The sequence below is a fragment of the Thermococcus sp. EP1 genome, assembly GCF_001317345.1.
GTDB lineage: Archaea > Methanobacteriota_B > Thermococci > Thermococcales > Thermococcaceae > Thermococcus_A.
On the sequence record NZ_JXCG01000008.1, the window covers coordinates 1 to 56,812 of the forward strand.

Consider the following 56,812-nt stretch of genomic DNA (forward strand, 5'->3'; position numbering starts at 1 on the left):
TTGTCATTAACAGTGTAAAAAGAAAATTTGCTTTTGGAGAACTCATAGGTTAACTTCCTTTTTATTCTTATTTCATGGAAAATCTTATATTTCCTACGTTACATAGATGGGTAATGTGAGTACTAGGTCTGCACAAGTTTGACTTTATCAAAATTTATTATAATGGGAGTGTGAGTAATGCCAGTTATAATCGTCACTGGGAGAGGAGGAGCCGGTAAAACCACTACTACTGCAAATTTAAGTGTATATTTCGCCCAACAAGAATATAGAACTCTTGCAATAGATGGTGACCTTTTCTTACCCAATCTTGGATTTCACTTTGCTTTAGAAAATGTCAGTTATACTCTCCACTCTATTCTCAAAAACCCTGATGTAGAACCAGAATGGGCAATATATAAGCATGGAAAAACTGCGGTGAATGTGATACCGGGAAGTACTAGACTCCAAGATGTCGTAGGAATTTCCCCCAAACGATTAAGGGATGTCGTGGAGCTAATGAAATATAAGTTCCCTCTAGTGTTTGTTGATTCCCCCACTGGAATACCTTTCGATACATTACCGACTTTTGAAGTTGCAGACTATCAAATAATAGTCGTTGAAATTGAGAGGTCTCCAATTTATTCTTTTGAAACTATGGTTGAGAACGAGATTAATAAACTCAGAGTAATTGGAGAAGAGTATGGATTAAAGATTGGGGTTATTCTAAACAAAGTTAGAGAGTCAGAAGATGTGATCGAGCATATAGTAGATGAGATTGACCAAAATGTTGGTTTACCTGTTATAGGTATCATTCCCTTTGACGAGAGCGTGCCAGAATCTATTAACGTAGGAATTCCAATTCTTGGGTACAAACCCCGTAGTGATGCTGCAATAGCATTTTATGAAGCCGGAGAAATACTTGAGGAATGGATATTTAAAAAGGTTAAAAAGAGTTGAAAAAATCTCTTTTTGGGGGTTATACTATGAACATTGAAGAACTCATTGAGAAAGTTGCTAAGGGAGAAATTAAACTACACCAAGTAGAAAAACATACAAATGATAAGCGTCTTGCCACAGAGATAAGAAGAAAGGCACTTGAAAGAAAGCTTGGAGTAACATTAGACAACATTGGCCACTACTCTATAGATCCAAACCAAGTCATCGGCAAAAATATTGAAAACATGATTGGAGTCGTTCAAATTCCTATGGGTGTAGCAGGCCCTCTCAAAATAAATGGAGAGTATGCTAAAGGAGAATTTTACATTCCTCTTGCCACCACTGAGGGCGCATTGGTAGCCTCTGTTAACAGAGGGTGTTCAACTCTAACAGCTGCAGGTGGTGTCAAAACCACTATAATTGGTGACAAAATGACACGTGCACCTCTTCTCAAGTGTCCCGATGCTAGAAAAGCAAGGGAAGTTGCAGAGTGGGTCAAAGGGAACATTGAGTACCTTCAAGAAGAAGCCGTAAGCAAAGTCACTAGACATGGAAAGCTTAGGGATATTAAACCATATATAGTCGGTAACAATCTCTATCTTCGTTTTGAATTTGAAACTGGCGATGCTATGGGAATGAATATGGTAACAATAGCAAGTGAAGAGATCATGAAAGTAATCGAAAGCAGATTTCCAGAAGTTAAATATCTGGCCCTTTCAGGTAATGTCTGTGTTGATAAAAAGCCTAATGCGATGAATTTCATTAATGGTAGAGGAAAAAGCGTGATTGCTGAGGCCATAATACCTCGTGAAATTGTAGAGAAAAAACTTAAGACAACCCCTGAACTTATAGCAGAGGTAAACTATCGTAAAAACCTTGTGGGATCCGCACAAGCAGGAAGCTACGGATTTAACGCTCACTTTGGAAACATTGTGGGAGCAATTTTCCTTGCAACTGGTCAAGATGAAGCACAAATAACTGAAGGCTCACACGGAATAACTCTAGCCGAAGTTACCCCAGAGGGAGACTTATACATCAGTATAACAATGCCTAGCCTTGAAATCGGAACCGTAGGCGGAGGAACTCGAGTACCAACACAACGAGAAGCCCTAACTATAATGGGAGTCGCAGGTGGTGGTGAACCACCGGGAACAAATGCCAAAAAATTTGCAGAGATCATAGCCGGGGCTGTTTTAGCTGGAGAACTCTCACTCCTAGCAGCAATAGCTGCAAAACATTTAGCTAAGGCCCATAAAGAACTTGGACGGTAAAAGTCGCCTCATCGTTTTATTTTCTTAATTTTATCTCTCAACGCTTTCGTTATTTCTGAGTCTTCCACAACACGAACTCCTCTGAACTTTAAAAGCGAAAAGGGATAATCTATAACTAGAGTTACCAAAACCACAAACGTGGTAATTGCTAAAGTCAAAAGAAGATAATCTAAATACTCATCCGCCTTGAAAAACCACGAAGAAGCTAACCCAATAATCAACGAAAACAAAAAGGTTATTCCCGAGCGATGTTCATGTCTTTTCACACCTATCTTTCTCTGACATATTAGTTTGAGCAAATATGCCAAGCCTTCTTTTTTCATTATTTCAAAAATGAATTTAGTAATTTTACTGTTCTCTAGCTTAAAATCCAATTCTTCCTTTCCAGAAAATAAGTATAGCATACGACTCAGATCTCCTTCGAGTTCAATCACCTGAATCACAGGGTCTGACCCATAGAGATAGTTACCAACTTCTGTTACAATATAACATTCTGGCTCAACAAATCGCAAAGGCCGAATATTTTTTGAAGAGAGATATCTTTCAAGATCCTTTGAGAGATTAGCAATTGATTCGCCTTTAATCTTTATATAAATACATCTCTTAATGTCCTTTGATTTTGCACTGAAATATCCAGAAAAATACCTACGAAATAAATCCCACATATTGCTAAGTTACTTTTTGAAGTTTAAAAATATTATGTCTAGATTTGAAATAGAATTAGTCCTCCCAAGCTCTCCGTTTGTAGCCTTTTTTAATACTCTGAAGAGCCACAATGAAGAAGATGGCAAAGGTTATGATATTGCCGAGCTGAGAAATGTCAATAATATTCTCAAATGCCAAATACCCAGCTATAAAACTGAGAAGTCCCAGACCTACTTGAATTGCACTTAAGACTACCTCAAAGGTGCTTCTTTTAGTAAGTTTGCCCTCAACCATTTTCCTAAAGATCTCTTCTAGGGCTTCGTCCTTCTTAACCTGAAAGACTAGGAACTTATCTTTATTCTTGAAGCTAATCCTCTCTTCACTTGGAAGGAAATAAAACCATCGGTTCATCTCATCAGTGAGCTCAACCACATAGATCTTATATGCCTTTGCAAAGAGATTCTTGGCATTCATTAGTAGTGTATACTCATCAGGATTTACCACTCTATTAAATGTCTTTCCCTTAAAGAGCTCCTCAAGTTCTTTGGCCTTTTCGCTTATAAGCTGATCTTGCTTTACTTTAATAAGCACGTACACTATCTTCTTTTCCTTCTTGGGCTTTCTAACTTCTTTTCTCTTCTGAGGCTCTTTTCTTCTGGATCTTCTAGGAATTATAATTGGACCTGGCGTAAACGGCATAAGCATTCCCAATTAGTTTAATGCATCAATTCTTAAAAAGTTATTGAGAAAAAAGATTAAGAGCTAAATTCTTGAATCTTCTTTCTTACAAGCTGGTTCACCAGCTTTCCATCAGCTTTGCCCCTAAGTTTTGCCATTGCTCTTCCCATGAGCATTCCCATAGCTCCCATGCCCTTAGCCTTTACGACATTAAGATTCTCCTTGACTATTTCTTCGATTATCTTTTCGACTTCTTCCTCGCTTAAGAGAGTCAGTCCCTTCTCCTCAGCAACTTGGAGAGCTGTTTTCTCTGGATGTAAAGCAAGTTCTTTGAATATCTCCTCAAAAGCCTCCTTTGCAATCTTATTCTCAAGTAGCAACTTGAACGCATCTTTTATGTGCTTGTCGCTTATGTTTTCAATGGGTACTTCTTTCTTAAGGCCTTTAAGGACTACTACGAGAGTTGATGCTGCCAGAGATGGCTTAACTCCCATTCCTATTAACTCCTCAAAGAGCTCATCTCTTTCATCATCAACTAATGTCTGTGCTAGGCTCTTATCGATGCCATACTCTTTAACATAGCGTCCTACTTTTGCCTGTGGGTACTCAGGAAGGTTTTCAAGGATTTCCCTCTTGATTTCCTCACCAATAAATATTGGTGGTATATCTGTCTCTGGATACATTCTTGCTTTTCCAGGAAGTGGACGCATGTATTGCGTATTTCCATCAGGCAATGCTCTCCTCGTCTCTTCTGGGACTCCTATTATGGCTTCTCTGGCCCTCTTAAGAACTTCTTTAAGGGCTTTCTTAGCAGCCTCTTCCTTCGCAGCTACTAAAACGAATGCATCTTGTTCCTCAAGACCAAGGGTTTCAATGATTTTATTTACCTCTTCTTGGCTTATACCATAGTTAGGAAGCTCATCTATGTGGAAGATCCCCTTTACATATTTTTTAGCCCTATCTGCCATTTCCGTACCCAATCTTCTCCCTGGTTGAACCTCAAATCCTATAAGGCCCCTGAATTTAGGAAGCTTAACTGCTATGACTTTACCTCCCTTCTTCAAGGCTTTTGCAATTATCTTTGAACCAGTGTTCTTGAAAACATCACTTACATCGTAGAACTCTTCTTTTATCTCTTCTTTATTCGCTCCCCTCTTTTGAAGCTCATCCCTAATTTTTAGGAGATTGATTTGCCTCTGCACCTCACGCTCTATGATGATTGGGATCATGTCTAACTCCTGCACACCCTTTATCTCTATCCTAGCCCCACCCTTAATAGAAACATTGAGATCCTGTCTTATAGTTCCAAGGCCTCTCTTAACTTTTCTTGTGGCCCTGAGAGCATCCCCTATAAACTTAGCCACCACTTTTGCCTGCTCCGGATGGTGGATGTCTGGAGTAGTCGCAATCTCAATTAGGGGAATCCCCAAACGATCAAGCCTATAAACTGCCCTCTTATCTCCCTGTTCTATTATTCTACATGCATCTTCCTCAAGACAAATAGTAGGGATGCCGACGCTTCCCCAAGGAGTATCTATTCTACCGTTCATTCCCACTATTGCAGTCCTTTGGAAACCAGAAACGTTGGAACCATCAATGACTATTTTCCTCATGAAGTGGACTTCATCTACTGGAATAGCATTCAAAAGATATGTTATCTGGATCGCTACTTTGAGAGCATCTTCATCTGGCAAATGAGGAGGTTCTTCATCCATGTACACCAAATCGCTGTACTTATAATTGCCCTCATAAACAAAGACCCTACCTTTCTTAAATTCCTCTAACGCAGCTTGATCAATTTCTCCAAGTTCACTCATAGTTGGTCTCAAGCGACGTTCAAACGTGAAACTAACATCCTCATGAAGCTCACTCGGCACAGGTGAAAAGAGCTTTTTTGTAGCAAGTTGCCTGTGAATCTCAAGACCAACTTTAAGACCAAGTTCTTTGTAGTCAAACTCCATTTTCATCACCTCAGATAAGTGTCAAACCTTGTGTACGGTGTTATTTCTCCACTATAATTTGTCAGCATCATTCTCTTAACTTCTTCAAGGTCTTGTGTATGTCCAAGAACCCACATGAGCTTAACATATGCTGTCTCCGGTAGCATGTCCTCACATGGAATGACTTTGGCCTTTAGAAGCTTTCTTCCTGTTGAATAAACATTAAGGTTAATCCTTCCATACAGACATTGGCTTGTCATGCAGACAGCAATTCCTTCTTCAGTTGCTCGCTCTATGCTCGGTATCATGTCATTAGGAGTGTGTCCAAGCCCCGTACCTTCTATTACAATCCCCTTGTAGCCTCTGTCAACAAGAAACTCTATAATTTCCCCGGTTACTCCAGGATAGACCTTTATTAGTGCTACCTTTTCCTCAATTTTGTCATCTACCCAAACCTCATTTTCACTCCTTTTTCTATAATCATCCCTTAGGTATTCTACCTTTCCATTACTCCATATCCTTGCTATTGGAACATCGTTTATACTTCTAAAAGCATCTCTCCTTGAGGTGTGCATCTTTCGTACTTTTGTTCCCCTATGGGCTAAGCAATAAGTATCACCTGTTTCGCCGTGCATTACTACTGCAACTTCTCCAAAATCTTCCACAGCCATTCTCGTGGAGCAGATTAAATTCATTGCAGCGTCGCTTGAAGGCCTATCACTGCTTCTCTGAGAGCCTACAAAGATCACAGGCTTGCCTAAATTCCTAAGCATGAAACTTAAAGCTGCTGAAGAATAACCCATAGTATCAGTTCCATGACCTATTATAACTCCATCCTCTCCACTATTCAATGCTTTAGCAACTTCATAGGCCATTTTTTTCCAATATTCAGGTTTCATGTCTTCACTCATTATGTTGAAAAGAAGTTTTGGAGTTATGTTGGCTATTTCAAAAATCTCAGGCACTGCTTTTGCAAGTTCTTCAGCAGTAAACGCCGCGTGTACTGCTCCAGTTTTGTAGTCAATCTTACTAGCTATTGTTCCACCGGTTCCGATTATGGTAACATTTGGAAGCTCTGGTTTCTTGGGAAGAACCTCTTTAAAAGAGATTTCTTCTCTTGGTTTGGCTTTTTCAAGAATCCTTACTTCGAGTATCTGGTCAATGAGAATACCAATGTTATATCCATTGTCCAACTTTATTGTAAGTGTTTCTCCTTTTGAAAGTTCATACGGAGGCATCACAATGCCCCTGTGTGTGATCATTGTATTATTCTCTTTCTCAACAACTTCAATATAATCGCCAATTCCTATCCCTTTCTCTTTCATAAAAACTTCAACTTTCCTCATGGTTAAACCCCCTTTTGATGAATGTTAGCTAAAGAATGTTTGGGATACGAGATATAAACCTTGTTATCGGAGTTCAATTTTAAACCTTGGCTCCTCTATCCACTCTGATCTGCACTTTGGACACTTTCCAGGAGATTTTATCTCTGCTTTAAACACAAAACCACACTTCCTGCACTGAGCTGGTTGGATCAAAAGCACCTTTCCCTCACGCTTTACAATATTGGCGATGACTTTTAGGTCTTCTAGTATAATCTTCTTGCTTCCTCTTCCTCTCATCTCAAGCATCAGTGCCAGTTCACTTACACTGTAATCTCTCTCTTCCAAAAGCTTTATTATCTTCTGTCTTCTCGTCATCATGATGGGGAGTTGGAAGAGAAATTAAAAAGGTTAAGGGTGAGCAAAGTGATAATCGAAAAAGCTGAAAAAATTCTTGAAAGGTACCCGCTCTGCAATCACTGTCTTGGAAGGGCATTTGGACTTCTTGGAAAGGGAGATAACTATATCAGGGGAAAATCCATAAGATTGGTTCTAAATATGGAGCGAGAAATTAGAGGAGAAGACCCTCTTCTAGAACCTCAAGAGTGTGAGCTCTGTAATGGTATCTTTAAAAAAGTCGAAGACTTGGCGAGATTGTGTTATAATAAAGTCTCAAAATTGGGATTAGAATTTGACACTTTTCTTGTGGGCTCAAGGATCCCCAGAGAAATTTTAGAGAAAGAGAATGAGATAATTGAGAGCTTTGAGTTAAAATATGCTGAACCTATCAACAGGGAACTAAACCGAGAGATTGGAAAAATCCTTGAAGTTATTCTTCAAAAAAGCGTGAATAAGAACAACCCCGATGTCGTTTTTATTGTTGATCCATACAACGAGACAGTGGAACTTCAGGTAAAACCACTCTACATTTATGGAAGGTATAGAAAGCTTGTAAGAGGAATCCCACAGACACCATTAAAGGGTTTTAAAGAGAGTGTTGCCTCGATAATATGCAAACCGTTTTCTAAAGCTGCAAAAGGGAAATCTATCTTTCATGGAGCAGGAAGAGAAGATGTTGACGTTAGAATGCTCGGAAATGGACGACCTTTTGTTATCGAAGTTAAAAAGCCTGTGAAAAGAAGAATAAATCTTCAAGAAATTGCCAAGGAAATTAATAAGAGTGGAAAAGTGGAAGTTTTAGATTTAAGCTTCATAAATAGGGAAGAAGCCGAAAAAATTCTCACATCTAACCATAAAAAAGAATATGAAGCTCTAGTGTACGTCGAAGAGCGTGTCAGTGAAAAGGAAGTAGAAAAAGTAGTTAAAGCCCTTAAAGATACTATTATTCACCAGCGAACTCCAAAAAGAGTTTTGGGTAGAAGGGCAGATATTGTGAGAGTAAGAAAAGTTCATGAAATCACTGGCAACCTCATAGATGAAAAACACTTTAAGCTTCGCTTAATAACCGACGGAGGACTTTACATAAAGGAATTAATTTCAGGAGATGATGGAAGAACAAGTCCCTCGGTGACGGAAATATTAGGAAAGAAAGCATGGTGTGAAAAGCTTGACGTTCTGAATATCCTCGATGGAGAGTGAAAACTTTATAAATGGTAGCACACATGAGCTTATGGTATTGGGAAAGACCCTAAGTTGAAAAAAGATCGTTCCTAAGCGCGTGATTTGTTAAAACTCCTAAATAAGGTTTAAGAGGTGATTAGAATGGTTCAAAAAGCCCATACTATTAGAAGGAAAACTAGAGGTAAGCTTAGCAAATCACCAAGGAGGAGAGGACTTCCTCCGCTCACAAGATTCCTTCAAGAGTTTGAAGTTGGACAAAAAGTCCACATAGTTATTGAGCCAAGTTACCACAAAGGTATGCCAGACCCAAGATTCCATGGAAGAACAGGGACAGTAGTTGGCAAAAGAGGAGATGCCTACGTAGTTCAGCTCACAGATGGTGGTAAGGTAAAAACATTCTTCATTCACCCAGTTCATCTAAGGCCCCAGAAGTGAGGAGTATGATAGGGCGCAAAAAGATAAAGGAAGAATACGTTTCAATTCCAGAAGCGAAAGAGTTACTACTCAAAAGAAAAGAGGAAGGTGCTGAAGAAAACCCAGAGGAGCCCATATTTTACGAAGCAAGAACCAGCCTAGAGCATGCGGAAAGATTTTCAAAAATTACTGCAGACAAAGCAAAAGAGCTGAAAAACAAGCTCATAGGACTATTCGAATGGCTCGACGAACGAATAGCTACGAAGCTCATTGACATAATGCCTAATGATTACTTTGATATGAAAATAATCTTTGCCAAAGAAGAACACATGCCTACAAAAGAAGAGGCAGAAAAAATACTCGAAATTCTAGACGAATATAGAGAATAGGCCTTTTCTCTCTTTTTTCATAACTTTCTCAAAAAGTATTAAAAACCCTTAGAGCGTATATTCTTGGGGGGAGAGACAATGGATTATTACCGTAGAAGGCATTCCTATGCTCAAAGTGTTAATAAAAAGAGGCATAATATTGAGTATGAAGAGTATGCATATGTGTTAGATTATCTTCCCACAGGTTATCTCGACCTAGAACACAGGAACTTTAGAGAAAAAAGGCCCATCGGGCAAGTAATAGGAGAGAAGGCATTTACACTTTTGGAAGTTATTCCCAAAACTGATCTCATGCTCTACGAGAGAGTATTTGTTGGAAAAGGTGAGAGGGATAAGATCCTCATGATAACCAAAAAACTCAACTATGATGACCTAACCCCAACTGCAAAAGCTGAGGTACCATACGTACTTGAAGAAATAGTGAAAAATAATGAGGAACGTTTTATCAAATTCTTTAACCTAGCTCCACCCATCACTAATAGACTCCACAGCCTAGAATTACTTCCAGGAATAGGGAAAAAGCACATGTGGGAAATTCTCGAGGAAAGAGAAAGGGAACCCTTCAAAAGCTTTGATGATCTAAAGCACCGGGTAAAAGGTCTTCCCGATCCTGTGAAAATGATAGCAAAGAGGATCCTAGATGAACTCGAGAACAAGGACAGGTATAGACTATTCGTCGGTTCAAGAAGAATATTCAGGGAATAAAAATGCTAAGTTCTAGAATCTTTTCTTTAATTTCTAAATATAACCTGAGGCCAAATTCAGATCTTGGACAAAATTTTCTAATAGTAGAGGACGTTATTAAAAGAGAGGTTGAGCGAGCTGAAATATCTGATAACGAAACTGTCCTTGAGATAGGGCCAGGATTAGGAGTCTTGACGGATGAATTATCCAAAAAAGCAAAAAAAGTATATACTATTGAAAAAGACCCTAAGATAGTCAAAATATTAAAAAAAGAATATAACTGGGACAACGTGGAAATCATAGAAGGAGACGCTCTTAAAATAGACTTCCCAGAATTTGATAGAATAGTCTCAAACCTCCCATACCAGATATCTTCTCCCATAACTTTCAAATTTTTGAAATACAACTTCAAAAGGGCCGTGTTAATATATCAATTAGAATTTGCTGAGCGAATGATAGCAAAACCCGGAGATAAAAACTATTCTCGACTCTCCGTTATGGTACAGAGTAAAGCCAATGTTGAACTTGTGGAAAAAATTGGCAAAGGAGCTTTCTATCCAAAACCAAAAGTGGACTCCGCTGTCGTGATTCTCGAGCCAAAACCAAAACTCGAGCAAATACCTCTTAATGAAGACCTCGTCAAAGCCCTCTTTCAACATCGGAGAAAAAAAGCCAGTAAAGCTTTAAAAAATTCTTACCACATGCTAAACCTCACCAAGGAAGAGTTCAAGAAAGTTAAAACCCTTTTTGACAATATCCCTCATGCTCAAAAGAGAGTATTTCAACTAGGGATAAATGAAATAAAGGAAATAGAAGAGTACCTTAGAGAAAACAACTTGCTTCTCTAAGTCCTGGTCTGAGTTTTCTCCTTTAGATACTGCTCTCTGATAGTTTTTAACTTGGCATAATGCCCATTCTCGACATCTGCAAGCCATTTGAATATTTCTTTCATCTCGGGTTCCTCAGATACTGTGAAAAGATACTCGTAAATATCCCCAATTATCTTCTTGTTTTCAATAAGAATGTCAAAGAGCTCCTCTAAGTTTCCTCTCTGCAGGAGAGAACTAAGTTTATCAACCTCCCACACTATTTCCAAAGGTGGAAGATCGACTTTAGGAATTTCCTCCTCAGGAAACAGTCCTTTGTAAACCTTAAGAAGCTTCTCTGCATGTTTAAGACTATCTTCATAAAGATAATAAAAAACCTTTGAAATTTCTACCTCCAATTCAAGTTCATTACTTAGCTTATACAATTTATAATACATCTCTGCTTCTCCTGCTTCAGTATTTATCCAATAGGAAAGAAGCTCTTTGGGAATTAGCTGAGGAAGAGCTTGGACTATTTTCTTCAGGTCCTCCTTAACACCAAGACCTAAATCAGACATGTTATTCCCTTTCTTAATATGGGAATTCAAAATTTAAAAATATGGCGCTTAATTTTTAAACCCCCTTCCGAACTTTTAAACATGATAATTGCCATAATTGACGGTTATACAGACGAGCCAGCTGGCCTTGGTGTACCTCCTTATCTGGGAATCTACCCCCGATATGCTTATGGGGCTATAAAAAAGGCTAATAAAAATGCCCAAGTTTTCTACCTCACTATAGATGATCTCCGTTTTACATATGAAGGAGAGCAAGGGATAAAAACACGGAACAAGACCCCTAATGTATTAAAAACTAAGGAGATCCTAGAAAAAGCCGATATTATTATTTACATCGGTGGGCTCCATACTCCAGGCAAGTACTTATCTGCAGTGCCATCCCAAGTAGAAGAAGTTGCAAAATTCATAAAGCACCTTAAATGTATTAAAATACTTGGTGGCCCAGCTTTTATGGGTTCTGCTCATGGAGGAGGAACAAAGATAAGCTCAAAAGAACTCATGCTTGCACAGACGGTTTTTGATCACATCGTCTATGGTGATCTGGAAGCTTTTCTTTACGACTTCTTTAAAAACCCTAAAGAAGCAGACCCTCTTAGATTCAGAACTTATGAAGAGCTTAAAGATTATGCTCTTCTAGGAGCTGAGGTGGTGAGACAATTTCCGGACTATCCCCATTTCGTGATAGTCGAAATTGAGACCCAAAGGGGATGTCCAAAAGCTGCAGGTATTGGAGGATGTAGTTTCTGTACTGAGCCTGTGAGGTACAAAACAATTGAAGACAGACCCATCAAAGACATTATAGAGGAGATTCAAATCCTCTATAATCTGGGAGTGAGACACTTTAGGATTGGGAGACAAAGCTGTATATTTTCCTATATGGCAAAACCAAATGACAGAGTGCCCATCCCAAACCCTAAGGCACTTGAAGATTTATTTAGAGGAATTAGAGATGCAGCACCCCTGATAAAGACCCTCCATGTCGATAATGCAAATCCTGCTATAATAGCAAACTACCCCAAGGAAAGTATTAAGATAGCAAAGGCCATCATAAAATATGGAACTCCCGGGAATGTTGTTGCCTTTGGACTTGAAACTGCTGATCCAAAAGTGGCAAAACTCAATAATCTAAATTCCACGCCAGATGAAGCTTATGAAGCTGTTAAAATCCTAAATGATGTTGGAGCAAAGAGAGGTTATAATGGAATGCCATGGCTTTTACCTGGAATAAACATTCTATTTGGGTTGCCAGGAGAGACTAAAAAAACATATGAGCTTACATATGAATTTTTGAAAAGAATCCTTGATGATGGCCTCTTGGTGAGAAGAATTAATATTAGACAAGTAGTTGTCTTCCCCGGTACTCCTCTCTGGCATATGCGAGAAAAAGTTAAGATTGAGAAGCACAAAAAGTTAATTCAGCACTATAAATACAAAATAAGACATGAGATAGACTATCCAATGCTCAAACGTTTGGTTCCTGTGGGTACGATTTTGAGAGAAGTCAGGGCGGAAGTTTTTGATAATGGTCTAACTTATGGCAGGCAGATAGGAAGTTACCCTCTTATAGTAGGAATTCCAAAGGAGATAGAACTCAATAAGCTCTATAATGTGGTAATAGTTGGTCATGGATTTAGAAGCATAACGGGAATTCCGATTCCAGTGAATATCAATATCGAAAGCTCCAAAGTGCTCAGTTATCTTCCAGGGCTCGGCAAGAAGAGAATAATTAGGATTCTCGCACAAAGACCCTTTAAGAACAAGGAAGAATTTCTAAAAATGTTAGATCCCAGAGAAAGGGAATTCTACGAAAAGATCATAAAAATCTAAAATTAAATTTGAACCAGAGTTTTTTATAACAAAATACAAAGTTAAAAAGAAGTTAAGAAAAGGCTAAAGCCTTCAGTTTGATTCTATTAGGTTTATAAGTTCGTCAATTGCCTCTGCGGTCTTGGTGTAGTCTTGTCCTGCAGCGATTATGACGTAGTTGTCTGGGTCGTTTGGAAGTGGCTCAACGATTAATGCGTAGCCATCCTCATCCATGACGTCTTCTTTCCACTCTGCAACTTTCTCTTCGCCGAAGATCTCCTCGAGTTGTGCCCAGACCTTGTTGCTTACCCATCCACCAATGATGTAAACGTCCTTGGTGTTGTCAGCAACGTTGAACTCTGCCAAGTCAACTTCATAGTCTGGAACGGCAACTGCATATGGGTCGATTGATGGGATCATGTATTGGGTGTAGGTGTCAACAACTCTCTCTGTGTACCAGACAAGGCGGTATTGTGGATCATCTACTACCTTGAGGAATACATCAAGGTCAGCAAGCTCAAATTCGTCTCCAAATGCTAGCTCAACTGTGCCATTGAAGTATACCCAAGTGCTGGTTTCATTCCAGTTAAGTAGCCATCCATCTACAACTGGAGTGTGCTTTTCAACACTTCCAGTCAGCCAGTAATATGTCCAGTCAACATAGATGTATTGGCTTCCAAGGACACCAAAGAATGTGTCACCGATCTTCAATTTGAGAATGTGTCCAATTCCAGCTTGTTGAAGTTCTGTCACCTTATCATTTGCCGCTGTTTCATTTGTACCGAAGAACTCGACCATGTTGTTGCCGTCGTCATCTACCCATATAACAGTCCAGTTGTCTTTTTCTATAATGACGAGATCTGAGCCTGAGGCTCCTGGGCCCTGAAGTTGGACAAGAGCTCTCTTTTCTGGTGAGATCTCGTAGTCTATGAAGGTTATGTCCCACCCAGTGATGTCTGCAACTGGAACGCCGACTTCGTAGGTTTGAAGTGGCTCTGAAGAGTCTGAGTCGTAGAAGTACATAGTACTGTCTATAGGTACTGGGTCACCCTCAAACTCTGGCATTGGGCTCATATCAGGCCCGTAGTATATCACTATTGCTGGGTTTGTCTCGTTGCTCACTATTGTGGTTATGTTTGTGGTAGCATTGAAGCTAAATAAGCTCCAGTTAAACCAGATTGCTATATCATCCCCAGTGGGAGTGGCGTTCATTGTTAGATCATATTTGAACTCATCAAAGTCTGGGACATATGACTCATTGAACCATTCTCCCATGGTGCTATCAAATTTCTCTGTCATGTGTGTGTCTGTGGCTTTTACTTCTACCTCTGTTGATGTGATTGAGTCTTGGAAGAGTGCCAAGGCAAGCCTTGCAGCTGCTAATCCGTCTTCTTTAACGTGGACAACTTGTCCGTCAACCTCTGCGGTTGTTGGGAAGGCAATTACGGCTTTTTCAATATTAAGGCCAGCATATACATTCTCGGTTTGAGCTGCTACTGCTCCAAGGCCCCCTGCTACAAGGGCGCCGACACCCAGTGCAATTATTTTTCTTGCTTTCATATCTTCACACCTCCAATACCTCGTAGGGGCTAAACCCCTAACTATGGTATTCTTCATTACCTATAGGTGCCTTGGGGTTTATATACTTTTCGCTTTCAGACCCTTTCTAACGATTAAAAGAGCTCGCTCATTGCCGTAATGACCAAAAATGGCATTTACTTAATGCCTACACTCAATTCGCCTTTTGCCGATAATATCTTAACCAAAAATTAAATGTTAATGACTCATTAATCCCCCATTATATAAAAGAATTTATAAACATTTCTGCTTTTAAAAATAAAAGATCCAAAAATCAAGAAAGTTTGATTTTAAACGTGTCATGCTCAACAAGCTTCTTTTTGATGGGTCTATGGATGAGTTCATAAACAAAATTCGCTAAGTCTGTTAGAACATTTTGGAGTTCTGGTGCACTCACATCAATTATCTCTGGTTCCATTATAGAGATTGCAACGGGGGCAAATTTTCCTGTAAGTTGGAAAAGGGTCTCAAATGAAGAGATCAATTCTGCAGCAGCCAATATACGAAGCTTTCCATTCTTTTCCTCTTGAACTTTACTGACGATTTTGTTTATTTTAGCGCCTTCATAGTCAAATGCTTTCTTTAAAACGTCTTCAATAGCCTTCTGGTCTTCCCCAAATGCCTCAACGACAAAGCGGTAGAGAATTTCCCTGCTATCTATTATAAGATCCTCTATCTCCTCTCTGCTATAGCCGATCCTCGGTTCTGGGAGTTCATCAAGTCTAGGATAAACAGCTAGAGTGCCAAAATTCTTCATGAGCTCCCCTATGAAAAGAGAGACCTCCCCCAGAATTTTCATTAATTCTTTCCTTTCTATCTCCATTTTCGCTGGAGATATCACTTCAACAACTACAGGAGCATACTTCATTGCAGCTTTTACTATGTCCTTAAAAGAGCCCTCGAGATCTGCTTCTACCATCATTGAGTATTTTAACATGTCATCATCAGGGTTTTCTAGAATCTCCTCAGCCCTTATATTTTCAACTTTAAGAGTGTCTTCGTTTTTGAGTGATTTTACTATCTCCTCAACAGCCCTTTCCAAAGCTTTCTTATTATTGGAAAGACCTTCAATGTAAAATCTAACTTTCATCGTCTCCATATTACCACCACATTCCTCTATAATGTCGTTTTTTGTGTCCTCCAATTATTGATATTGGTTCACCACAGTATTCACATTTTCCATCTTTTATGTGATACTCTTCTATGGTAAAGCCCCACCGAACTATTAAAGGTTTTCCACATTTTGGACAATATGTATGCTCGCCTTCATGGCCCGGGACGTTGCCTGTGTATACAAATTTTAGTCCCTCCTCTCTTGCTATACGATAAGCCTTCTCAATTGTCCTTACTGGGGTTGGGGGTAAAGATAGAAGCTCATAATGAGGAAAGAAACGAGAAAAGTGGACAGGCGTGTCATCACCAAGTTCTTTAATTACCCATCTCGCAAAGCTTCTAATTTCTTCCTCTTTATCGTTAAGCGTTGGAATAATGAGGTAAGTAAGTTCTACATGAATTCCAAATTCTCTCTTTGCTATAATTGCTGTTCTCTTGCTTGGCTCAATACTTGGAACCTTTGCCACTTTTCTATAAAATTCATCACTAAATGCCTTGATATCTATGTTCATTGCATCTATATAGGGAGCTAATTCTCTAAAAGGAGCCTCATTAATGTAGCCATTTGTCACTAGAATATTGTTCAATCCTTCGTTTTTAGCCAACTTTGCCGTATCAAGAACAAACTCATACCATATCGTCGGCTCATTATAAGTATAAGCTATGCTTTCACAGTTATAGTGTTTAGCTAATCGAACTATAGCTTCAGAAGTAGCATTTTCCAAATACGGAAATCTCTCATCAGCTTGACTTATCTCCCAGTTTTGACAATGGATACAATGCATGTTGCACCCAACTGTACCTATCGAGAAAGCGCACGAACCGGGATGAAAATGATAAAGAGGTTTTTTCTCTATTGGATCCGCAGCCATGGAAGAAACTTTCCCATAATTGAGTGTATAGAGTTTCCCATTAATATTTTTTCTAATCCTACATGAGCCCCTTTGCCCTTCACTAACAATACAATTCAAAGGACACAAATGACATCTCACCCTATTTCCCTCAAGGGGTTCCCAATACATCGCTTCTCTCATAATCTCACCATAAGAAAATAGTACTCATAGTAGTTTAAGTTTTTGGTTAAAAAGAAAAAAAGTCAGAGAACCTTCCTTTTAAACAACAAAACCAACGGAAGGAGCCAAGCTAAGTGAACTGCGAGAGCCATAGGAAAGTCACTGTAGTCATTGATAGGAATTCCATCAAAGACCTTGTAAAGCCAGTAAGTTGGTAAAAAGGCAGTAAACTTGCTCCAATCTGTCGAGAGGTTTCTCCAGAGAACAACAAGCTTAATCACTGGTGGAAGCATAAGAAACCAACCAATTATTTTTGACACCGTTATCGCCTGCATCCTCGATTCTGAGAATATCGTGATGATCAGACCATAGATCCATACCTCAAGGAGGAAAAGTGCCATTAAAGTTAGAAGGCCCTTCTGAGGTATCTCTATATCAAGGATGTATGGTGCCACAGCAGCTAGAACCACTGTTATCAGTGAGGCCCAGGTAAGTCTGTAGATTAAAAAAGCTTCGCTAGATATTGGGATTACTTGTAAAGCTTGTATTGTTTTGTCTTCCTTTTCATCAGCCATCATAAAACCTGGAATCATGCCGAATATCATGGGTATGAATATCAGCCCCAAAAGAGCCAAAAGGGGGTAATAGAGCCCAATGCGATCTTTGAAGTAGCGGATAATTAGGAGTAAAATTAAAGTCATCGTTACACTATAAAGGAGCATTGGGTCTCTCCTTAACAGCTTGATGTCTGTCTTATAAATAGCTCCAAACTTTCTAATAAAACTCATCTTACTCCCTCCACAGCATACTTGTAAAACCTTATTCTAGCTATGTAGTACGCTACAACCGCCCAGATTACCAAGCCTGATGCTGACCACGTTAATGTATTTCTCGAGATCTCCTCAAAGGGTGCTTTGAAGAAGTGAAGTGCCGGATAGCTTGGTATAACGTAGAGGATTTTCCATACTTCATGGGTTAGGTAACCATGATAGTGAACGAATGGGAGAAGTGATACTATCATGACCCCAAGCATTGGCACGAAGTAGTCATCTAAATCTCGATATCTAGCAGAAATCCCTATGCCGAGGAGTGTATAGACTATGGAGACAAAGAATGTACCAATTACCACATAGGGGATCCCACTGAGGGAGCGCGTACCTATGGCCATTATCAGCACTGCTCCAACTATCGAGAGTATACTTAGTAGAAAGGTCTTGGCAAGTATGTAGCTCCTCCATTCTATTGGAGTTACCGCTAAAGCTCCGATTGCACCATCCTTCTTTTCAGCAAATATCTCGGTACCAACGAACATAAAACCAACAAGACTCGGCTCAATGATAAGGAATATAGGTACCATCGTCGGGAGATATTGCTCTGGAAAAGCCAAGAGCATCAATCCATATGCTAACGCTATCAGTATGTAAATTGGGTATACATAGCTCCTCACACCAATAATTAGGTTTGTCCTTACCAACCTTCCGATCATACAAGTCTCCTCCCTGTCACCTTGAGGAATATCTCCTCAAGTGTGGGCTCTTCGGTGTTTATCCTTCTGATCTCGTGGGTTTTGATGATGTTGAGGAACTCCTCATTCTGGCCAATGTTTTCGAGGGGGAACTCTTTCACACTAATGTCTCCACCAGCAACATATTCTACCTTAACAAGCCGCTTACCCATCTTTACTTTAAGCTCACTTGGGTTATCTACAAGCCTCACAGCACCATCGACAATGAACGCAACTCTATCACAGAGCTCATCAGCAACATACATGTTGTGAGTGGTAAGGAAAATTGTTTTCCCATTCTCTCTCATCTCCAAGAATAAATCTTTGATTTTCCTAGCACTTGCTGGATCAAGACCCTCAAGGGGTTCATCAAGGAAAAATATTTCTGGATCAGGGAGTAACGCTCTTGCAAGATCAAGCTTCTTCTTCATACCTTTGGAAAACTCCGCAACGAGCTGGTCTGCTTCCTTATCAAGTCCCACCATTTTGAGGACTTCAATAGGATCAAGATGCTTTTTGTAAAAGCTTGCGAAGAACTGAAGATTTTCAAGAGCAGTAAGACGGGAGTAAACTGCGGGAAACTCAAAGGAAACACCAATTTTATTATAGTAATCTTTGCCCCATTTTCTCAAGTCTTTGCCAAAGACTTTGATATCCCCTGTATGATCTTTAATAATCTTTACTAAAATTTTCACCGTTGTAGTTTTCCCTGCTCCGTTTGGTCCCAAAAAGCCGTAGATTTCTCCTTCTTCAACCTCAAAGCTAAGATTCTCTACACCTCTAACATCACCGTAATACTTCCTAACATTTTTAACTTCAATCACTGCCATGTTTTCACCATTTTAAAATACGCATTTGAAGTAGTTATAGTTAATCCCGCACATGTGCGGGTTGAATAGACAAAAAGGTTTTAGTATTTAATGTAATACTTCACCTTCACAACTCTCGGCTATGGTGACATGCACCCAACAGGATGGCTCAAGGCCCTAAGTGCAATAGAAGCTCTCACTGGGGCGGTCTTCATGGCGCTCATTGTTGCCGTCATTGCAAGAAAGTGGATGAGGTAGTGTTAGCCCTCCGTTTTAGAGTTTCTATCATTCACCCATAACTTCCTCAAGCACCTTCTTCTGCGCCTTCCTTAAATGTTCTTTCACTGTTGATGGACTCAGATCAAGCATCTGGGCAAGATCTCTTAAAGTTACACGCTTTGGCTCGTCAAAGTAACCGCTTTTGTAAGCTAAGAGAAGCACTTCACGCTGTCTCTTGCTTAGCTTTGAAAGAGGCGTATTTTCTGGTGTATACTCTTCAACACTCAAGACACTTCCTTTGTAAACCTCTTTAAGGGTAGAAATCACTTCACTGAGGAGAGAATCTTCACAAGTTACAACCAGAACAATTGAAAACCCGTCAAAAGTACCCTTTTCAAATATCACAAGACCTTTCTTTTGGAGCTCAAGGATCCTTTTGACATCCTCTGTTGGATAAGGGATACTCTTAATATTAATTTTAGCATAAAGCAGGTAATGGCCATTTTTTGGTATCAATCTCAGCTCTTTCACATGAGCAAGCTTTCTAAGGTTTTCAATAATTTCTTCTGGGTTTATACCTTCTTTGAACTTGACTTCTGTTATTTTAATGACTTCATCGTCAAGTATAAAGTAGGTATCCCCATAGCCCCATTCTATAGCTTCAAGAAACTCCTTGAACATAACAAACATTTCTTGATCAAGTGGAACTTTGAACTTTATTCTTTTCATAAGCATCAAAAAAGAATTTGACAAGAGATGTTATTAGGATTTCGTTAGATGCTCCCATCCTAAAATCGGCATCTTTTTGATTTTTCCATTTCTCCTTAAATAAACCCCCTCTCCCTCCTCAACCTTTCCAATCACCACGAAATCAAAGTCAAGCTTATCCAAGTGCTCCTCAGGAATCATAAAGATGAGCTCAAACTCTTCTCCAGACGCTAAGGCAATCTCAATAGGATCTAAACCTAAGGGCTCAGCAACTTCAAAGACTTCTTGCCTTATAGGGAGTTTTTCTGAATCGATTAAAATTTTAACGCCGCTCATCTTTGCTATCAGGTGCAATTCTTTACTCATACCGTCACTTATGTCTATAGCGGAATTTGCATACTTTGCCAAAATTTGGCCCTCTTTAACCCTCGCCTTTGGCTCCAAAAGCTTCTCGTAAAGCACCTTTCTTGTCCTCTCTTCTATCTCAAGGTTCTCAAAATACACTTTAAGCCCGGCCAGAGCTCTCCCGATATCCCCAGTAACGCAGACCAAGTCCCCAATTTTTGCACCGCTTCTCGTAAGTAATCTTTTAGTCTTTCCAAGAGCTATTCCATCAATTATCAGGTCACAGGCTTCATTTGTATCAGCACTTATTATTGGTGTTCTATAAAACTCAGATGCCTTAGCAATTCCCCTTGAAATCCCTTCTAAATACTCCATCTCAAAATCTCTTGGAACTCCAATGGAAAACAGAAATCCTATTGGTGTTGCACCCATGGCTGCAACATCACTAACATTCATTGTGAAGACCTTAAATCCTACCTGTTCAGGTGTCATTATATCAGGAACATCTGTAGTCCGCACTAACATGTCATTTGTGACCACTAACCATCCACTTTCCCATTTTATCGCACCAGCATCGTCTCCTAAAGGTAGATCTCCCTGAAGTTTAAGGTGTCTCATGAAGAGTTCTATTATCTCACGCTCCACATCGATCCCCCTTGATAGTACGTTCTATCCTCATTAAAAACCTTCGGAGAAAGAGATTTATAGATGAATCACCAAATCTCTAAGATAACCATGTTGAGGGTACAATCCCCAGGAAGGGTTAATCTGATAGGAGAACACACCGATTATACGCTTGGTTACGTAATGCCTATGGCAGTTAATCTTTACACTGTCCTTGAAGGAGAAAGAGACGAAAATGTGAACATTTACTCGGATTATTTTAGAGAATGGCGTTCTTTTACACTTAATGAGCTTAAAAAAGAAAATTCTTGGATAGATTATATCAAAGCAATCTACTGGGTACTACTGAAGAAAAAATACGAAATTCGAGGTATTAAAGGACGAGTTTATGGAGATTTGCCCCTTGGAGCTGGCTTAAGTTCTTCTGCAAGTTTTGAATTAGCAACACTGGCTTTTTTAAACAGAGCATACAATCTGCACCTCCCTCTGCGGGATATGGCATTAATGGCCCAAGAGGCAGAAAACAAGTTTGTTGGAGTACCATGCGGGATATTGGATCAGTTTGCAATTACTTTTGGCAAAAAGAATCATGTGATTTTTCTAGACACTGACACTTTAGAGTATGAGTACATTCCATTCCCGAAAGATGTTAGTGTTGTGGTGTTTTACACGGGTATCAAGAGAGAACTGGCCTCTTCTGCCTATGCCGAAAGAAGACAAATTGCAGAGGAAGTTTTGCGGATTTTAGGTAAGAGAACTTCCAAAGAAGTTAATGAGAGCGATCTAACACACCTCCCTTCATTCTATCGTCGCTTCTTTGGATACATCATACGAGAAAACAGGCGAGTTATACAAGTTAGACGGGCTTTGAGAAAAGGTGATATCATTGAAGTAGGTGAAATTCTCACACGAGCCCATAGGGATATTGCAAGAAACTACGCTGTAAGCTGTGAAGAGCTGGATTTCTTTGTGAATAAAGCTATTGAACTCGGAGCTTATGGTGCAAGACTGACTGGAGCGGGTTTTGGAGGATCTGCTATAGCCTTAGTTGAAGAGGAAAAAGCAAAAGAATTCGGGGAGGCTATCCTAAGAGAATACAAAAAGAAGTTCCCATGGAATGCAAAGTACTTCATCGTAAAGCCTTCCGATGGGGTGAAATAAGTGAGAGCATTGGTTTTCCATGGGAATTTACAATATGCAGAGATTCCAAAAAATGAAATTCCTACAGTTATTGAGAAAGCGTATTTTTCCGTTATCTCAAAGTTAATTAAAGCTGAAATTCCCTTTGGTCTTAATATAACTGGTTACACTCTTGAAATCCTTCCCAATGAAATAATTTCTCTAATCAAAGAAGGCATTGAAGTTGGTTTAATTGAAATCCTCGGAACCAGTTACACCCACGCAATTTTGCCCCTCCTTCCTCTTGACCGAGTTGAAGCACAGGTACAGAAAGACAAAGAAGTTAAGGAAGAAATCCTAGACACTTCTCCAAAAGGCTTCTGGCTTCCAGAGCTAGCCTATGATCCAATAATTCCCGCAATACTGAGAGACCATCAATATGAATATTTATTTGCAGACGGTGAAGCAATGTTGTTCTCAAATCATCTAAATTCTGCAATAAGACCTATAAAACCCCTTTATCCTCACCTTATACGAGCCCAACGGGGAGAGGGGTTTGTGTATCTCAATTATCTTCTTGGTCTTCAAGAGCTGAAAAGAGCAGTTAAATTAGCTTTTAGTGGTAAAGTGACTCTTGCAGCAGTTAAAGAGATCGACGCAGTTCCAGTATGGGTAGCCATAAATACCACCATAATACTTGGAATCGGAAAGTTTCCATTAATGAATCCAAAGAAAGCAGCCTCTTGGATAAAGGAAAAAGATGAAATACTTCTGTATGGCACAGACATAGAGTTTCTTGGCTATCGCGATATTTCAGGCTATAAAATGGATATTGATGCTCTCTTAATGCTCCTTGATCATCTCAATGATAGGATATGCCCGCCTTCGGAGCTTAAGCACAGTGGAAGAAGACTCTACCTAAGAACCTCAAGCTGGGCCCCAGACAAGAGTTTGGACATATGGACCAAAGATGAAGGCAATGCACGATTAAATATGCTCTCCATAGGATTAGATGGAGAATTAGCATTCTTTGCAGAGAACAGCGATGCCAGAGGGTGGGAACCTCTTGTCGAAAGAAGACTAGATGCATTTAAAGCAATTTATGAGTCCTGGAGGGGTGAGAATGAGAAATCTTAGAAGGAAGATCTCAATTGTATTGCTCGTACTGATGGCAGCTTTTTTGATGGCTGATCAGAATCTTCTGCCTCCAAATTACCAGCAAATAATGGAGGAATTTGGAATTACTGAAACACAAATGGGCCTTGTTTCAACGATTTTTGTAGCCACAAGTGCCCTGATAACAATAGTTTGGGGTTTCTTATCTGACATAGGACAGAGAAAAAAGCTCCTTGTTATTGGAGTCCTTCTCGGAGAGATTCCATGCTTTCTAACAGCCTATGTTCAAAACTACTATCAGTTACTGGCAATGCGGTTTTTAACTGGTATCGGAATAGGCTCTATAATTCCCATAGGGTACTCCTTAATAGCAGACATGTTTGAAGAAGAAAAGAGAGGAAGAGGATACGCATATATCGAAACCGCATTTGGATTCGGTACTCTCTTCGGTATGATAGTAGCAGGACTTATAGCCAGCTGGAGACCACCTTTTATAATTGCAGCCGTACCAAACTTTGTTCTAGCCCCCCTATTTTATATAATAGCAGAAGAACCCAAACGAGGAGAAGGAGAAAAAGAACTTAAGGAGGTTCTGGAAAAGGGCTATGAGTACACGTACCGACTGAATAAAGAAGTTATCAAAAAATCCCTTAAAACGAGGACTAATATCCTCATATTCATCCAGGGAATAATAGGCACTGTTCCATGGGGAGTTATAATGTACTGGCTTGTCTCGTTCTTTATAGTCACGAGAGGTATGGACAAAAGCACAGCTACCTTTGTACTCCTGCTGGTAGGAGTCTCAACCGTTATAGGGAGCCTTTTAGGAGGATTTGCAGGCGATTACTTTGAAGCACGACAAAAAGGTGGAAGGGCTGTAATTACCGGGCTTGCAATATTCTTTGGAATGATAGCTGCCATAGGCATAATTCTATATCCCCTCCCCAGCAAATTAAGCTTGATTCACTGGATTGGACTTGCAATATATTCACTCCTCTTAATCCAATTTGTCTCATATGCAGGACCAAACGTAAGGGCCATAGTGTCACAAGTTAATCTTCCCGAAGATAGAGGAACCGTGTTTGGTCTCTTTAACATCCTTGACAATGTAGGTAAAGCCACAGGTCCCTTGTTTGGTGGATTTTTAATTGAGGCCTTAAGAGAGATGGGATATTCCGATGCACTAGCTTACAAATATACACTCTTAATAGGAAGTCTCTTCTGGATTCCGTGTGCAGCAGTCTGGCTCTGGATACGGAAAAGCTATCCAGAAGATAGAGATGCTGTAAAAGAAATACTCAAGAAGAGAGCCGAAGAGCTCTCAAGGGCCTTTTAACCCATATTTTCGAATTAACTCATCGCTTATCTCTTTTTTCTGTGCTATTTCTCCATACACGTATGCACTTTCCCTCGGTTTTCGTTTAAAGGTTGTATAATCAACTTCTATCAACCCAAATCTTGGAGCAAAACCCTCTCTCCATTCGTAGTTATCCATTAGAGACCAATAAAAATATCCGTTTACATTATAACCTTCCTCGATAGCCTTGTGTACATATTGAAGATGCTGAATAATAAATTCTTTCCTCCATTCATCATCTAGTGTTGCTATGCCATTCTCGGTAATATATATCGGTCTTTCGTATCGTGAAACTTTAACTATTGCTTCATATATTCCCCTTGGATACACGCTCCATCCCATCTGAGTTTTCCTTTCACTTAGCTCAGCCAACCTTGCATCAAAAAAGAACTTGAGAGGGTTCCAGCTATACTTTACTTCACTCGCTGTGTAATAGTTGACCCCTATAAAATCAACATCGCTCTCAGGAACAGTATAAGTGCTAAGAACACCTCTAAACTTACCACTCCATATTGCATCGAGGAAATTCCAATTAAAAAGATTATCTGCCTTTTCTGCCGCTTTTTTGTCTCGTTTCATATCACTTGCTGCGAGCATTATGGGTATGTTCTTTACTATCCCAACTTTAAGCCTGCTACTAAGAATTTCATACGCCAATGCATGGGCCTTTAGAAGGTTTGCAGCCACTTTAAATGCTTTGAATGGACTCTTTACAAAAGGAGGCCAATAAGCGGTTAAGTAACCCATCATAACATAGACCATTGGTTCATTAAAAGTTGCAACAAGTTTAACACCCTTCAAAATACCAACAACTGTCTCAACGTATTGCTCCCAGTATTTTAGGTTTTCTTCTTTTGCAAATCCTCCTCTCCGCATAAACCAGAGAGGAGAAGTAAAATGATGCAATGTTACATTCGGAGTTATGCCACTCTTAAGTAGAAGCTCAATAATCTCCCGATACCTGTTTAATGCATTTTCGTTTATTTTCTCCTCCTCTGGAAAGATGCGACTCCACTCTATAGAAAACCGATAGCCATCATACCCAAGGGAATGCATCAGTATTATATCTTCTTTATAAAGTTCCCAGTGGTTGCAAGCTTTGTTGGACTTATATGGAAGTTTGTCCATCTGTTCATAATACCACCAATCGTTCCATTTGTTATTACCCTCAATCTGATGGGAAGAGGTAGCAGTCCCAAAAATGAACTCATCAAAAAATTTTATCCCCATTAACTCCACCAAAAAATTAATACTCTTCCAAATCTAATTAGTCTTACGGTGATAAGATGAGAGAACTCCGTTATAATCCCTTGCTCGGCCAGTGGATCATGGTATCTGCGGAGAGAGAAAAACGGCCCTGGAGGCCAAAAGATTTTTGTCCTTTCTGCCCAGGTGGTGAAGAGACAGGTTATGGGTGGGAAGTGCTCTCACTTCCTAATCGTTTCCCAATGCTTTCTTTCAACACCCCTAAACCCGAAAGTAAAGGGTTTTATAAAAAAGCTCGCGCTCTTGGCCAATGCAGTGTTATAGTGGAGACCCCAGAGCATAAATTGAAAGACTTGGAGGAACTCTCCATAGAGCAAATGACTAAGGTTGTGCAGCTGTGGAGGCAAATCACAGGAGAATTAAAAAACAACCCTCATATTGCATATCTATCAATTTTTCGAAATAAGGGTGAAGAAATAGGTGTGAGTTTAACCCACCCCCATGGGCAATTGTATGCTCTGCCTTTCATACCGTTGAAGGTTCGATTAAAGATTGAGAATTCCAGAAGGTACTATAATCGATTTAAGAAATGTCTATTCTGCAAGATATTAGATGAGGAGCTAAAAGGAGAACGGCTGATCTACGAAAATAATGACTTTATTCTCTTCCTACCTTTCTTTGCAAACTGGCCTTTTGAAGTACACATTTATCCAAAAAGGCACGTCCAATGGCTCACTCAACTAACCCAAGCAGAAATCCTCAACTTAGCGGATATCCTAAGAGTGACTACAGGCACCCTTAATTCTCTTTTTGAAAGGCAAATGCCATACGTGATGAGCGTGTATCAAGCTCCCTTTAAAGGAGAGTACTCCTTCTATCATCTGCACATTGAGTTTTATCCACTTCTCAGAGAAAAAGATAAACTAAAATATGCTGCTGGGATAGAAATGGGTACATGGGAGTTCACCTACGATGGAATCCCAGAAGAAAACGCCCAAAAACTTAAAGAAGTCTGTAAAAAGATCAAAAACAAAATAGGTATGAGAGGAAAATGCACTTAATTTCTTTAAAAGGCTTAAAATTTGCTCTACAGTGAAAACCTCATCCTTTAGTTTGGAAAGAGGCTAGATCTACCTTTTTATCCTCATGATACCGGTATCATCCCTAAAGACACTTCTTTTGTATCCAATGGGAGTAATCTCATTAATGATCTTGAGGACGAAATTTTCAAGGAGTAAGCAATAATTACTTATATAGTTAAGAGGTTAAAAGGCACTTGAGGAAGGAACATGGGGAAAACAGTTGGTATTCTCCTCGCGGGTGGCAAAGGAGAAAGAATCGGTAGTCCTATACCAAAACAGTTCCTATATGTCGGGAACAAGATGCTGATTGAGTATTCAATTGAAAAGCTAGAGAAAACAGAAGAAATTGATGAGATATATGTCGTTAGCGATTCTCAATACAGTAAGATAATTGAACATCTTAAGAATAGATATTCCAAACTCACAAAAATTATTAATGGGGGCAGAACAAAAAACGAATCTTTCAAAGACGGTGTCTTAGCACTAGATGAAGACGTGGAGAGAGTAATAATCCACATTGCAGACCGACCTTTTGTATCTTCGTATGTACTTAGCGAGATGATAAAACTCTTGAACAGATATGATGTGATAAGTTTCTGTTCAAAAATTCCGAGTTATGTGGTAAGGGTTAATGGAGGATTTGTATCCAAAGTCCTGAATAGACAGGAATTGAGGCTTTGTAAATCACCTGTCGCTTACAGAAGTGAAATTCTTAAAACCTTAATAAATATGGTGCCAAACTCAGAATTTTTGAATATTGAGAGTGACATAGAACTTCTCCGCAAATATCTACCAGAGGTAAAGATTTATGTCTATGAATCAACGAGTTTCAACTTCAAGATAACGTACAAAGATGACCTTCGAGTTACTTCCCTCTTACTTCTCAATGGAGCTTAGCGGCCAGAAGTACTCTATAACTCTGTCACTGGATCTATCATCTTTGTATTTAAAAAACAAATCTCTAAGCCAAAGCCGTTCCTTTTCCCATTTTTTAGGATTCTCAAAAGCTTCGTCCAAAGCTTTCAGTAATTCATCCACAGTCTTTACTTTATCTCCTGGAGTCCAAAGTTCAAAGGGCTCCAAAACAAATCCTCTTGTTTCACAATATTTTTTCTTATCTGGAATATAGAATATTACCGGCCTATTTAAAAGAAGGTAATCTCTAAATACAGAAGAATAATCTGTCACCAAAATATCTGCTGCAGGAAGAATATCATAAAGTGTCAACCCTGCTTCCATCAACTCTTGGTTGGTTATTACCCTAATGTACTCATCAGAATACTTTTTAACAAACATCTCATCATGTGGATGAGGTTTGAAAATAAAAAGTGCCTCTCTTTGTTTCAAGTATTCTCTAAATTCCTGGTCTTTTACGAGGTTAGTAAATAGCTCCTGCGTAACTCTCCTATCATAATCCCTGAAAGTCGGCAAGTAAAATACGATCCTTCTGTTTTTAATCTTTGAGCATAAGAGGCTCTCTAGCCTTTTTAGCGCCTCTCCTTTTCCTTTAAAGAGTGCATCACATCTGGGCATACCCAAAACTAAGATCTTTTCTGGATGTATGTGGAAAATTGCAGAAAACAACACCTTTGTAAACTCAGAGGTTGCAACAACATAGTCTATTTTTCTTAGAATACTTTTTAAAATAAGTTTCCCAACCCAGTTCTGGTATCGTTTGTCAAACCAAAAACCTCTTTTTCCTGGAACTGCATGCCAGATCATAACTCCAATTTGATTTTTAGCCTTCCAGTAAGGAATTCTCTGAGAAGAAAATATGTATTTTGACCTCAATAACTGCCACAGATATTCAATTGTTCCATACATAACAAACTTTGTATTTTCACGCTTTTCAAACATCCCCTTATTTTCAACAGGCCATATAAACTTATAATCCTTAAACTGTCCCAGCTCTTTCATTCGTTCATAAATGTACCTCATATTGCCAGCAAAAGGAGGGTATGAAATAAGCATTATTCTCTTAGAGTCTTTCGGGATAAGAATACTTATTATGGCTAGGAGATGAGACCCTACAAAAACAACGAAAAATTTAAACCTTTGGGGCAAGAGTTCTATCACTCTATGAAATACCTTCCATCTCATATTCTGTCATCCCGAATTTTTGATAGTTCCCCCAAAGACTCTAATATAGTCAACGTAAATCTTAAGATTTGTTTAATGCTGCAATTAACCAAGTATTTTGATTGCTAACTTTCTATTTGTTTTCAGAAGTTAAATCAATTATGCTAACCTCATTCCTAGAGTAAACATTCTATATCAAAAACCCAGAAGAAGTTTCAATGAGAGAAAATTTAATCAGTTTTTCTTTAAAAAGCTTAAGATTGAACTTTGTTTGGGCTTATAATACACGTCTTCTCCCCTAACCTCAATGTTCTCGAGATCTTCAAGTTTTGCTCTTTTAACTTCCTCAGGTAGTTTTATCTCTCCGTATTTTCCTCCTCCACCAGGAACAACAATAAGTTTCTCATTCCTGAAAGCCCAGATTGCTTTCGCTATGTCATTCCCAATAAGCTCTGCTATAGCCTCTATAGGAGCATCAACAAGAACCCTGATCTCACTTCCAAATTCTTTCAGAAGACGTTCCCATATACTCTTTACAGACTTAGTTTCAACTCCTTTGTTGAGAACCATTGCGATTATTTCAGCCAGCGGTGCAAGGTGGAGGTAAGGAGGCCTGTCTTTGGGCTTTTCATCTGTATCTGCAAGCTCAAGAATCCTATCGTGAACGCCCTTCTTTATAATCCCCCCGCAGAGTTCACATCTCCATCCCAGTCTCTTTGCATCTTCAAGTCGGTATTTGGTATAACACCTTGAACATGCGGTCAAGTGATATTTTCCGAGTCTTGGATCTAAACCAGCGTTAAGAATAATCCTTCTTCCACCCTGTTTCAAGATAGCTTTTCTAACTTCCTCAAAAGTTGCTTCCTTGATCTCAAAACGGTTAAATTCTCTTCCAAGGCGATGCGGTTGTGGAGAATGAGCATCAGAATTTGATAAATACACGAGTTTATGATGGGCTTTAATCTTATCAGCCATGTATGAATCAGCAGAAAGCCCTAATTCAAGAAAATGAATTTTTACGTTATTATATGCCTCTTTTAAGCTGTTGTACTCTTTATATAATGCAGTCCATGGGGTAAAGGCATGACTTGGGCCAATTAGAGCCCCCACCTCGTTTGCCAAGTCCGCTATTTCAGCAGCATTTATTGTTAAATGGGGCCTACCCTCACTATTAATGTCGTTAGAATAGCGCCCAAGTCTTTCTCGCATTTCTTTTACTGCTTCAATATTAGGAAAGAGAAGAAGATGATGTACCCTTTTATTATCCTCAACCTCTGCTGTAAGAAGAAACTTTATTCCCTTTATTTCATAAGTACCCTCATCAACTTTTTGAGCATATTTAAGGAGTTCCTCTTCCCATTTTGGGTTTAAAATATCTCCAGTACCAACAATCCCCAATCCTTTAAGCTTTGCATTTTCAGCTAAAATTGGAAAAGTCATAAGCTTTGAAACAGCCTTAGAATACCGTGAATGAATGTGAAGATCTGCATCAACAAACATAAAGACACCTCAAAAAGGAGAAAATAAGTCAGAGGTATCCTCTATCCTCCTCTTCGTGAGTTGGCTGTGGAACTTGTTGCTCAAACATTGCCCTCTGCATTTCCTGTACTTTCCTGAGGATTTCTTCAGTTTCCTTGGCCCTCTCATCAAGTGCACTCATGTCTAATTCTAGGTTAAGCACTTTAGCTACAACGCTTAAAACTGCCTTTGCAGCCTTTGCATCCACAATGTACCCAAGGCTCTCTCCAAGGAAACATGCTCCCTTCATTCCTCTGAGTTTTCCGATTCCTAAGAGAAGACCTGCAGCTCCAACGATTGCTCCTCCTTCGTCCTCTCTGAGAATCACTGGGAGCCCTTTGTACTTTTCCTTTGTTTCTAGATCAGTGAAGGAAGCAAGAACCTTCGGTTCTCCCTCAAGTTCAGGAACTTGATAACCGCCCATTGTGATTATTTCCCTTGTGCCGAACTGCTCAACAAAGTCAAGCATCTTCCCTACAACCTCAAAATGCCCATAACTGTCGGTTGGAGGAACCTGGGTGTCTCCAGTAATAATTATCAAGTCTCTATGCTCTTCATCTGGACTTTTCCAGTAGTAAAACTCATTTCTCATTAGATCTACCGTTGAATCTTTCTTCACTATAACCTGATGCATGAAGTGAGGAGAATAAAGTTCAGCAAACTTCTTTGCATTGAGTTCTTGAATCAGATGCTCTGCAGCGAGTTTACCAACTAATCCTATACCTGGAAGCCCTTCTATAAAGACTGGATCATATATTTCTGGTTTTTCATAGACAACTATAATACTCTCTTTCATTTTTTCACCCCTATACCAAGTACTTCCTTTTTCAGTTTCCTCCTGTACTCCCCATATGGATCTTCAGGGGAAAACTTTGGAGGATGAGCTAGCTTTGTCTTTTCACCACAAACTGGACAAGTCTCTTTTAAAGTGTACCGTCCACACTTTGGACATTTCTTAATCCTAAACCTCATGCCTCTCTCCTCTTTATCTTCCGAATCTTCTTCTCTTTTCTTATTAAAGAAGCCTCTCCACCAGCTTGTTTTATAACATTTAATATCTCAGAGGCTATTTTCTCTAGTACTCCTTCGGCTTTGTAATAGTCCGGAGCTGTGATATCTATTCTATATCTCGGAGCTCCAAGATAACTGAACTTAACCTCAATTCCTTCTTCCTCGTTTGCTCGATCTCTTGCTTTTATCAAAGCCTCCCTAATAACCTCAACTCCATTTGGTGTTGCCACTGTGATTTCAAACTCCGCATCTATCGTGACAGTAGGAATCTCAACATAATTCGTTATAATTTCTTCTAAAACAGGAAGCCATTCATCTAAAATGAGATCTTTAAGAACCTCTATACCATTCTGAGCAGCATCTTCAAAAGCGGCGTAAACCTCCCCATATTCCTCTTCCAAGGGAACCCAAACTTCTCTCCATGCAGTCTCAAAATCCTTCCCTAATTTTTCAGCCGCTATTCTTAAGAGATTCTCTGCTTTTTGGCCTCTCTTAAATTCTTGAAGTTTTGCTTTTCTCTCCTGTTGTTTGACTCTTTTGAGGCTGAGATCTATATGACCCTTACTTGGATCAACCCTTATAACTTTTGCAACAATCTTCTGCCCTTCTTTTAGATAATCCCTAATGTTCCTCACGAAAGTGGGAGCAACTTCACTTATATGCATAAACCCCTCTTTTCCTGGATACTCATCAAGCGTTAAGAATGCACCGTAGTTGTGAATACTTTTAACAGTAGCTATAACAAACTCTCCTTCCTCCGGAAATTCTCTAGCTCTCCTCGGCATTTTCATCATCTCCCGAAATTTTATCCCACTAATTGGTAGCTATTATAAGTTTTTAAGGTTTTGGAGAAAAGATTGAGAAAAGAAATCACTCAAGAACCTCAAGTATTTTAGCCTTTATAATACCTCTACCACCAGCAGGCTCTACCAGAGTAGAGCCACAAACTAAACAGCGGACTTTTGTAGCAGGATTGCTGAAAACGATTTGTTCGTTTCCACAGTCAATGCACTTGACCCTAAGGAATCTTGATCTTGGCATGGGGATAAGGTTCTTGGGAATTGCCATCTTTTCTCACCTCACACGAGTTCAAACTTCTTCACTCTAAATCCTTCTCCTCTTGTGTGAGCCTTTCCGCACTCTGTGCACCTGTATCTCAAATCAAGCTTCTTTACTGGTTTCTCTCTTCCAGCGGGGTTTGGCCTTGGGAAACCTTTGTAACCCTTAAGAATTCTCCTGAATCTCCTTTGACCTGCACTAAGCTCACTTCTAGGCCTCTTCTTGACCTTTTCTACTTTGTGAATCGTGTGCTTTCTACAAAATGGACAGTATGTTCTTATTTGCTTTGGATACTTCATTTTTCCACCTCCCTCGTACGCCCGGTAGGTTCCTTCCCGGACACCCCCGAGCATGAACCCATGACAGTTCGAGAACCCTTATGTTGAACCCTTTAAAACGTTTTTGGAAGTATTCTCAAGAGCCTCACTAAGAACAAAAAGTATCTCTTAAAAAAGCTGAAGTATAAGCGGAATTAGAAATGGAGCTACTGCGGTCAAAATAAACCCATGAACAAATGCCAAAAGCGTTATCTCTGTGCCTCCAAACTTTGCCATTATTGGAAGAGTAGTATCCATTGTCGTGGCCCCTCCCATCACAATTCCAACTTCTCTTGGGATTTTCTGTATGGCAATTGGATAAAAGATTATGGTAAGAATCTCTCGAGTTAGGTTTGCAAGAAAGCCTATCACACCATAAACCGGGGAATACACAGCCAAAAGAGGACCCGTAAGGGAGTACCACCCAAAACCAGCTGAAATCCCTAAAGCCCACTTCAAAGGTATTCTCAAAAGCAATGATGCTAAAAAGCCACCAAGTAACGAACCTATAACTGTTGCCATTGGAAGTAAAAGGGCCATCCTGCCAAGTTTCTTAAGTTCTTCTCTAAGGCCTTTACTTTTACCTATGTCCATTCCAATGATAAATATCAAGAGGTAAAGCATGATCTCATATAAGTTTCCAAAATCAAAAGTAGTGGTTTTTCCAACAATCATGCCCAAAATCAGAGATGCTAAGACAAAATAAAGAAAGCTCACCTTCTCACCCCCACAAGGGCTACAAATAAACTTCCCAATATCGTAAAAGAAGCAAATACTAAGGAATATATTAAAAGTCTAAATGCATCAATCTCAACCCTTCCCGCTTCAACCCCCATAAAGAAGATCAATAAGAGCAGGGCTATACTCATAGGCTTGTCCATGCTGAATTTAACTCTGTTTCTGAACAGATAACCTGCTAAGACTCCAATTATGAGCGGGATGAAGATGTTCATATCTTAGCCTAAAGTACATAATAGTAATAAAGTTAACGTTACACACATTTTAGGAGTGCCTCATAATCCTCCCTGCTAAGCCTCCATCCCATTGCACCAAAGTTTTCTTTGATATGAACTTTATTCGTAGCTTTAGGGATGGCAACTACATTTTCTTTCCATATAAGCCAGTTTAAAGCAACTTGTGCAGCAGTTTTGCCGTATTTAGCCCCCATCTCACTTAGGCATCTATTCCTTGCAAGACTTCCTTTTTCAAGCGGAGTATATGCCATTAGGGTTATCTTCTCTCTTTTCATATAGTCCAAGAGGCCACTATGTTCAGGCCTACGGTCTCTAAGAGAGTATTTAACTTGATTTACCACGATTTCATGTTTTTTCATAACCTCTTGACTCTGTTTGAGAAGATCCAAGTCAAAATTACTGACCCCTATATACCTTATTATCCCCTCATCTACAAGTTCTTCCAATGCATGAAGTGTCTCTTTTATTCTCTTAAAATCATCTATAGGCCAGTGAAGGAGGTACAAATCTATGTAAGTACCAAGTCTCTTCACACTTGCTCTTGCTGCCCTTTTAGCACTTTCATATCCAAAGTGGATGGGCCAGATTTTGCTTACTATGAAAATATCTTCTCGCTCAAACTCTTTAATCGCCTCACCAACAAGTTCTTCACTGTGGCCAGAGGCATAAAACTCAGCAGTGTCTATGAGATTCATGCCAAGTTCGAGACCATACCTCAATGCCTCAACGTTTTCTTTATCCCTTGAATAATCCGGGCTTTCCCAGCCTCCTACACCCCATGTCCCCATCCCTATGGCAGTGACTTTATCGTCACCTATTTTCTTTAAATCATTAAAAGGCTGCATTCTTTTCATCTTTCTCCCTCCACTCTTCAAGCAAAAGGCCGATTTCATTATACACCTTCACACTACTAAAGCCCTTATCTCTCAACACGTTGACAATATCTTTGATAATTCGCTTTTGTACATTCATAGCTATGGCCTGACAAAAGTGACACTCTGGAGTACTCCTCGCTAAGAAGAGCCACACCATAACGTTCTTACCTTCAACTGTAATACCATATACCAGTCCTTCATCTACTATGTTAAGCTCAGTTTCAGGATCTTTTACTTTTTTAAGTTCTTCTACTACCTCTCTAACTTCAGGGGGAAGTTCCTTAATTCTTCCTTTAGGTTTCTCTCTAATAAAGTCTAAAAATCCCATCTCTTTCACTTCTTCTCAAATTTTGCGAGTAAATTATTCCCCATATCGTATATATAGACTCGTGAAAACTTTACAAGGGCAAAGCGCTCCATTATGTCGCCTATTATTTTTGAATGTGCTATTGCAGCCCCACCTATCATATTATAGTAAGTGTTACTTTCCACCGCCAGCCATATCTCAAGAGTTTCCTCATTTACATTCAACCCCGCTATAAGCCCAGCATCAAGAAGGTTCATAGTACTTATAGGGTCGATAACAGTGCCAAGCTCCTTGAGAACTTCTTGATACTCCTTCGGATACTCTCGATCTTTTCTGTAAACTTTCATTTTATTCACCATTTCGAATTTAGAAACTATCACATAAAAACATTTTTGGACAAATATGACTACTGGATCTTTCTAACCTCAACCCAAGTTGAGTGATAAGCCGATCCATTACCGTATCCCTCTACAGTCTCATCCGTTGTAAGAAAGTTTACATTCCATCCAAGTATCTTGGCCCAGAAGGCTTTGTAAAGGAGAGCAACGCCCTCTGGAATGTCTTCACTTAGTTTTACCCTTGTTCTTATTCTCCCATTCTCGTTAAATATCTCTACTTCGTCATTTTCATGTATATCCCTCTCCTTAGCATCTTTTGGATTCATATGAAGATATGGATCAATTATATTGTATGTATTATGATACTGGCTTGTTATGGTCATCTTCCAAGTTGGGCTAAGGAGTTGAAGTCCTTTCCTTCTCCTCGATTTGTATTCCGGAAATGGAGACAAGCCTCTATTAAGTGCTCTTTGAGAGTAAAACTCAATTTTTCCACTTGGAGTATTGTATGTTCTTTCTTGTAAAGGAATTTTAACAAAACCTGCTTTTCTAAGCTCTTCAAAACGTATTCCATTGATTTCCAGAACTTTTTTAATGACCTCTTCATCAGTCTCATAGAGGTGAGGATTCTCTATTCCTAACGCCTTAGCCAACAATCTTGTGACTTCACTGTTGCTCTTTCCATAAATCCTCATAACTGGTTCATTAAAGGCCACATACCTATGGTAATAAGAATCTGCAATATCATATCGTTCAAAGAACGTATTCGCTGGAAGAACAACATGAGAATAAAGGGCAGTGTCAGTAAGAAATATATCATGAACCACAACAAAAACATTATTATCTTCTATAGCCTTTCTCAACCGATTTTGATTTGGAAGGGAAGCAAATGGATTTGAATTATACACATAAAGGAATTTTATTTCTCCATTTTCAATATATTCAGCGAGCTTCATTTGAGGAATTTTCCTAGCAGGTTTCGTACGGAGAAATTCTCCCTCAGCATAACTCTTATCAATGGTCTTCATGTCATAAATAAAGCCAAACTTATGACCAACAAGGGCCGGAAGTATCGCAATTGCCCTTATGGCCTCACCACCACTAAAAGATCGTTGGAAACCATAACCAATGTGTATAACTCCCTTTTTCTCTGCGTATTCAAAAGCAAATTCCTCAATTCTTTCCTTCTCAATCCCTGTTTCACCGCTTACAAAGTTCATATCAAAGCGATCCAGGTATTTTACAAACTTCTCAAATCCATAAACTTTTTCTCTAATAAATTCCCTGTCATATAATTCATTCTCTATAATGAGCCTTGCAACACCAAGGGCAAAAACCACATCCGTATTGGGCCTAATTTGAAAGAACTTCTCACATCTCTTTGCAGTCTCAGTCTTTATAACATCCACAACCCACTTTTCAAGACCATATTTCTCAGCAAGCATGAACCCATGAAGGTTCGTCCATACTGGATTTATGCCCCAATAAACTATGAGCTTTTGATTTTTCAGCTCCTCTGGATCCATACCAACGGCCGTCCCATAAACATCCTTCAGTGCCTCTTGACCAGCCCTATCACATATCCCATAATCGAGCATTGAAGTGTTAAGATAATGAAAGAGACGCAATGGAAAGGCATAATTAACGACTCCACGATCTCCAGCATAATTATACACTAAAACACTCTCACTACCATATTTGCGTATGATTTCCATTAAACGATTTGCGACAAGGTTTATTGCCTCTTCCCAGTTAGTTTCTTTAAAATCTTCTGTCAAATCTCCCCTAATAAGAGGAGTTTTAAGTCGATCCTTGCTATGAAACCACTTGGGGAGTAATGCACCCTTAGGACACAAAAAACCCTGTGTTATTGGGTGAGAGGGATTTCCCCTTACTCTCAACTTTCCTTCATGGATCTCACTTATTATTGAACATGTGTCATAACAGTCCCGCATACAGACGTTAAACATCCGAAACACCTAGTACGATATGGATATCCTTTTAGCTGCTTCTCTCTGAACCAATATATGTCCAACCGTTCTAGGGAGGGTTACAAGATCCCCTGCCTTAAATGGCCCGTACTCTCTTAAACGTTCATCTAGGACCTTTGGAATATCCTGGAGAAGAATATAAGCGTTGAAAATCCTTCTATCGCTCGTGACCTCCACTTCTTTTGTTTCCTCTATTGAGACTTCTTCTTCAAATGCTGGTATTTCCTCTCTATGAATAAAGGCCATAATAACAGAGAAAAGCTTCTTCTCATCACTAATAAGGTTAAACGGGCGTCCCTCAAAAGCCATGTCAACTATTTTGTGGAGTCTAATCTTGAGAATCTCCTTAACCAACTTCTCCGCAACGCTTAGTTCCGCCAGGTAAAGTTGTTCATCGACTTCTTCCCCTCTCTCCTTGGAGGATTCTGCTCTGAGCTTTAATGCTTTTATAAGACTATCAAACTCTTCATAAAAATCATCATCTAACAAAGTCAACTCTGTTGATGACAATTCCATTTCTAGAAGTTCTCTAAGCTTCCCTAGATCCAAATTGATCACCTAAAAAAGATATTAAAAAGGATCATTCCTCAACACGAGGAGCCAACAGGAATGTGAGTCTTCCTTCATCTCTTATTGGGTAGTCCATCTGAAGAGGCATTTCATTTCCGAACTTGAGCACTACCTCATCTGCTTTGCCAATTCCCTTGACCATGTCCGCGAGATAACTGACACCATAAGCACTTTTGGTTTCTTCTTCCACATTCAAGTCAAGCAAACCCTCGTCTTCAAGAGTGAGCTTGATTTCGACTTCTTGGGTTTCTCCCTCTGCTTTCATAACAAACTCATTCTCCTTTGCGAGGAACTTAATACTATCACTGACGAGGGAAGCATCTTTTACAGCTTCCTTGAGCACCTCTCCCAGTACCATAGCCCTAGCTGTGAATGGAAGTTCTGGCAGTTCAAGTTCTAGTTCTTCAACCTCAATTAAGGGGAGTCTAAAAGTCCTTTTTGCAGTCCCCTCAAGAGTAACCTCAAGAAAGTTTTCCTCTCCTTTTCTAAGAACAAGAATGTCCTTACCCTTTCCTCTCTTGAGAATTTTCTTGAAGTGATCCATGTTAACTCCTACAGTCTCCTCCCCATCGATATCATACTTACTAAATATGCCAGCAGGAAGATTGAGATCAATCAGAACTACTCTACTTGGATCCATTGCTCTCATCGAGATTCCTTCTTCAGTAACTTTGAATGCAGCTTCATCGATTAAGTTGCTTGCTGTGTCAATCAAGCCTGCGAATTCTTTCGCTCCATCAAAAACTATTTCAAATGGCATCTTCACCCCTCCATATCATTGAGAATTTTAGCCATCAACCTAACTCTTTCTTTACCTCTCAATAAATAAGTTTTTCCATTATTCACATCAGGTAACCTCTTATAAGCTTCGTCTAATTCCTTTAAAGCTTTTTCTACAAGGCGTTTAAGCACTTCTATCTCAAGTTCTCTCATATATGCCACCGTTATTCATAACTCCTCCAAGTGTACCCACACTTTGTACATCTATAGAAAATCGTTGAAGGCTCATCTCCTGCTCTAGTCTGCAATTCCCACCAATAAGCCTCATTATTCCCACATTTTGGACATGTAACTTTAGCCTTTGGAAGTGTGGCAACGTCTTGTTCTATCACTGGGATGTCTTCTCTTTCATGTTTAATGTTCTGTTTTATCTTATATCTCTCAGCTGTTTCTGGGTCAAGAGGCTCCTCATAACCGCATTTTCTACAAATAAAAACTCCCTTCTTCTTGTTTGGCAGCATTATGCTCCCACATTTTGGACAGAATTTCATTATTTTCACCCCCTAACCTAAGACAAGGTTGTAGGGATTGGAATAAAAAGTTTTGCCATGGTTAAAACCAAGCCTCTGGATTCTTATAACTTCCAAGAACTACATGGGTTATCACGTTTTCTATTTCTGGATAATTATTACCCAACATATGAAGGAAGTCGTTTAGTTCATCTACATTTTTGAAGTATGCCCTCACAATTAAGTCCGTATCTCCTGTAATCTCCCATACATCCTCTACATGAGGTAATTTGTACAACTTTAGTGCCACTGGTCTAGGGAGACCTCGCTTAACTTTAAGCTCTAAAAGAACTTCCAGTTCATATCCGAGCTGTTTATGATCCACATCTATTGTAAATCTTTTAATGATACCATTCTCAACCATTTCTTGAACTTTGTTATAGCAAGTTACGCTGGTAGTATTACACTTTTTTCCTAGTTCTTTATAAGTTGCTCTGGACTGTTTATAGAGTTCTCTAAGTATCCCCAGATACAATTCGTTAATATTCTTCACATAACACCACCTTGACAAAACTATATCTCTAATTTTATTTAAAATTTCCGATTTTTGTTTAATATTATTAAGCAAACTTGTGAAAATAATTAAATAAAGTAAGAAAGAAAACTAGGTGATCCTTGTACTTGTAGTAGGAGGAATGTGCCATGTTGCCCGCTATTGTATATGTTATAGTAGTATTATATCTCCTAACATTGTTAGGGATAGGCCTATATTCCGCGAGGCTAGTAAAAACAGATATAGACTTTATGTTAGCCGGAAGACGACTGGGACCAATACTTATTGCTGGAACTCTTGCTGCCACTGAGGTAGGTGGCGGAAGTTCAATGGGTGTGGCCCAAAAGGCATTTACTGATTGGGGATTATCCTCCGCATGGTACGTCCTGACAATGGCAATAGTATTTATCATCTTGGCATTCTTAGCACCGAAGCTACGTTCTACAATGGTTGCTACCGTCCCTGAGTTCTTTGCAAAAAGATATGGAAAAGAAAACCACATATTGACAGCCATAGTATTGTTGCTACCAATGATAGGACTCACAGCAATCCAGATCATGGCTTCAGGAATTGTCCTCTCAATACTTCTAGGAATCGATTTCAAGATTGCCGTTCTTATCATGGGAGCAGTAGCAGTCTTTTACTCTGTAATGGGCGGCCTATGGAGTGTGACATTAACTGATATTTTCCAGTGGGTCTGTGTAGTAGGTGGAATCATTGTTGCAGTTCCATATGGACTAAAAGTAGTAGGTGGATGGGATACTTTAACCTCAACCCTAGAACCATGGAGATTTAGCATAACTGCGGGAATAGGTTGGGAAACTATAATAAGTCTAACAATAATGTATCTTGCCAGTTTTACAGTAGGGCAGGAATATATACAAAGATATTTTGCAGCCAAAGATGATAAATCTGCAAAAACAGGTTCAATCATTGCTGCCATAACTTACTTTATCTTTGCATGGTTCCCAGCAATTTTAGGACTTATAGCCTTAGCTTACATAAAGATGGGACACACAATCCCATACATTGACCAATACGGAACTAGATATGTCCTTCCTGGTTTTGCTGTAGTTGCATTGCCCCCTGTTCTATTGGGTATTCTCTTTGCAGCATTAGTCTCAGCGACAATGTCAAGTGCAGATTCTGATCTTGTTGCTGGAACTGCTATTTTCGTCAATGATATTTACAAACCTTACATCAATCCTAATGCTACACACGAAGAATTAGGAAAAGTATCAAAGATAGTAACAGCTGTCTTAGGTATACTCTCAATACTTGTAGCCATGTTCAAAATAAATGTAATAGTCAAGGTACTCATGTTCTCATTCTCATTCAGAGCTGCCGGAATATTTGTGCCATACTTAATGAGCCACTATTGGGACAAAGGTAGCCGGATAGGTTCATTCATTGCAATATTGCTCGGCAGTTTGGTAGTGGGACTAGATGCTCTAGGAATAATCTCATTTGGGAAATGGGGAGCTGTTATCCCTGGTATAATCCTAAGCTTTATAGCTTTTGTTGTTTTTAGCTATATTTTCCCCGACAAACAACCTAAAACTTTCCAAGAGGTCTTCCAAACTTAATCTTTTTTTCTTTATACTTATAAATTAGACTTGGAGGTATGAGCAATGCACTTGAAGAATTATCTCTCAGATTTAAAAGGAAAAGATTTGATAACCACCCAAGAATGGAGTATAGATGAAATTAAGGCAACGATTGAACTAGCTAGGGAATTAAGAGAAATATATGAAAAAAATAACGGCAGGATTCCATGGAATTTCTTAGATAAGAAAACATTCATAATGTTATTTTATGCCTCCTCTACCAGGACGCGGTCAGCTTTTGAAACCGCAATGACTCTCTTAGGAGGTCATGCGCAGTTTATAACAAGCTCAATGACAAGAGAAGGTGAGGGCGAGAAACACAAAGACATAGCAAAAATGTACGAGATCTATGGGGAGGGTATTGGTATCAGATTGCTCGATCATGCTATTGATTTTATATATGGAAGAGGAAACAAAGTTCTTAGAGAATATGCCAAATATGCAGATGTTCCAATAATAAACATGGCTGATGATACTTTTCACCCCACACAAGCTATGGGAGACTACATGACTATAGAGGAGAAACTTGGAAAATTACAAGGCAAAAAATACGTATTAATGTGGGCATATGCCCCGGTTCCAAGAGGATACTGCAGTATTAACTCTGAAATGCTACTGGGTACTAGACTGGGAATGGATATAGTGGTGGCCCATCCTCCTGGCTTTGAGTTACCAGAAGAAATTGTTAAGATGGCAGAAGAAAACGCCAAGGCCAGTGGAGCTTCATTAGAATTCTCTAACAACTATAAAGAGGCTTTAGAAGGTGCACACGTAGTATTTCCTAGGTCCTGGATTTCACAAAGAATGGCAAGAGAAGGATATTCAAAATTCTGGGAAGAAGAAAGAAAGATTTATGAAAAATACAAAGATTGGAAACTTAAAATGGAAGATCTCGACTTAATGGATCCCAAAGGAATAATAACCCACGTATTACCAGTTTTACGTGGGCATGAAGCTGATGATGAGGTTATGGATTCTTCTAGATCGGTCATTTATGAGCAAGCTAGAAATAATCTCTTCGCAAAAGCTGCTGCCTTGCTTCAAACATTAGGTATAGTCGAATGAGGTGAGAGAGTATGTTAACTGAAAAACAACAACAAGAACTAATCGGTATTTGCCAAGAGCTGATAAGAAGACCTAGCCTTTCTGGAGAAGAGGATAACGTTGCAAAGTTCATTAAAAAAACAATGAACGAGCTTGGTTACGATGAGGTTTGGATTGATGAGTACGGCAACGTAATAGGAAAAATCGAAGGAAAAGAAAAAGGAAAGACCCTCATATTTGAGGGACACATGGACACAGTTCCAGTGACCAATCCCGAGGATTGGAAACATGATCCTTTTGGAGCAGAAATTGAGAATGGAAAAATATACGGACGGGGAACATCGGATATGAAAGGAGCCCTTTCAGCAATGGTCTATGGGGCCAGTTTAATTCCAAGGGAGAAAATAAAGGGAGATATCTACGTAGTTGGCGTAGTTATGGAGGAGATTTTCGAGGGAATAGCCTTTGGAAAAGTTCTTGATAAGATCCCAGCAGATTATGTGGTGTTGGGTGAATCAACAGAGCTCAACATCAACATTGGACAGCGGGGAAGGGCCGAAATAATTGTGAAGACAAAAGGAAAGCCAGCTCACTCTTCAAACCCTCAGGTGGGTGTTAATGCTGTTTATAACATGCTTCCTTTAATAGATGGAATAAGAAAACTCCCACTTCCATCTCACGAATTCTTGGGAGATGCAATTATCGAGCTTACAGATATTATATCAAAACCATACCCCGGCGCCTCAGTTGTCCCATACGAATGTAGAGTCACCTTTGATAGGAGATTAATAGTAGGAGAAACTGAAGAAAGCGTTTTAAAACCCATAAAAGATCTTATAGAAGAGTTAAGAGGCAAAATACCAAAGTTTGAGGCGGAGGTTGAAATTGCAACAGGAGAAGCTACGACATATACTGGAAAGCAAATTAAGGCTAAACGCTTTTTCCCCGCTTGGTTATTGGAAAAAGAGCATGAACTGGCTAAGAAGTCCTTAGATGCTGTTAATAATATTGGAATTCCTGCAAAATTCTCAAAGTATTCCTTCTGCACTGATGGAAGTCAAAGCGCTGGTATCAGAGGGATTCCCACAATTGGATATGGACCCTCAAAAGAGAGCTTGGCTCACGTGACGGATGAGTATATTGAGATAGATCATCTCATAAAGGCTGCAGAGGGATATATTGCCATAGCAAATGGCCTTTTGCGTTAAACCCCTATTTCATGAATTATTTGGAGGTGGAAAAATGGTAGGTAAAATAGCCAACAGCCCGGTTGATTTAATAGGGAACACTCCTATTGTAAGACTTTCTAAAATAGATAAAGACTATCCATTTGAAATATGGGCAAAATGTGAATTTATGAACCCCACTGGTAGCGTGAAAGACAGAATGGCTTATTACATGATAAAAGAGGCCGAGAAACAGGGAAAACTAAAACCTGGAATGACCATAGTAATAGCCACAACTGGAAACACAGGAATAGCCTTTGCTGCATGGGGAGCTTATTTTGGTTATGACGTGCTAATAGTCATGCCTGAGGAAATGAGCTACGAAAGAAAGCTCCTAGACATGCTCTTTGGTGCTAAGTTAATTTACACTCCCGGAGGAGAAAGTGACGCTATGGGTGCATTAGAATATGCGAAAAAGCTTGAGAAAGAAAATCCTGACAAATATGTGGCATTAGATCAGTGGGATGACGAAGCAAACTTCAAAGCTCATTATGAAACCACAGGGGCAGAGATAATAGAACAACTCGGAGCAGACACTATAAAGGGATTCGTAGCCGGAGTTGGCTCAGGAGGAACATTAGTAGGTGTTGCAAAGAGATTGAAAGATGCCAACCCTAAGATAATAACTGCAGGAATGGAGCCTGCGGAATGTCCAACGGCCGAAGGATGGTTCAAAAGTGGGGAACTAGGAGCTTGGGGAAGACATGAAGTGGAAGGAATTGGAGATGGATTTGTCCCAAGTCTAGTTGAGAAGTACAGAAAGTATCTGGATGACTGGGTTACCGTGAGCAGTGATGAAGCAATTGAAATGGCAAGAAAGATAGCCAGAACAGAAGCTCTTGGAGTGGGCATCTCCTCAGGAGCAAATGTAGTAGCAGCAATAAAACTTGCAGAACGGCACAACTTTGGAGAAGGAGATAGAGTTGTCACGATTCTCCCGGACTATGCCGCAAGATACTTTAGCACCAGACTATTCCTAAAGAGAAGGTTAACAACAGAAGAGCACGAAAGAATGCTAGAACTGGCCAGAGAAGATTGATTTCTACTTTTAATTTTTGTATCTTGGAGGAAGCACGATGTTTGTGGAAAAACTTGTGTGCTCAAAGTGTGGATCTGAGTTTTCTCCAGCTTCTTTATACTTCAGCTGTCCAAAATGTGGGGAAAGGCTGGACATTTTTTATGACTATAACAAGATCTCAGAGATTATCTCTAAGGATAAGCTTAGGAAGAGAGTCCCAAGCGTATGGAAATACATAGAACTCCTACCAATCCATGATTCTTCAAAAATCGTCTCTCTTGGAGAAGGAGGCACTCCTCTAATAAAATCAAAAAGACTCGCTAAGAAATTGGGATTAAGAGAACTGTATATTAAAGATGAGACCAGAAATCCCACTGGAAGCTTTAAAGATCGTCCAATCGTGGTGGGAATTAGTAAGGTAAATGAATTCGGGATAAAAAACGTTGTAACTGCATCAAGCGGGAATGCTGCCGCTTCATTGGCAGCATATAGTGCAAAATTGGGCTTAAACTGTGTAGCTTTCGTACCAGAAAACGCCCCTACAGAAAAAGTCTCTCAACTACGATTATATGGAGCTATGGTAGTGAGAGTCAAAAGGAATGGCTTCTTGGGAGACCCTACCGTTAAGATGATGGAATTAACTCACAAAGAATTTGGATGGGCCCCAGTTCCTAGTTTTGGAAAGTTCAACCCATACCAGATGGAAGGGCCCAAAACAATAGCCTATGAAATTTCTGAACAGCTGAACTATCAGGTGCCAGATTGGGTCTTTATTCCAGTCGGAGGAGGGGGATTATTTGCAGGAAATTACAAGGGATTTAAAGAGTTTGAGATATTGGGGTTCATTGATAAGATACCCCATCTCGTAGCAATACAGGCTGAGGGGTGTGCACCTCTAGTAAAAGCATGGAGAGAGAAAAAGCCCCTTGAAACATGGGAAAATCCAAAAACCGTTGCAGGTGGTTTAGCAGATCCATACACATGGGATTGGGACTTAGTATTTAAAGGGCTGAAAGAAAGCAAAGGTATTGCGGAAGAAGTTAATGATAATCTCATTTTAAAGGCACAAAGACTCTTAGCGAGGTATGAAGGAATTTTTGTAGAGCCGAGTGGAGCAGCTTCCTTAGCAGGCTTACTTAGGATGCTAGATGAGGGCCATGTTGACAAAGGAGATTCTATTGTAGTTGAAGCCACAGGTACAGGTTTCAAGGACCTAAAATCGATATCTAGTTATACTGAGGAGGTTCCAATAATAGAGCCCTCTTTGTCATCATTAACGCATGCACTTGAGAAGTATAAGCTCAGATAAGCCTTTCCTTCAATATTTTTGAAAATTTACCATTCATAAACCTAGGAGGCTTTTATTCAAATACTTGAGTATGCTCCTTGGCTTTTTCTTCTCAAGTTCTGTCATTTATGGTGAGAAAGAAATCAGAGTTCCATCATACACAACACACTACGATGAAAACCAATAAAAAATAAAATACAATAAAGAGTGTGGAAGTGAGGATATGGATATCGAAAAATACAAGAGAATAAAAGAACTCACTGTAAAAAGTTTTAGAACTCTTGAAAATGAATTAAGGGTAAGGGTAAATGACTCGAATAAGGAATTAGTCTTCCAGTTAAAGAAAGTTGTCAATCCAAAATCCTGTGCTAAAGTTCCTGTTCATAATTGGTATTACCTAAAAGAGAGTTATTCCCCCGCCTTAATAAAAAAGTTAATAGAGAGTGAGATTATTAGAAAACCAGAGAAAAGACTTCTGGATCCATTTATGGGAGCAGGAAGTTCTCTCCTAGGTGCTCAATGGCTTGGAATTCCTTCCATTGGAGTGGACATTAACCCATTCTTCTGTTTTCTCGTGAAAACAAAGACAAAATGGCATGAATACGACTTAAAAGAGATAAAAAATTTTGTAGAGGAGATTAAAAAACTTGATACGTCAAAAAAAGCAGAAATTGATCCCCCAGAACTTTCAACTTTCAAGAGAATATACGACAACGAAACACTTAATGAATTACTGCGTATCAAAGAGTTAATACTTAGCGAGGCTGAAAGAAAAGGTGCCGAATTCGATTTTAAGGCTTGTGAGTGGAGAGGAGACATACACTTCAATCTTTACTGGCTTGCATTTGCCTCAATTTTGGAGGATTCTTCTCTTGCTAAAAAAGATGGAAAGGGCCTTAAAATTGTTAGAAAAGAGCCAAAGGGAAGACCTAAAGAATTATTTATGTCCAAACTCAAACAAATGTATCACGATATAAAAACAATAAAATCCCAACTTTATCCACACAGAAAAGCTGAAGTGGAAGTTATAAATGGGGATACAAGAAAATTAAAGGAAATTCCTGATAATTATGTGAATGCGATTGTGTTCTCGCCTCCTTACTGCAACACTTTTGACTATACTGAAGTCTATAAGGTAGAATTGTGGATGCTCGATTTTGTTAAGAATTATGAGGAATTTAGGAAACTAAGAAATAGAACTCTCAGATCCCACAATCTATTCAATTCAGATGAGATTAAGAGATGGAAACAAGAGAAAGATGGAAAGTGGAGGAGTGGAGTTCTTGAAGAGATTATTGAGTTTTTAAGAACAGAGAGACTGTGGAGTCCAATTATTCCAGATATGGTTCAAGCATACTTTGATGACATGTACATTGCAACAAAAAACTTTTTCAGAATAATGGAGGAAGGAGATGTTGCAATTGTTGTTGGAAACTCGGCTTATGCTGGAGTGGTAATACCCACAGATTTGCTCCTCATGAAAATGGCTCAAGAACTTGGTTTTAAGCCAAAAGCAATTTATTTCGTGAGAAGACTTGGAACCAGCTCACAGCAACTTAAAATCTTGAAAGAAGCACATATTAGAGATTTGTTGAGGGAAACAATAGTTGTGTATTCAAAAGAGTGATTTCCATGTTGAGTTCTCTTTTGTAGAGCTTATTCTTAGAGCGAAGAGAAAGTAAGTAGTAAATTATACCTTCAAATTTTTTAGATTTATCAAAAAGCTTATATCCCCATCTTGACAAGAATGTAACAACAAAGAGTTAGTAGACCTCTTAGAAGGCCTCATTCCAAAAAGGCCGAATGGGATTTATTTCAGGTAATTTGCCAATGATGAGTGTCATCCCAGCCGATGGAAAGATGACGACGTTTTATCCCCACCTGAGGTGCCCTCAACTATGAACCCCTCCTTTTAAGGGGGGAAGAATAGAATTATCATCTAAATCTTTGGAACATTTAGATATATACCTCTTTCTAAGAAAGCCCTATAAAATTAAATTCCAATTAATCAGTTAGGTGAAGTAATGAGAATCTGTATCCTCTACGACACTAAAAGAGGCTCAACTGAGAAAGTGGCCCTTAAAATAGGTGAGGCCCTTAAAGAAAAAGCAGAGGTCAAAGTAGAAAGAGTGAGTAATAGTTTCAAAGTAGAAAACTGTGACCTAATTATAATTGGGGCACCAATTTACTATGAAAGGCCACTTCCAAGTGTTATAAACTTCATCCGATCAAAAAATGGGCTTGAAGGCAAAAAAGTTGCTATCTTCATTCTATGTATAGCGGACAAGTTCGGAGAATTTGGAAAAAAGTACACCGAAAAGCGGTATATGAGGTTAATGACCAATCCAATCAAAGGAGAAATAATAGCAAGGAAAGTCTTCGACGGCTGGATACTAAATGAGAACCCAAAAACCCTAGAAGATGCAAAACAATGGGCTCTACGGGTACTAAAAGCATTTCAAACTGAAAAGATCATCGCAGGAGTAGAGCACCCCAATGAGTGATAACGGTTTTTGCTAACTTGAAAAAGATCACATTCTCAGGCTAACCTTAATAAACCTAGGACTTATCCAATATTAGACAACCCAAGACACCTTGTACTGCTCCATGGGATTGGGATATGTTTCAACTGAGGTGATTTCATGTTTGGCTTTTTAAGAAAAAAGAAGAAAAAATACGGAATCCCAATATACGTAAGTGAACCCACCATTATTTATCATACTCAAACTGAACGGGCCGCTTTAAAGATTATAGAAGAAAGACTAAACTCCAATAACTTTATACTTCCCTCTGAATATGGATTAAAACCTACTCACCACATGATAAAAGATGCAGAGATCTTTGTCGCTATTGGTATAGTTGGTAAATTTACTTCCTTGGTTGTGAGAGAAATAAAAACTGCTCAGGAACTAAAGAAAAAAATATACACCCTAAACGTTGCTAGAAAAGGAAACGAGATTTATTATGATTTCTTTGAGGGAATACCCGAAGATATGGAATGGTTGAATGAAGAAGAAACCAACCAACTCTACGAAGACTTCAGAGGGGAGGAGTTCTCTGGATTTATGAAAATATTTCTGGGAGATAGAAGAAGACAGTGGTAGTTAACCTTATTATACACCCCTACTAATTTTTTCTGGGTGAAAAACATGGTAAAAATTCCCAAAAGCCATCCGAGATATTGGAGTCTTTACTACAGAGAAAAGATCATCGAGGGCATGGAAAAGGGCATGACCGCTAAAGCTGGCTTGATAGCCCATGGAAGGGGAGAGGCCTTCGATTACCTAATTGGAGAAAAAACCATAGAACCGGCTGAGAAAGCCATGAAGGCCGCAATTGCAAAACTCCTTCTAGCAGAATACCCGGTGGTCTCAGTAAATGGAAATGTTGCAGCTTTAGTCCCTAAAGAAACCATAGAACTCGCGAAGGCACTAGATGCAAAACTAGAAATAAATCTCTTTTACAGAACAGAAGACCGTATTAAGGCAATTGCAGAAGAGTTGAGAAAGCATGATCCCAATGTAGAACTTCTTGGCATAAACCCCACTAAAAGGATTCCAAACCTAGAAAGTGAGCGAGGCAAAGTGGACGAAAATGGGATATGGAAAGCCGATGTTGTAATTGTACCCTTGGAAGACGGTGACAGAACTGAGGCATTGGTTGCTATGGGCAAATTTATCATAACAATCGACCTAAACCCCCTCTCAAGGAGTGCGAGAATGGCAGATATAACAATAGTCGATAATATTGTAAGGGCATATCCAAGGATGATCGAACTGGCTAAAGAAATGAAAAAGCTCCCGAGAGAAGAGCTTGAGAAAATAGTGAAAGAATACAATAACGGTCAGATTTTAAATGAAGTACTCTTGCATATAAACTCCAGACTAGAAAAGCTGTCTAAGGAAGGAGTTTGGAGAAAAAAGGAACTCCCAACCTAGCCTTTTTCACTCTTTTCGACAAGTGCCCTTAGATTTAGAATAAGTTCATTTTCGTCTTTAACGTGTGAGACTACTAGTGGCACCCTTTCTCTTTCAGCTATTTTTACCGCAAGTTCATCGAGGTTTTTGACGCCATACAACACAACTACAGCGGGTTTTAGTCCTTGTACCCTTATTGCTATCATTGGGCTTCTTCCAGTAGTAACTTTTGTGAATATTAATGCCCTCTCTGTGGTCCACCCATAGAGTTTTAGAAATTCGTCACTGCTCATTTCAAGTATAGCTTGAATACTATCTATCACTGTGTAGCCGTAAATCTTCCTACCAAGTAAATCTTCATTAGCGACAACTTCTCCTTTTACTGCCTTCAATATGTCTTTTACCGTGACAGGAAAGGCAAACTCTCTTATATCAAGAATAGCATTAGTGGGTAGGTCACCGCCGATAGTCCGACTGAATGCTCTTATAACGTTTCCTCCACGTTTTTCATCTATCACTAGAAGAGCTTCAACAAACTTTCTAATAGTTGATGCTCCAGGACTTTTTCTTCGTCCACCTTCATAATCACTAATTACCGAAGAAGACACCCCTAAATGCTCTGCAAGTTCAGTTTGACTTATACCAAATATTTCTCTCCATTTTCTCATGGTTTTTCCAGGGTCAGAAGATAAAGTTATTTCCCCCGCAATTCTCTTGGCCAAAGCTTCCTTCTCTTTCTCCAACATAGTTGATTCCTCACATTAATTTGTTATAAGTTTTTCGGCAATTGCCTATAGAAGGGGGTAATAACCCGCCCGAGTTCATCGACTCCGCCTTCGGCGGTACTCCCCGGGCAATAAAGATTGGAAGTTTTCCTTAATAACCTTTGCTATCCCTTCATTTCCTCTTTTATGGCCTCAGCAAGGCGTTTAACACCTTCTCTAATCTTCTCCTCAGGAACATAGGTAAAGTTAAGCCTCATGGTATTTTTCACATCCCTGTAAGCAAAGAATGCCTCTCCCGGGACATATGCAACGCCCTTGCTAACAGCCTTTTCAAACATTTCTTTTGTGTCTATTCCTTCTGGGAGTGTTACCCAAACGAACATTCCTCCCTCGGGTACTGTCCACTTGACTCCCTCAGGCATGAACTCTTCTAGAGCTTTTAACATGGCGTCCCTTCTGGGTTTGTAGAAATCAATTATCCTTGGTATGTGAGCGTCTAAATGTCCGCCCTCAACGTATTTCCAAGCTATTACTTGGCTAAAGGTATTGGTACATAAATCAACACTTTGTTTTGCTATCTCAAGCTTCCTTATGAAGTGAGGTTCTCCTGCGATCCAACCAATCCTAAACCCTGGAGCAAGGATCTTTGAGAAAGTTCCTAAATAGAGTACCCTTCCTTCCTCGTCCCATGACTTGATTGGTTTTACTGGTTCTCCAGAATAACGTAGTTCGCCATAGGGGTTGTCCTCCACTATTATGAAGTCATATTGAGATGCTAATTCAAGAAGCCTCTTCCTCCTTTTCTCATTCATAGTGACTCCAGCAGGATTCTGGAATGTCGGAATAGTGTAAACTATCTTTGCCTTCTTACCCTCTTTCTCTAACTCCTGAAGCTTCTCCTCAAGAAGATCAATTCTCATACCTTCGTCATCTAACGGGATCTGAATTAACTCGGGATCATAATACTTGAAAGCTTGAAGAGTGGCCAAATAAGTTGGACCTTCAACAATCACAATGTCTCCTGGGTTTATGAAGACCCTACCGATCAAGTCGAGCGCTTGCTGGGAACCACTGGTAATCATTATGTCTACCTTTGAAATGGGGATCTCATACCTCTGCCTCATCCACTCGGCTAGGGCCAGTCTTAATGGTGTGAATCCCTTAGTGGTCCCGTATTGGAGTGCTTGAGCAGCGTGGTTCTTGAGAACCTCTTTTGTAATCTCTTCAATTATCTCCACAGGGAATGTTTCAGGTGCTGGAAGACCTCCTGCAAGTGAAATTACATCTGAACTCTCTACAAGTTTCAGAAGCTCTCTAATCTCCGAAGCCTTCATTCCAAGTGCTTTTTCTGAGAAATATTCCTCATAATTCAAAGGTGGAGCCTCCAATTTTTCCTTGAGTCTCTTTTCAAGTTCCATCTTACTCGTCCTCCAAACTTTTTGATTTAATGTACTAAAATGAACACATGGTCTATCCTATGCATTGGTAGTTTTGTGACAATTAAATATAAAGCTTTCGGCGTTGGTCGGAAACACCCTTTACTTTTGTAAAGAACAATTATAATATTATTTTATGTACACCAAAGAACATATAAAAACGCCAGTGCACAAGTAATAAAAAGAAGAGTAGTGAGGTATATAAACCACCCCTACTAAATAAATAGCACCCTCTAGGAGGGAGGAAAATGCGAGTAGTAAATGATGTTTTGGAGATAGCAGAGAAAATAAAAACAATGGAAATAAGAGGAGCTGGAAAAATAGCACGATTTGCGGCCCTTGCCTTGCAAATTCAAGCTGAAAAAAGCAAGGCACAAACTGCTGATGAACTCTGGAATGAAACTAAAGAGGCCGCTAGATTATTATACCATACACGACCCACCGCTGTTTCTCTCCCAAATGCACTAAGATATGTCACTTATCGTGCAAAAGCTGCATATAGCGGCGGAGCAAGCTTAGAAGAACTTAAGTTTGTGATCATAAATTCAGCAAAAGAATTCATACACAACTCAGAAAATGCAGTAAAGAGGATAGCTGAATTTGGAGCAAAGAGAATTGAAGACGGAGACATAATAATGACACACTGCCACTCAAAAGCGGCAATTGGTGTGATGAAAAAGGCCTGGGAAGATGGCAAAGACATTAAAGTTATTGTGACCGAGACCAGACCCCTTTATCAAGGAAAACTAACTGCTAAGGAGCTAGCTGAAGCTGGAATTCCCGTTATCTACGTGGTAGATGGTGCAGCAAGACACTATATGAAAATGACAGACAAGGTGGTGATGGGGGCGGATTCCATAACTGCTAACGGTGCAGTTATCAATAAAGTAGGGACAGCGTTGCTGGCTCTAACTGCTAAGGAACACCGCGTTTGGGTCATGATTGCTGCCGAAACATATAAATTCCACCCAGAAACTCTTCTAGGACAGTTAGTAGAGATAGAAGAGAGAGATCCTTATGAAGTTGTTCCAAAAGAAGAACTTGAAACATGGCCTAAAAACATTGTTGTAAAGAATCCCGCCTTTGATGTAACTCCTCCAGAGTATATAGACGTGATAATCACTGAAAAATCAGTTATACCACCATCTGCTGCTATAGCTATCTTGAAAGAAGAGTTTGGATGGGCCCTTAAGTACACAGAGCCCTGGGAGGATTAATCCCCCATTATCTCATAAAACAGCTCATCTTCCCCGAGCGCTTCCTTTAATTTTTTGAAGTTTTCTTCCAGCCTTGGAAGTCTTGACTTACTCCGTTCGAGCATTCTATTGCCAAGATTAACTGAAAATTCAAGGTATTCATCGCTTATTAAAGTCTTTCCATCCCTTCCCAGAGGGACTGTTAGGTATTCGGTTCCATTTATCTCCACAAGCGTCCTTCCTTTGTTGAGAGCTTTGAAGGTGGTGTACTTGAAGCCAGAGGATAAACCAATCTCGTGAAGCTTCTTCGCTATCTCCATACTCTCCGCAACGACATGAAAGATTGGAGGTTGGACCTTTAGAAATATAATGCCGTTTTGAGCGTTTTTTAAGCTCTCTTTGACTTCTTCAAAAGTGACAGGCCTGTGCTCCTTAAGGAGCCATCTTGAGAGAGGTTTAGCCCCTATTTCCGGTTCCTCTATAACACCTATCCTTCCTGAACATGAACTCGTGGTGTAAACTCCATTTATGGAATTTATCAGGAAGAGCAAGTCAATTATATCATCATCAACTTTGTTCTCTCTGATGGCATTGATGAGAATTTTTAATGATTCTCTCTTCGCCCTCATCGTTTATTCACCCCCCTTAAATTAAGGTTGATGAATATGGAGGAAAGTAAATTGACTAATCCACTAATGCCCCTTTATTAGCCCTTTTTGGAAGTATTTTGGCGAAAAGTTTATAAATATATCCCAGATAGCTAAAGTGGACATGGCCGGGGTGGTGTAGCCTGGTTAGCACAGGGGACTGTGGATCCCCTAGCCCGGGTTCAAATCCCGGCCCCGGCCCCAGAACAACACTTCTCCCAGAATAAAACGCTTCTAAAACTCACTCTAACAAATTACATGGTAGATCCTAAGAGTTCTAATCTTTAATCATCTCAAGAAGCGTCCCAAAAAGCTTCACTGTTGTTACTATATCCAGGGCATTATGCTTTATTATTGGAATTACTAGGGCAACGTCTCCAGTATTCAGGTAATAACGGTAAAAATCAGGTATCAAAGCACTTGGAACGTCTTCTCCTCTTTTAAATCCAAGTAAATATCTTTCAAGGGTTTGGAGCTTATAATTGGGAACTCCTCTAATCAGGCTTCTAGAAAAGAGAAAGACATCATAGTTTGGAATTTCAAGGCTCTCCTCAATTCCATAATACCTCAATCTCTCCTGAATGAATGGAACATCAAAACGTCTTCCGTTAAAGGTCAGTAAAGCTTCCTTATCCCTAAAAAGCTCAAGGAACTTCAAAATTATTGCCTTCTCCTCCTCCAAATTTCTTGCAAAATACTGTCTTATAGTGAGCTCATCTTGTCTAAACTCCCCCGTCCCTATGAGAATTATTGGAGCATTAAAAAGGCCCAGAGTCTCTATATCAAGCACCAAAAACTTTTCTAAATTATGAAGAGCAGCACACTGGAGGATGAGAGGGTGCGACTTCCTAAATCTCCTCCCCATGTGTTCTAAGATTTCATAAATTCTGCGCTCCTCTAAGCATTTTAGGATCTTTGAGGCATCGTCTTTAAACCTTGGATGATTTATAAGATCTCTCAAAGTAGAATACCCTCTTTCCTTAAGCTTCTTCTCTCTGTTCGGCCCAATTCCAGGGATTAGAGATAGACAAGATAAAAGATTCCACCTTGCTCTTTCACTCTCTGGGAACCTTATTTTGACCCTTTCCTTCTTTTCTATTAAATAGCAGTTCCCAACTTCCTCTCCTGAGAATACTTCATCTAAGCTTTTTCCTCCATATCTCTCTAAGAATCTCTTTTTAAGGCCCTCTGCCAAATAATATTCCCATTCCATCAATGCAGTTCCCAAGAGAATAAAGGAGAAGAGTATTAAAAACACTTTGCTTTGCTGGATGAATTTAACCTGCCTCTGGGAAGAGAAAACTATAATTACCACTAACTCCAATTCCAATTAGTAGCTTCCCTTGTGGTGTTTGAGATGAATGAATCTTCCAAAATCACTGTATTTGCATACTCAAAAGATCAATTTGAAGAAAAAAGAGTCAAAAAGGTCGAAGAGGCCTTAAACTACAAAGAGTATAGTGTAGTATGGATAAACATTGATGGTATCGAGCATTTAGAAGAGCTAAAGAGAATTTTTGGATTCCATGACGTGGCAATTAAAGCCATACTCAGGGCAAAAAGCCGTGCGAGAGTTGCAATCCTAAAAGACCATCTTTTTATCTTACTTCACCAAGTCTATGAATTAAAAGGTGGGCTGAAAAAAGAAAGAACTGCAATTTTTCTCAAAGACAATTTTGTAATTACTCTGCAAGAGCGCTCTGGAGATGTGTTTAACCCAATAAGAGAAAGTATACGACATGGTGAAGGCATTTTTAGAGAGCGTGGTGCAGACTACCTAACCTTTGCCCTCCTCGATGCAATAGTCGAAAACTATGTACCTATATTAGAAAACATCAGCACTCAAATGGAAGTAGTAGAGAACAAAGTGCTAAAAAACGGAGATAAAGATGCTCTTCGCAAGATACACGGAATCCGAAGGCGGATTTTATTTGCAAGACGCACTATATTTCCCCTTCTAGAAGTTTTTAGGAGACTACGACTCGAGGGGAAAGAGTTCTTCACCGAGGAAACACAAGGGTATTTAGAAGAACTTTACAACCATGTTATGGAAGTCCTTGATATTATTGAGAACCAACGAGAAATGGCCAGCGGCTTGGTGGAAATATATTACTCTACCCTCTCCATGAAAACAAACGACATTATAAGAATACTAACGGTTGTTTCCACGATTTTCATTCCTTTAACATTCATAACAGGTATATACGGAATGAACTTCAATTCAAGAATCTCTCCATACAATATGCCTGAGCTCAACTGGTACTATGGCTATCCCATTACACTTTTAATGATGCTTGCAATAGCCCTCGGGATGTTATACTACTTCAAAAGAAAAGAATGGCTATAGACCTAAAGCAAGTTTCACGGCTTTTTCAGCTATAACATCCATGGGGTCTATAAGAGGAATCTTAAAATCCTCTTGCCTTAAAGCTACACTTACTTCAGTACAACCAGCTATTAGGCCGTCACTTCTCTTCTCAAGTTTTTTAGCTACTTTGAGCATCTCACTCCTTCCCCATTCAATGTTTCCAGCTTTTATACCATCATAAATAGCATCCATTAGGGATTTTTGGTCTTTTTCATTAGGTACTGCGATTTTAATACCTCTACTTAAAAGAGCCTGATGGTAGACCATTCCCTTTATAGTGCCATCAGTTGCCAAGATGCCGACCTTTTTGAGTCCTAGATTTTTTATATATTCGGCTGTTTCCTCTACCATGTTTATGAAAGGAATATTAACAGCCTTTTGAATTTCTTCGGCAAAATAATGGGCCGTGTTACAGGGCATTATAATAAAATCTGCTCCCCAAGCCTCGAGTTTTTTAGCACTCTCTATAAGCTCTGGAAGAGGATTCTCTCCTTTAGCCAAGATATAAGCAGTCCTATCAGGAATTTTTGAATTATTATAAATTATTATCCTTGGATGGTCTTGATCTTTTTTTGCAGGAGTTTTCAGAACTATCCGTCTAAAGAGCTCAACTGTTGCAAGTGGGCCCATACCTCCCAATATACCAATAACTCTTTCCATACTTTTCACTTCACATATTTTATTTTTCCTTCTTTCC

The 56,812-nt window shown here is 39.4% G+C and carries 63 protein-coding genes, 1 tRNA gene and 1 pseudogene (1 of these 65 cut by a window edge); 26 read left to right on the plus strand and 39 right to left on the minus strand.

The features are described from left to right. The first annotated feature begins 177 nt into the window (after positions 1–177). On the plus strand, positions 178–936 hold the full coding sequence (locus EP1X_RS07255; protein ID WP_055283161.1) for a MinD/ParA family protein: 759 nt from the start codon (positions 178–180) through the stop codon (positions 934–936). A 26-nt stretch (positions 937–962) separates the two neighbouring features. Continuing rightward, on the plus strand, positions 963–2,186 hold the full coding sequence (hmgA, locus tag EP1X_RS07260; RefSeq protein ID WP_055283163.1) for a hydroxymethylglutaryl-CoA reductase (NADPH): 1,224 nt from the start codon (positions 963–965) through the stop codon (positions 2,184–2,186). 8 nt (positions 2,187–2,194) lie between these two features. Here the strand turns inward: hmgA and EP1X_RS07265 are convergent, their stop codons facing one another. The 5 genes from EP1X_RS07265 to EP1X_RS07285 all read right to left on the minus strand — a co-directional run bounded on the left by EP1X_RS07265 (position 2,195) and on the right by EP1X_RS07285 (position 7,152). After that, positions 2,195–2,851, minus strand: coding sequence for a hypothetical protein (locus EP1X_RS07265; protein ID WP_055283164.1), 657 nt, complete (start codon positions 2,849–2,851; stop codon positions 2,195–2,197). Between the two features lie 55 nt (positions 2,852–2,906). Next, entirely contained in the window at positions 2,907–3,536 is a 630-nt protein-coding gene (locus EP1X_RS07270; protein WP_253276557.1) for a DUF4118 domain-containing protein, read from the minus strand. Positions 3,537–3,586: 50 nt separating this feature from the next. Beyond that, a complete protein-coding gene (gene gatE / locus EP1X_RS07275; protein WP_055283168.1) occupies positions 3,587–5,476 on the minus strand; it encodes a Glu-tRNA(Gln) amidotransferase subunit GatE in 1,890 nt (629 codons plus the stop codon). Next, the gene (gene gatD, locus EP1X_RS07280) at positions 5,476–6,795 is read right to left on the minus strand and encodes a Glu-tRNA(Gln) amidotransferase subunit GatD (protein WP_055283170.1); all 1,320 of its coding nucleotides are present in this window, start codon (positions 6,793–6,795) and stop codon (positions 5,476–5,478) included. Before gatD ends, gatE begins: the two co-directional genes overlap by 1 nt. A 63-nt stretch (positions 6,796–6,858) precedes the next feature. After that, positions 6,859–7,152 (minus strand): transcriptional regulator, encoded by a 294-nt coding sequence (locus EP1X_RS07285; RefSeq protein ID WP_055283172.1) that lies wholly within the window; start codon positions 7,150–7,152, stop codon positions 6,859–6,861. A gap of 45 nt (positions 7,153–7,197) precedes the next feature. Between EP1X_RS07285 and EP1X_RS07290 the strand changes: the two genes are divergently transcribed. The 5 genes from EP1X_RS07290 (at position 7,198) to rsmA (ending at position 10,687) form a co-directional block, all read left to right on the plus strand. After that, on the plus strand, positions 7,198–8,370 hold the full coding sequence (locus EP1X_RS07290; RefSeq protein ID WP_055283174.1) for a tRNA pseudouridine(54/55) synthase Pus10: 1,173 nt from the start codon (positions 7,198–7,200) through the stop codon (positions 8,368–8,370). A gap of 123 nt (positions 8,371–8,493) precedes the next feature. After that, on the plus strand, positions 8,494–8,787 hold the full coding sequence (locus EP1X_RS07295; protein ID WP_055283176.1) for a 50S ribosomal protein L21e: 294 nt from the start codon (positions 8,494–8,496) through the stop codon (positions 8,785–8,787). 5 nt (positions 8,788–8,792) lie between these two features. After that, the gene (locus EP1X_RS07300) at positions 8,793–9,155 is read left to right on the plus strand and encodes an RNA polymerase Rpb4 family protein (RefSeq protein WP_055283177.1); all 363 of its coding nucleotides are present in this window, start codon (positions 8,793–8,795) and stop codon (positions 9,153–9,155) included. A 78-nt stretch (positions 9,156–9,233) separates the two neighbouring features. Continuing rightward, positions 9,234–9,860: a DUF655 domain-containing protein gene (locus EP1X_RS07305; protein WP_055283179.1), complete on the plus strand. Its 627-nt coding sequence runs from the start codon at positions 9,234–9,236 to the stop codon at positions 9,858–9,860. A gap of 2 nt (positions 9,861–9,862) precedes the next feature. Next, positions 9,863–10,687 (plus strand): 16S rRNA (adenine(1518)-N(6)/adenine(1519)-N(6))-dimethyltransferase RsmA, encoded by an 825-nt coding sequence (gene rsmA / locus EP1X_RS07310; RefSeq protein ID WP_055283181.1) that lies wholly within the window; start codon positions 9,863–9,865, stop codon positions 10,685–10,687. On the opposite strand, the gene EP1X_RS07315 is transcribed toward rsmA, so the two are convergent. Next, on the minus strand, positions 10,684–11,223 hold the full coding sequence (locus EP1X_RS07315; protein ID WP_055283183.1) for a ferritin family protein: 540 nt from the start codon (positions 11,221–11,223) through the stop codon (positions 10,684–10,686). The two genes, rsmA and EP1X_RS07315, sit on opposite strands and share 4 nt — an antisense overlap. Positions 11,224–11,304: 81 nt before the next feature. On the opposite strand from EP1X_RS07315, the gene EP1X_RS07320 reads away from it, so the two are divergent. Continuing rightward, positions 11,305–13,050, plus strand: coding sequence for a radical SAM protein (locus EP1X_RS07320; RefSeq protein WP_055283185.1), 1,746 nt, complete (start codon positions 11,305–11,307; stop codon positions 13,048–13,050). A gap of 72 nt (positions 13,051–13,122) precedes the next feature. Here EP1X_RS07320 and EP1X_RS07325 read toward each other — a convergent pair whose 3' ends face one another. From EP1X_RS07325 to EP1X_RS07350, 6 genes are all read right to left on the minus strand, one after another. Then, positions 13,123–14,589, minus strand: coding sequence for a hypothetical protein (locus tag EP1X_RS07325; RefSeq protein WP_055283187.1), 1,467 nt, complete (start codon positions 14,587–14,589; stop codon positions 13,123–13,125). A gap of 292 nt (positions 14,590–14,881) precedes the next feature. Then, complete coding sequence (locus EP1X_RS07330) at positions 14,882–15,706, minus strand: hypothetical protein (protein WP_055283189.1); 825 nt, start codon at positions 15,704–15,706, stop codon at positions 14,882–14,884. A gap of 1 nt (position 15,707) precedes the next feature. After that, positions 15,708–16,754 carry an AmmeMemoRadiSam system radical SAM enzyme gene (gene amrS / locus EP1X_RS07335; RefSeq protein WP_055283191.1) on the minus strand — a complete coding sequence of 349 codons (1,047 nt, stop codon included), beginning with the start codon at positions 16,752–16,754 and terminating at the stop codon, positions 15,708–15,710. Between the two features lie 62 nt (positions 16,755–16,816). After that, positions 16,817–17,521, minus strand: a complete 705-nt coding sequence (locus EP1X_RS07340; RefSeq protein ID WP_055283193.1) for an ABC transporter permease — start codon at positions 17,519–17,521, stop codon at positions 16,817–16,819. Then, entirely contained in the window at positions 17,518–18,219 is a 702-nt protein-coding gene (locus EP1X_RS07345) for an ABC transporter permease (RefSeq protein ID WP_055283195.1), read from the minus strand. Before EP1X_RS07345 ends, EP1X_RS07340 begins: the two co-directional genes overlap by 4 nt. Continuing rightward, positions 18,216–19,067 carry an ABC transporter ATP-binding protein gene (locus EP1X_RS07350; RefSeq protein WP_055283197.1) on the minus strand — a complete coding sequence of 284 codons (852 nt, stop codon included), beginning with the start codon at positions 19,065–19,067 and terminating at the stop codon, positions 18,216–18,218. Before EP1X_RS07350 ends, EP1X_RS07345 begins: the two co-directional genes overlap by 4 nt. A 114-nt stretch (positions 19,068–19,181) precedes the next feature. Between EP1X_RS07350 and EP1X_RS10020 the strand changes: the two are divergent. After that, a pseudogene (locus tag EP1X_RS10020) lies at positions 19,182–19,304 on the plus strand (ion channel); the annotation flags it as partial. A 27-nt stretch (positions 19,305–19,331) separates the two neighbouring features. Here the strand turns inward: EP1X_RS10020 and EP1X_RS07355 are convergent. Together EP1X_RS07355 and EP1X_RS07360 are read right to left on the minus strand one after the other, a co-directional pair. After that, positions 19,332–20,000, minus strand: coding sequence for a helix-turn-helix domain-containing protein (locus EP1X_RS07355; protein WP_371180448.1), 669 nt, complete (start codon positions 19,998–20,000; stop codon positions 19,332–19,334). Between the two features lie 27 nt (positions 20,001–20,027). After that, positions 20,028–20,963 carry a thiamine-phosphate kinase gene (locus EP1X_RS07360; RefSeq protein ID WP_055283201.1) on the minus strand — a complete coding sequence of 312 codons (936 nt, stop codon included), beginning with the start codon at positions 20,961–20,963 and terminating at the stop codon, positions 20,028–20,030. A gap of 75 nt (positions 20,964–21,038) precedes the next feature. Between EP1X_RS07360 and EP1X_RS07365 the strand changes: the two genes are divergently transcribed. From EP1X_RS07365 to EP1X_RS07375, 3 genes are read left to right on the plus strand one after another with little or no spacing between them, the layout of a single operon-like run. Next, positions 21,039–22,103, plus strand: coding sequence for a galactokinase (locus EP1X_RS07365; RefSeq protein ID WP_172672612.1), 1,065 nt, complete (start codon positions 21,039–21,041; stop codon positions 22,101–22,103). Beyond that, positions 22,104–23,198 carry a hydrolase gene (locus tag EP1X_RS07370; protein ID WP_055283202.1) on the plus strand — a complete coding sequence of 365 codons (1,095 nt, stop codon included), beginning with the start codon at positions 22,104–22,106 and terminating at the stop codon, positions 23,196–23,198. It abuts the gene before it with no gap. Next, positions 23,185–24,513, plus strand: coding sequence for an MFS transporter (locus EP1X_RS07375; RefSeq protein WP_055283204.1), 1,329 nt, complete (start codon positions 23,185–23,187; stop codon positions 24,511–24,513). The genes EP1X_RS07370 and EP1X_RS07375 overlap by 14 nt, the downstream gene beginning before the upstream one ends. Here EP1X_RS07375 and EP1X_RS07380 read toward each other — a convergent pair. Continuing rightward, entirely contained in the window at positions 24,499–25,764 is a 1,266-nt protein-coding gene (locus EP1X_RS07380) for a glycoside hydrolase family 1 protein (RefSeq protein WP_055283206.1), read from the minus strand. The genes EP1X_RS07375 and EP1X_RS07380 overlap by 15 nt on opposite strands. 56 nt (positions 25,765–25,820) lie before the next feature. Here EP1X_RS07380 and galT point away from each other — a divergent pair, with 56 nt between their 5' ends. Further along, positions 25,821–26,801, plus strand: a complete 981-nt coding sequence (gene galT, locus EP1X_RS07385; RefSeq protein WP_055283208.1) for a galactose-1-phosphate uridylyltransferase — start codon at positions 25,821–25,823, stop codon at positions 26,799–26,801. Positions 26,802–27,029: 228 nt separating this feature from the next. After that, positions 27,030–27,719 (plus strand): 2-C-methyl-D-erythritol 4-phosphate cytidylyltransferase, encoded by a 690-nt coding sequence (locus tag EP1X_RS07390; RefSeq protein ID WP_055283210.1) that lies wholly within the window; start codon positions 27,030–27,032, stop codon positions 27,717–27,719. Here EP1X_RS07390 and EP1X_RS07395 read toward each other — a convergent pair. The 18 genes from EP1X_RS07395 to EP1X_RS07475 all read right to left on the minus strand — a co-directional run bounded on the left by EP1X_RS07395 (position 27,699) and on the right by EP1X_RS07475 (position 39,643). Further along, positions 27,699–28,922: a CDP-glycerol glycerophosphotransferase family protein gene (locus tag EP1X_RS07395; RefSeq protein WP_055283212.1), complete on the minus strand. Its 1,224-nt coding sequence runs from the start codon at positions 28,920–28,922 to the stop codon at positions 27,699–27,701. The two genes, EP1X_RS07390 and EP1X_RS07395, sit on opposite strands and share 21 nt — an antisense overlap. Positions 28,923–29,135: 213 nt before the next feature. Beyond that, positions 29,136–30,401, minus strand: a complete 1,266-nt coding sequence (locus tag EP1X_RS07400) for a TIGR00375 family protein (RefSeq protein ID WP_055283215.1) — start codon at positions 30,399–30,401, stop codon at positions 29,136–29,138. A gap of 28 nt (positions 30,402–30,429) precedes the next feature. Then, positions 30,430–31,215, minus strand: a complete 786-nt coding sequence (locus tag EP1X_RS07405; protein ID WP_055283216.1) for a proteasome assembly chaperone family protein — start codon at positions 31,213–31,215, stop codon at positions 30,430–30,432. After that, positions 31,212–31,391, minus strand: coding sequence for an RNA-protein complex protein Nop10 (locus EP1X_RS07410; protein WP_055283218.1), 180 nt, complete (start codon positions 31,389–31,391; stop codon positions 31,212–31,214). The genes EP1X_RS07405 and EP1X_RS07410 overlap by 4 nt, the downstream gene beginning before the upstream one ends. Further along, positions 31,388–32,215 carry a translation initiation factor IF-2 subunit alpha gene (locus tag EP1X_RS07415; protein WP_055283220.1) on the minus strand — a complete coding sequence of 276 codons (828 nt, stop codon included), beginning with the start codon at positions 32,213–32,215 and terminating at the stop codon, positions 31,388–31,390. Before EP1X_RS07415 ends, EP1X_RS07410 begins: the two co-directional genes overlap by 4 nt. An 85-nt stretch (positions 32,216–32,300) precedes the next feature. Next, the gene (locus tag EP1X_RS07420) at positions 32,301–32,492 is read right to left on the minus strand and encodes a 30S ribosomal protein S27e (protein ID WP_172672613.1); all 192 of its coding nucleotides are present in this window, start codon (positions 32,490–32,492) and stop codon (positions 32,301–32,303) included. Between the two features lie 17 nt (positions 32,493–32,509). Further along, complete coding sequence (locus EP1X_RS07425) at positions 32,510–32,788, minus strand: 50S ribosomal protein L44e (protein WP_055283224.1); 279 nt, start codon at positions 32,786–32,788, stop codon at positions 32,510–32,512. Between the two features lie 147 nt (positions 32,789–32,935). Then, the gene (locus tag EP1X_RS07430; protein WP_055283226.1) at positions 32,936–33,523 is read right to left on the minus strand and encodes a lysine exporter LysO family protein; all 588 of its coding nucleotides are present in this window, start codon (positions 33,521–33,523) and stop codon (positions 32,936–32,938) included. Continuing rightward, positions 33,520–33,759 (minus strand): LysO family transporter, encoded by a 240-nt coding sequence (locus EP1X_RS07435; RefSeq protein WP_055283228.1) that lies wholly within the window; start codon positions 33,757–33,759, stop codon positions 33,520–33,522. The genes EP1X_RS07430 and EP1X_RS07435 overlap by 4 nt, the downstream gene beginning before the upstream one ends. Before the next feature lie 38 nt (positions 33,760–33,797). Beyond that, on the minus strand, positions 33,798–34,634 hold the full coding sequence (locus EP1X_RS07440) for an aldo/keto reductase (RefSeq protein ID WP_055283230.1): 837 nt from the start codon (positions 34,632–34,634) through the stop codon (positions 33,798–33,800). Next, positions 34,612–34,983 carry an iron-sulfur cluster assembly protein gene (locus tag EP1X_RS07445; RefSeq protein WP_055283231.1) on the minus strand — a complete coding sequence of 124 codons (372 nt, stop codon included), beginning with the start codon at positions 34,981–34,983 and terminating at the stop codon, positions 34,612–34,614. The genes EP1X_RS07440 and EP1X_RS07445 overlap by 23 nt, the downstream gene beginning before the upstream one ends. 5 nt (positions 34,984–34,988) lie before the next feature. Beyond that, the gene (locus EP1X_RS07450; protein WP_055283233.1) at positions 34,989–35,309 is read right to left on the minus strand and encodes a hypothetical protein; all 321 of its coding nucleotides are present in this window, start codon (positions 35,307–35,309) and stop codon (positions 34,989–34,991) included. 59 nt (positions 35,310–35,368) lie between these two features. Then, complete coding sequence (locus EP1X_RS07455; protein ID WP_055283235.1) at positions 35,369–37,270, minus strand: molybdopterin-dependent oxidoreductase; 1,902 nt, start codon at positions 37,268–37,270, stop codon at positions 35,369–35,371. Between the two features lie 9 nt (positions 37,271–37,279). Continuing rightward, the gene (locus EP1X_RS07460; protein ID WP_055283237.1) at positions 37,280–37,840 is read right to left on the minus strand and encodes a hypothetical protein; all 561 of its coding nucleotides are present in this window, start codon (positions 37,838–37,840) and stop codon (positions 37,280–37,282) included. Positions 37,841–37,871: 31 nt separating this feature from the next. Beyond that, complete coding sequence (locus EP1X_RS07465; RefSeq protein WP_055283239.1) at positions 37,872–38,621, minus strand: DNA polymerase sliding clamp; 750 nt, start codon at positions 38,619–38,621, stop codon at positions 37,872–37,874. A gap of 2 nt (positions 38,622–38,623) precedes the next feature. Then, positions 38,624–38,794, minus strand: coding sequence for a hypothetical protein (locus EP1X_RS10150; RefSeq protein WP_172672611.1), 171 nt, complete (start codon positions 38,792–38,794; stop codon positions 38,624–38,626). Positions 38,795–38,805: 11 nt separating this feature from the next. Continuing rightward, entirely contained in the window at positions 38,806–39,132 is a 327-nt protein-coding gene (locus tag EP1X_RS07470) for a transcription factor S (protein WP_055283241.1), read from the minus strand. 61 nt (positions 39,133–39,193) lie between these two features. Further along, positions 39,194–39,643 carry an Lrp/AsnC family transcriptional regulator gene (locus EP1X_RS07475; RefSeq protein WP_055283243.1) on the minus strand — a complete coding sequence of 150 codons (450 nt, stop codon included), beginning with the start codon at positions 39,641–39,643 and terminating at the stop codon, positions 39,194–39,196. A 149-nt stretch (positions 39,644–39,792) separates the two neighbouring features. Here EP1X_RS07475 and EP1X_RS07480 point away from each other — a divergent pair, with 149 nt between their 5' ends. From EP1X_RS07480 to EP1X_RS07520, 9 genes are all read left to right on the plus strand, one after another. Continuing rightward, on the plus strand, positions 39,793–41,229 hold the full coding sequence (locus EP1X_RS07480) for a sodium:solute symporter (protein ID WP_055283245.1): 1,437 nt from the start codon (positions 39,793–39,795) through the stop codon (positions 41,227–41,229). A gap of 45 nt (positions 41,230–41,274) precedes the next feature. After that, entirely contained in the window at positions 41,275–42,315 is a 1,041-nt protein-coding gene (locus tag EP1X_RS07485) for an ornithine carbamoyltransferase (RefSeq protein ID WP_055283247.1), read from the plus strand. A gap of 11 nt (positions 42,316–42,326) precedes the next feature. Then, positions 42,327–43,502: a YgeY family selenium metabolism-linked hydrolase gene (locus EP1X_RS07490; protein WP_055283249.1), complete on the plus strand. Its 1,176-nt coding sequence runs from the start codon at positions 42,327–42,329 to the stop codon at positions 43,500–43,502. A gap of 34 nt (positions 43,503–43,536) precedes the next feature. After that, positions 43,537–44,559 carry a PLP-dependent cysteine synthase family protein gene (locus EP1X_RS07495; protein WP_055283251.1) on the plus strand — a complete coding sequence of 341 codons (1,023 nt, stop codon included), beginning with the start codon at positions 43,537–43,539 and terminating at the stop codon, positions 44,557–44,559. 37 nt (positions 44,560–44,596) lie between these two features. Further along, positions 44,597–45,847, plus strand: a complete 1,251-nt coding sequence (locus tag EP1X_RS07500; protein WP_055283252.1) for a threonine synthase — start codon at positions 44,597–44,599, stop codon at positions 45,845–45,847. 202 nt (positions 45,848–46,049) lie between these two features. Then, positions 46,050–47,453, plus strand: a complete 1,404-nt coding sequence (locus EP1X_RS07505; protein WP_055283254.1) for a hypothetical protein — start codon at positions 46,050–46,052, stop codon at positions 47,451–47,453. Positions 47,454–47,850: 397 nt separating this feature from the next. Further along, positions 47,851–48,330 carry a flavodoxin domain-containing protein gene (locus EP1X_RS07510; RefSeq protein WP_055283256.1) on the plus strand — a complete coding sequence of 160 codons (480 nt, stop codon included), beginning with the start codon at positions 47,851–47,853 and terminating at the stop codon, positions 48,328–48,330. A 138-nt stretch (positions 48,331–48,468) separates the two neighbouring features. Continuing rightward, positions 48,469–48,930 (plus strand): hypothetical protein, encoded by a 462-nt coding sequence (locus tag EP1X_RS07515; protein ID WP_055283257.1) that lies wholly within the window; start codon positions 48,469–48,471, stop codon positions 48,928–48,930. 45 nt (positions 48,931–48,975) lie between these two features. Continuing rightward, positions 48,976–49,764, plus strand: a complete 789-nt coding sequence (locus EP1X_RS07520) for a 4-phosphopantoate--beta-alanine ligase (protein ID WP_055283259.1) — start codon at positions 48,976–48,978, stop codon at positions 49,762–49,764. On the opposite strand, the gene EP1X_RS07525 is transcribed toward EP1X_RS07520, so the two are convergent. Both EP1X_RS07525 and EP1X_RS07530 read right to left on the minus strand, forming a co-directional pair. Next, on the minus strand, positions 49,761–50,489 hold the full coding sequence (locus tag EP1X_RS07525) for a helix-turn-helix domain-containing protein (RefSeq protein ID WP_055283261.1): 729 nt from the start codon (positions 50,487–50,489) through the stop codon (positions 49,761–49,763). The two genes, EP1X_RS07520 and EP1X_RS07525, sit on opposite strands and share 4 nt — an antisense overlap. A gap of 143 nt (positions 50,490–50,632) precedes the next feature. Beyond that, a complete protein-coding gene (locus tag EP1X_RS07530) occupies positions 50,633–51,886 on the minus strand; it encodes a PLP-dependent aminotransferase family protein (protein ID WP_055283263.1) in 1,254 nt (417 codons plus the stop codon). A 266-nt stretch (positions 51,887–52,152) separates the two neighbouring features. Between EP1X_RS07530 and EP1X_RS07535 the strand changes: the two genes are divergently transcribed. Continuing rightward, positions 52,153–53,121, plus strand: coding sequence for a ribose 1,5-bisphosphate isomerase (locus tag EP1X_RS07535; RefSeq protein WP_055283265.1), 969 nt, complete (start codon positions 52,153–52,155; stop codon positions 53,119–53,121). Here EP1X_RS07535 and EP1X_RS07540 read toward each other — a convergent pair. Continuing rightward, positions 53,118–53,729 (minus strand): hypothetical protein, encoded by a 612-nt coding sequence (locus EP1X_RS07540; RefSeq protein WP_055283267.1) that lies wholly within the window; start codon positions 53,727–53,729, stop codon positions 53,118–53,120. The genes EP1X_RS07535 and EP1X_RS07540 overlap by 4 nt on opposite strands. Before the next feature lie 145 nt (positions 53,730–53,874). On the opposite strand from EP1X_RS07540, the gene EP1X_RS07545 reads away from it, so the two are divergent. Continuing rightward, a tRNA-His gene (locus EP1X_RS07545) sits at positions 53,875–53,951 on the plus strand. A gap of 73 nt (positions 53,952–54,024) precedes the next feature. Here EP1X_RS07545 and EP1X_RS07550 read toward each other — a convergent pair. After that, positions 54,025–55,062, minus strand: a complete 1,038-nt coding sequence (locus EP1X_RS07550) for a ribonuclease H-like domain-containing protein (RefSeq protein ID WP_156300726.1) — start codon at positions 55,060–55,062, stop codon at positions 54,025–54,027. Positions 55,063–55,104: 42 nt separating this feature from the next. On the opposite strand from EP1X_RS07550, the gene corA reads away from it, so the two are divergent. Next, positions 55,105–56,094 carry a magnesium/cobalt transporter CorA gene (gene corA / locus EP1X_RS07555; protein ID WP_055283271.1) on the plus strand — a complete coding sequence of 330 codons (990 nt, stop codon included), beginning with the start codon at positions 55,105–55,107 and terminating at the stop codon, positions 56,092–56,094. Here the strand turns inward: corA and EP1X_RS07560 are convergent. Beyond that, a complete protein-coding gene (locus tag EP1X_RS07560) occupies positions 56,089–56,775 on the minus strand; it encodes an amino acid racemase (protein WP_055283272.1) in 687 nt (228 codons plus the stop codon). The genes corA and EP1X_RS07560 overlap by 6 nt on opposite strands. A 5-nt stretch (positions 56,776–56,780) precedes the next feature. Next, positions 56,781–56,812, minus strand: the end of a protein-coding gene (locus EP1X_RS07565) for a cob(I)yrinic acid a,c-diamide adenosyltransferase (RefSeq protein WP_055283274.1). Its footprint extends 484 nt past the window's final position; 32 of the gene's 516 nt are visible here — the last part of the coding sequence; its start codon lies beyond the right edge, outside the window — the gene reads right to left on this strand; it ends in the stop codon at positions 56,781–56,783.

Coding starts and splice junctions, on each gene's coding strand:
- EP1X_RS07255 (WP_055283161.1), top strand. CDS start 178: ATGCCAGTTATAATCGTCACTGGGAGAGGAGGAGCCGGTAAAACCACT.
- hmgA (WP_055283163.1), top strand. CDS start 963: ATGAACATTGAAGAACTCATTGAGAAAGTTGCTAAGGGAGAAATTAAA.
- EP1X_RS07265 (WP_055283164.1), bottom strand. CDS start 2,851: ATGTGGGATTTATTTCGTAGGTATTTTTCTGGATATTTCAGTGCAAAA.
- EP1X_RS07270 (WP_253276557.1), bottom strand. CDS start 3,536: ATGCTTATGCCGTTTACGCCAGGTCCAATTATAATTCCTAGAAGATCC.
- gatE (WP_055283168.1), bottom strand. CDS start 5,476: ATGAAAATGGAGTTTGACTACAAAGAACTTGGTCTTAAAGTTGGTCTT.
- gatD (WP_055283170.1), bottom strand. CDS start 6,795: ATGAGGAAAGTTGAAGTTTTTATGAAAGAGAAAGGGATAGGAATTGGC.
- EP1X_RS07285 (WP_055283172.1), bottom strand. CDS start 7,152: ATGATGACGAGAAGACAGAAGATAATAAAGCTTTTGGAAGAGAGAGAT.
- EP1X_RS07295 (WP_055283176.1), top strand. CDS start 8,494: ATGGTTCAAAAAGCCCATACTATTAGAAGGAAAACTAGAGGTAAGCTT.
- EP1X_RS07300 (WP_055283177.1), top strand. CDS start 8,793: ATGATAGGGCGCAAAAAGATAAAGGAAGAATACGTTTCAATTCCAGAA.
- EP1X_RS07305 (WP_055283179.1), top strand. CDS start 9,234: ATGGATTATTACCGTAGAAGGCATTCCTATGCTCAAAGTGTTAATAAA.
- rsmA (WP_055283181.1), top strand. CDS start 9,863: ATGCTAAGTTCTAGAATCTTTTCTTTAATTTCTAAATATAACCTGAGG.
- EP1X_RS07315 (WP_055283183.1), bottom strand. CDS start 11,223: ATGTCTGATTTAGGTCTTGGTGTTAAGGAGGACCTGAAGAAAATAGTC.
- EP1X_RS07320 (WP_055283185.1), top strand. CDS start 11,305: ATGATAATTGCCATAATTGACGGTTATACAGACGAGCCAGCTGGCCTT.
- EP1X_RS07325 (WP_055283187.1), bottom strand. CDS start 14,589: ATGAAAGCAAGAAAAATAATTGCACTGGGTGTCGGCGCCCTTGTAGCA.
- EP1X_RS07330 (WP_055283189.1), bottom strand. CDS start 15,706: ATGGAGACGATGAAAGTTAGATTTTACATTGAAGGTCTTTCCAATAAT.
- amrS (WP_055283191.1), bottom strand. CDS start 16,754: ATGAGAGAAGCGATGTATTGGGAACCCCTTGAGGGAAATAGGGTGAGA.
- EP1X_RS07340 (WP_055283193.1), bottom strand. CDS start 17,521: ATGAGTTTTATTAGAAAGTTTGGAGCTATTTATAAGACAGACATCAAG.
- EP1X_RS07345 (WP_055283195.1), bottom strand. CDS start 18,219: ATGATCGGAAGGTTGGTAAGGACAAACCTAATTATTGGTGTGAGGAGC.
- EP1X_RS07350 (WP_055283197.1), bottom strand. CDS start 19,067: ATGGCAGTGATTGAAGTTAAAAATGTTAGGAAGTATTACGGTGATGTT.
- EP1X_RS07355 (WP_371180448.1), bottom strand. CDS start 20,000: ATGCTTATGAAAAGAATAAAGTTCAAAGTTCCACTTGATCAAGAAATG.
- EP1X_RS07375 (WP_055283204.1), top strand. CDS start 23,185: ATGAGAAATCTTAGAAGGAAGATCTCAATTGTATTGCTCGTACTGATG.
- EP1X_RS07380 (WP_055283206.1), bottom strand. CDS start 25,764: ATGGGGATAAAATTTTTTGATGAGTTCATTTTTGGGACTGCTACCTCT.
- galT (WP_055283208.1), top strand. CDS start 25,821: ATGAGAGAACTCCGTTATAATCCCTTGCTCGGCCAGTGGATCATGGTA.
- EP1X_RS07390 (WP_055283210.1), top strand. CDS start 27,030: ATGGGGAAAACAGTTGGTATTCTCCTCGCGGGTGGCAAAGGAGAAAGA.
- EP1X_RS07395 (WP_055283212.1), bottom strand. CDS start 28,922: ATGAGATGGAAGGTATTTCATAGAGTGATAGAACTCTTGCCCCAAAGG.
- EP1X_RS07400 (WP_055283215.1), bottom strand. CDS start 30,401: ATGTTTGTTGATGCAGATCTTCACATTCATTCACGGTATTCTAAGGCT.
- EP1X_RS07405 (WP_055283216.1), bottom strand. CDS start 31,215: ATGAAAGAGAGTATTATAGTTGTCTATGAAAAACCAGAAATATATGAT.
- EP1X_RS07410 (WP_055283218.1), bottom strand. CDS start 31,391: ATGAGGTTTAGGATTAAGAAATGTCCAAAGTGTGGACGGTACACTTTA.
- EP1X_RS07415 (WP_055283220.1), bottom strand. CDS start 32,215: ATGCCGAGGAGAGCTAGAGAATTTCCGGAGGAAGGAGAGTTTGTTATA.
- EP1X_RS07425 (WP_055283224.1), bottom strand. CDS start 32,788: ATGAAGTATCCAAAGCAAATAAGAACATACTGTCCATTTTGTAGAAAG.
- EP1X_RS07435 (WP_055283228.1), bottom strand. CDS start 33,759: ATGAACATCTTCATCCCGCTCATAATTGGAGTCTTAGCAGGTTATCTG.
- EP1X_RS07440 (WP_055283230.1), bottom strand. CDS start 34,634: ATGAAAAGAATGCAGCCTTTTAATGATTTAAAGAAAATAGGTGACGAT.
- EP1X_RS07445 (WP_055283231.1), bottom strand. CDS start 34,983: ATGGGATTTTTAGACTTTATTAGAGAGAAACCTAAAGGAAGAATTAAG.
- EP1X_RS07450 (WP_055283233.1), bottom strand. CDS start 35,309: ATGAAAGTTTACAGAAAAGATCGAGAGTATCCGAAGGAGTATCAAGAA.
- EP1X_RS07455 (WP_055283235.1), bottom strand. CDS start 37,270: ATGTTTAACGTCTGTATGCGGGACTGTTATGACACATGTTCAATAATA.
- EP1X_RS07465 (WP_055283239.1), bottom strand. CDS start 38,621: ATGCCATTTGAAATAGTTTTTGATGGAGCGAAAGAATTCGCAGGCTTG.
- EP1X_RS10150 (WP_172672611.1), bottom strand. CDS start 38,794: ATGAGAGAACTTGAGATAGAAGTGCTTAAACGCCTTGTAGAAAAAGCT.
- EP1X_RS07470 (WP_055283241.1), bottom strand. CDS start 39,132: ATGAAATTCTGTCCAAAATGTGGGAGCATAATGCTGCCAAACAAGAAG.
- EP1X_RS07480 (WP_055283245.1), top strand. CDS start 39,793: ATGTTGCCCGCTATTGTATATGTTATAGTAGTATTATATCTCCTAACA.
- EP1X_RS07485 (WP_055283247.1), top strand. CDS start 41,275: ATGCACTTGAAGAATTATCTCTCAGATTTAAAAGGAAAAGATTTGATA.
- EP1X_RS07490 (WP_055283249.1), top strand. CDS start 42,327: ATGTTAACTGAAAAACAACAACAAGAACTAATCGGTATTTGCCAAGAG.
- EP1X_RS07495 (WP_055283251.1), top strand. CDS start 43,537: ATGGTAGGTAAAATAGCCAACAGCCCGGTTGATTTAATAGGGAACACT.
- EP1X_RS07500 (WP_055283252.1), top strand. CDS start 44,597: ATGTTTGTGGAAAAACTTGTGTGCTCAAAGTGTGGATCTGAGTTTTCT.
- EP1X_RS07505 (WP_055283254.1), top strand. CDS start 46,050: ATGGATATCGAAAAATACAAGAGAATAAAAGAACTCACTGTAAAAAGT.
- EP1X_RS07510 (WP_055283256.1), top strand. CDS start 47,851: ATGAGAATCTGTATCCTCTACGACACTAAAAGAGGCTCAACTGAGAAA.
- EP1X_RS07515 (WP_055283257.1), top strand. CDS start 48,469: ATGTTTGGCTTTTTAAGAAAAAAGAAGAAAAAATACGGAATCCCAATA.
- EP1X_RS07520 (WP_055283259.1), top strand. CDS start 48,976: ATGGTAAAAATTCCCAAAAGCCATCCGAGATATTGGAGTCTTTACTAC.
- EP1X_RS07525 (WP_055283261.1), bottom strand. CDS start 50,489: ATGTTGGAGAAAGAGAAGGAAGCTTTGGCCAAGAGAATTGCGGGGGAA.
- EP1X_RS07530 (WP_055283263.1), bottom strand. CDS start 51,886: ATGGAACTTGAAAAGAGACTCAAGGAAAAATTGGAGGCTCCACCTTTG.
- EP1X_RS07535 (WP_055283265.1), top strand. CDS start 52,153: ATGCGAGTAGTAAATGATGTTTTGGAGATAGCAGAGAAAATAAAAACA.
- EP1X_RS07540 (WP_055283267.1), bottom strand. CDS start 53,729: ATGAGGGCGAAGAGAGAATCATTAAAAATTCTCATCAATGCCATCAGA.
- corA (WP_055283271.1), top strand. CDS start 55,105: ATGAATGAATCTTCCAAAATCACTGTATTTGCATACTCAAAAGATCAA.
- EP1X_RS07560 (WP_055283272.1), bottom strand. CDS start 56,775: ATGGAAAGAGTTATTGGTATATTGGGAGGTATGGGCCCACTTGCAACA.